Origin of the sequence: Rhizobium sp. H4 (assembly GCF_003013335.1) — a bacterium.
Taxonomy (GTDB): Bacteria; Pseudomonadota; Alphaproteobacteria; order Rhizobiales; family Rhizobiaceae; genus Rhizobium; species Rhizobium sophoriradicis.
In genome coordinates this window covers 1-42,895 of sequence record NZ_PSOW01000030.1, presented here as the reverse complement: position 1 = coordinate 42,895, position 42,895 = coordinate 1, and the positions used below count along the sequence as shown (strand labels likewise).

Annotated in this window: 39 protein-coding genes, 1 tRNA gene and 2 pseudogenes; 18 read left to right on the top strand and 24 right to left on the bottom strand. The window is 61.6% G+C overall.

The window, feature by feature from the left end; genetic code table 11:
• Window positions 1-479: 479 nt before the first annotated feature.
• A complete protein-coding gene (locus tag C4N04_RS30445) occupies window positions 480-2,420 on the top strand; it encodes a M23 family metallopeptidase (RefSeq protein WP_106797727.1) in 1,941 nt (646 codons plus the stop codon).
• Window positions 2,421-2,519: 99 nt separating this feature from the next.
• On the opposite strand, the gene clpB is transcribed toward C4N04_RS30445, so the two are convergent.
• From clpB to C4N04_RS30415, 6 genes are all read right to left on the bottom strand, one after another.
• The gene (gene clpB, locus C4N04_RS30440; protein WP_077991971.1) at window positions 2,520-5,120 is read right to left on the bottom strand and encodes an ATP-dependent chaperone ClpB; all 2,601 of its coding nucleotides are present in this window, start codon (window positions 5,118-5,120) and stop codon (window positions 2,520-2,522) included.
• Between the two features lie 252 nt (window positions 5,121-5,372).
• A complete protein-coding gene (locus tag C4N04_RS30435) occupies window positions 5,373-6,083 on the bottom strand; it encodes a DUF4167 domain-containing protein (protein WP_106797726.1) in 711 nt (236 codons plus the stop codon).
• 343 nt (window positions 6,084-6,426) lie between these two features.
• Window positions 6,427-7,287 carry a peptide chain release factor N(5)-glutamine methyltransferase gene (gene prmC / locus C4N04_RS30430; RefSeq protein WP_077991975.1) on the bottom strand — a complete coding sequence of 287 codons (861 nt, stop codon included), beginning with the start codon at window positions 7,285-7,287 and terminating at the stop codon, window positions 6,427-6,429.
• A complete protein-coding gene (prfA, locus tag C4N04_RS30425) occupies window positions 7,284-8,363 on the bottom strand; it encodes a peptide chain release factor 1 (protein ID WP_077991980.1) in 1,080 nt (359 codons plus the stop codon). Before prfA ends, prmC begins: the two co-directional genes overlap by 4 nt.
• 29 nt (window positions 8,364-8,392) lie before the next feature.
• Window positions 8,393-10,660, bottom strand: coding sequence for a phosphoenolpyruvate--protein phosphotransferase (ptsP, locus tag C4N04_RS30420; RefSeq protein ID WP_106797725.1), 2,268 nt, complete (start codon window positions 10,658-10,660; stop codon window positions 8,393-8,395).
• Between the two features lie 89 nt (window positions 10,661-10,749).
• Window positions 10,750-12,024, bottom strand: coding sequence for an aspartate kinase (locus C4N04_RS30415; protein ID WP_038691540.1), 1,275 nt, complete (start codon window positions 12,022-12,024; stop codon window positions 10,750-10,752).
• 298 nt (window positions 12,025-12,322) lie between these two features.
• Between C4N04_RS30415 and ubiG the strand changes: the two genes are divergently transcribed.
• Complete coding sequence (ubiG, locus tag C4N04_RS30410; protein WP_077991981.1) at window positions 12,323-13,069, top strand: bifunctional 2-polyprenyl-6-hydroxyphenol methylase/3-demethylubiquinol 3-O-methyltransferase UbiG; 747 nt, start codon at window positions 12,323-12,325, stop codon at window positions 13,067-13,069.
• Between the two features lie 51 nt (window positions 13,070-13,120).
• Here the strand turns inward: ubiG and C4N04_RS30405 are convergent, their stop codons facing one another.
• The 4 genes from C4N04_RS30405 to C4N04_RS30390 are packed head-to-tail and all read right to left on the bottom strand — an operon-like array spanning window position 13,121 to window position 15,480.
• A complete protein-coding gene (locus C4N04_RS30405; protein WP_077991982.1) occupies window positions 13,121-13,549 on the bottom strand; it encodes a DUF1178 family protein in 429 nt (142 codons plus the stop codon).
• Window positions 13,546-14,403 carry a carbon-nitrogen hydrolase family protein gene (locus C4N04_RS30400; protein ID WP_077991983.1) on the bottom strand — a complete coding sequence of 286 codons (858 nt, stop codon included), beginning with the start codon at window positions 14,401-14,403 and terminating at the stop codon, window positions 13,546-13,548. Before C4N04_RS30400 ends, C4N04_RS30405 begins: the two co-directional genes overlap by 4 nt.
• A gap of 10 nt (window positions 14,404-14,413) precedes the next feature.
• Window positions 14,414-14,671: a glutaredoxin 3 gene (grxC, locus tag C4N04_RS30395; RefSeq protein ID WP_010002303.1), complete on the bottom strand. Its 258-nt coding sequence runs from the start codon at window positions 14,669-14,671 to the stop codon at window positions 14,414-14,416.
• Between the two features lie 32 nt (window positions 14,672-14,703).
• Window positions 14,704-15,480, bottom strand: coding sequence for a ComF family protein (locus tag C4N04_RS30390; RefSeq protein ID WP_077991985.1), 777 nt, complete (start codon window positions 15,478-15,480; stop codon window positions 14,704-14,706).
• 77 nt (window positions 15,481-15,557) lie between these two features.
• Here C4N04_RS30390 and C4N04_RS30385 point away from each other — a divergent pair, with 77 nt between their 5' ends.
• Window positions 15,558-16,442 carry a methyltransferase domain-containing protein gene (locus tag C4N04_RS30385; protein ID WP_096764920.1) on the top strand — a complete coding sequence of 295 codons (885 nt, stop codon included), beginning with the start codon at window positions 15,558-15,560 and terminating at the stop codon, window positions 16,440-16,442.
• Window positions 16,443-16,577: 135 nt separating this feature from the next.
• On the opposite strand, the gene C4N04_RS30380 is transcribed toward C4N04_RS30385, so the two are convergent.
• The 6 genes from C4N04_RS30380 to C4N04_RS30355 all read right to left on the bottom strand — a co-directional run bounded on the left by C4N04_RS30380 (window position 16,578) and on the right by C4N04_RS30355 (window position 20,787).
• On the bottom strand, window positions 16,578-16,745 hold the full coding sequence (locus C4N04_RS30380) for a Flp family type IVb pilin (RefSeq protein ID WP_009995351.1): 168 nt from the start codon (window positions 16,743-16,745) through the stop codon (window positions 16,578-16,580).
• Between the two features lie 66 nt (window positions 16,746-16,811).
• Window positions 16,812-17,129, bottom strand: coding sequence for a hypothetical protein (locus tag C4N04_RS30375; RefSeq protein ID WP_009995353.1), 318 nt, complete (start codon window positions 17,127-17,129; stop codon window positions 16,812-16,814).
• A gap of 230 nt (window positions 17,130-17,359) precedes the next feature.
• On the bottom strand, window positions 17,360-17,773 hold the full coding sequence (gene mutT / locus C4N04_RS30370; RefSeq protein WP_009995355.1) for an 8-oxo-dGTP diphosphatase MutT: 414 nt from the start codon (window positions 17,771-17,773) through the stop codon (window positions 17,360-17,362).
• Entirely contained in the window at window positions 17,770-18,576 is an 807-nt protein-coding gene (locus C4N04_RS30365) for a GNAT family N-acetyltransferase (protein ID WP_077991988.1), read from the bottom strand. Before C4N04_RS30365 ends, mutT begins: the two co-directional genes overlap by 4 nt.
• Window positions 18,557-19,798, bottom strand: coding sequence for a bifunctional glutamate N-acetyltransferase/amino-acid acetyltransferase ArgJ (gene argJ / locus C4N04_RS30360; RefSeq protein WP_077992424.1), 1,242 nt, complete (start codon window positions 19,796-19,798; stop codon window positions 18,557-18,559). The genes C4N04_RS30365 and argJ overlap by 20 nt, the downstream gene beginning before the upstream one ends.
• Before the next feature lie 107 nt (window positions 19,799-19,905).
• Window positions 19,906-20,787 (bottom strand): peptidylprolyl isomerase, encoded by an 882-nt coding sequence (locus tag C4N04_RS30355; RefSeq protein WP_077991990.1) that lies wholly within the window; start codon window positions 20,785-20,787, stop codon window positions 19,906-19,908.
• Between the two features lie 246 nt (window positions 20,788-21,033).
• Between C4N04_RS30355 and secA the strand changes: the two genes are divergently transcribed.
• The 3 genes from secA (at window position 21,034) to C4N04_RS30340 (ending at window position 26,619) form a co-directional block, all read left to right on the top strand.
• The gene (gene secA, locus C4N04_RS30350; protein ID WP_038691552.1) at window positions 21,034-23,748 is read left to right on the top strand and encodes a preprotein translocase subunit SecA; all 2,715 of its coding nucleotides are present in this window, start codon (window positions 21,034-21,036) and stop codon (window positions 23,746-23,748) included.
• Window positions 23,749-23,925: 177 nt separating this feature from the next.
• Complete coding sequence (locus C4N04_RS30345) at window positions 23,926-25,341, top strand: lipopolysaccharide biosynthesis protein (protein WP_106797729.1); 1,416 nt, start codon at window positions 23,926-23,928, stop codon at window positions 25,339-25,341.
• The gene (locus C4N04_RS30340; protein WP_096764911.1) at window positions 25,342-26,619 is read left to right on the top strand and encodes a GNAT family N-acetyltransferase; all 1,278 of its coding nucleotides are present in this window, start codon (window positions 25,342-25,344) and stop codon (window positions 26,617-26,619) included.
• Here the strand turns inward: C4N04_RS30340 and C4N04_RS30335 are convergent.
• Window positions 26,616-28,244 carry an AMP-binding protein gene (locus C4N04_RS30335; RefSeq protein ID WP_106797724.1) on the bottom strand — a complete coding sequence of 543 codons (1,629 nt, stop codon included), beginning with the start codon at window positions 28,242-28,244 and terminating at the stop codon, window positions 26,616-26,618. The two genes, C4N04_RS30340 and C4N04_RS30335, sit on opposite strands and share 4 nt — an antisense overlap.
• Before the next feature lie 200 nt (window positions 28,245-28,444).
• Between C4N04_RS30335 and C4N04_RS30330 the strand changes: the two genes are divergently transcribed.
• Window positions 28,445-29,425, top strand: coding sequence for an aldo/keto reductase (locus C4N04_RS30330; RefSeq protein WP_106797723.1), 981 nt, complete (start codon window positions 28,445-28,447; stop codon window positions 29,423-29,425).
• Window positions 29,426-29,615: 190 nt separating this feature from the next.
• On the opposite strand, the gene C4N04_RS30325 is transcribed toward C4N04_RS30330, so the two are convergent.
• Window positions 29,616-30,194, bottom strand: a complete 579-nt coding sequence (locus tag C4N04_RS30325) for a TetR/AcrR family transcriptional regulator (protein WP_038691560.1) — start codon at window positions 30,192-30,194, stop codon at window positions 29,616-29,618.
• Window positions 30,195-30,327: 133 nt separating this feature from the next.
• On the opposite strand from C4N04_RS30325, the gene C4N04_RS30320 reads away from it, so the two are divergent.
• A complete protein-coding gene (locus C4N04_RS30320) occupies window positions 30,328-31,623 on the top strand; it encodes an MFS transporter (RefSeq protein ID WP_077991997.1) in 1,296 nt (431 codons plus the stop codon).
• Between the two features lie 124 nt (window positions 31,624-31,747).
• Window positions 31,748-31,832, top strand: a tRNA-Leu gene (locus C4N04_RS30315).
• A gap of 146 nt (window positions 31,833-31,978) precedes the next feature.
• Here the strand turns inward: C4N04_RS30315 and C4N04_RS30310 are convergent.
• Both C4N04_RS30310 and C4N04_RS30305 read right to left on the bottom strand, forming a co-directional pair.
• Entirely contained in the window at window positions 31,979-32,266 is a 288-nt protein-coding gene (locus C4N04_RS30310; RefSeq protein ID WP_003589997.1) for a hypothetical protein, read from the bottom strand.
• A gap of 167 nt (window positions 32,267-32,433) precedes the next feature.
• Window positions 32,434-32,718 carry a hypothetical protein gene (locus C4N04_RS30305; RefSeq protein ID WP_077991998.1) on the bottom strand — a complete coding sequence of 95 codons (285 nt, stop codon included), beginning with the start codon at window positions 32,716-32,718 and terminating at the stop codon, window positions 32,434-32,436.
• A 211-nt stretch (window positions 32,719-32,929) separates the two neighbouring features.
• On the opposite strand from C4N04_RS30305, the gene C4N04_RS30300 reads away from it, so the two are divergent.
• Window positions 32,930-34,678 carry a cation:proton antiporter gene (locus C4N04_RS30300; protein WP_039623541.1) on the top strand — a complete coding sequence of 583 codons (1,749 nt, stop codon included), beginning with the start codon at window positions 32,930-32,932 and terminating at the stop codon, window positions 34,676-34,678.
• 31 nt (window positions 34,679-34,709) lie between these two features.
• Here the strand turns inward: C4N04_RS30300 and C4N04_RS30295 are convergent, their stop codons facing one another.
• A complete protein-coding gene (locus C4N04_RS30295; RefSeq protein ID WP_106797722.1) occupies window positions 34,710-35,000 on the bottom strand; it encodes a hypothetical protein in 291 nt (96 codons plus the stop codon).
• 201 nt (window positions 35,001-35,201) lie between these two features.
• On the opposite strand from C4N04_RS30295, the gene C4N04_RS30290 reads away from it, so the two are divergent.
• Both C4N04_RS30290 and C4N04_RS30285 read left to right on the top strand, forming a co-directional pair.
• Window positions 35,202-35,798 carry a YqaA family protein gene (locus C4N04_RS30290; protein WP_077992000.1) on the top strand — a complete coding sequence of 199 codons (597 nt, stop codon included), beginning with the start codon at window positions 35,202-35,204 and terminating at the stop codon, window positions 35,796-35,798.
• 22 nt (window positions 35,799-35,820) lie between these two features.
• On the top strand, window positions 35,821-36,336 hold the full coding sequence (locus C4N04_RS30285) for a disulfide bond formation protein B (RefSeq protein ID WP_009991727.1): 516 nt from the start codon (window positions 35,821-35,823) through the stop codon (window positions 36,334-36,336).
• 10 nt (window positions 36,337-36,346) lie between these two features.
• Here C4N04_RS30285 and C4N04_RS30280 read toward each other — a convergent pair whose 3' ends face one another.
• Together C4N04_RS30280 and C4N04_RS30275 are read right to left on the bottom strand one after the other, a co-directional pair.
• A complete protein-coding gene (locus C4N04_RS30280; protein ID WP_077992002.1) occupies window positions 36,347-36,904 on the bottom strand; it encodes an HNH endonuclease in 558 nt (185 codons plus the stop codon).
• Between the two features lie 111 nt (window positions 36,905-37,015).
• On the bottom strand, window positions 37,016-37,660 hold the full coding sequence (locus C4N04_RS30275; protein WP_106797728.1) for a DNA-3-methyladenine glycosylase: 645 nt from the start codon (window positions 37,658-37,660) through the stop codon (window positions 37,016-37,018).
• Between the two features lie 47 nt (window positions 37,661-37,707).
• On the opposite strand from C4N04_RS30275, the gene gluQRS reads away from it, so the two are divergent.
• Window positions 37,708-38,589: a tRNA glutamyl-Q(34) synthetase GluQRS gene (gene gluQRS, locus C4N04_RS30270; protein ID WP_106797721.1), complete on the top strand. Its 882-nt coding sequence runs from the start codon at window positions 37,708-37,710 to the stop codon at window positions 38,587-38,589.
• Here gluQRS and C4N04_RS30265 read toward each other — a convergent pair.
• Entirely contained in the window at window positions 38,554-39,477 is a 924-nt protein-coding gene (locus tag C4N04_RS30265) for a YihY/virulence factor BrkB family protein (protein WP_106797720.1), read from the bottom strand. The genes gluQRS and C4N04_RS30265 overlap by 36 nt on opposite strands.
• Before the next feature lie 75 nt (window positions 39,478-39,552).
• Here C4N04_RS30265 and C4N04_RS30260 point away from each other — a divergent pair.
• The 5 genes and pseudogenes from C4N04_RS30260 to C4N04_RS30235 form a co-directional block, all read left to right on the top strand.
• Window positions 39,553-40,386: pseudogene (locus C4N04_RS30260) on the top strand (SDR family oxidoreductase).
• A gap of 17 nt (window positions 40,387-40,403) precedes the next feature.
• Window positions 40,404-40,607, top strand: a complete 204-nt coding sequence (locus C4N04_RS30255) for a twin transmembrane helix small protein (protein ID WP_038691576.1) — start codon at window positions 40,404-40,406, stop codon at window positions 40,605-40,607.
• 554 nt (window positions 40,608-41,161) lie between these two features.
• The gene (locus C4N04_RS30245; RefSeq protein WP_096771894.1) at window positions 41,162-41,740 is read left to right on the top strand and encodes a cob(I)yrinic acid a,c-diamide adenosyltransferase; all 579 of its coding nucleotides are present in this window, start codon (window positions 41,162-41,164) and stop codon (window positions 41,738-41,740) included.
• Between the two features lie 32 nt (window positions 41,741-41,772).
• Window positions 41,773-42,561 (top strand): rhomboid family intramembrane serine protease, encoded by a 789-nt coding sequence (locus C4N04_RS30240; RefSeq protein WP_106797719.1) that lies wholly within the window; start codon window positions 41,773-41,775, stop codon window positions 42,559-42,561.
• A gap of 186 nt (window positions 42,562-42,747) precedes the next feature.
• Window positions 42,748-42,895 (top strand): annotated as a pseudogene (locus C4N04_RS30235) (electron transfer flavoprotein subunit beta/FixA family protein); the annotation flags it as partial.

Below are 42,895 nucleotides of genomic sequence, written 5' to 3'. Positions count from 1 at the left end.
GAACACAAACCAGCATCAGCCAATCCGCTTGAGTTTCTTTAGAGCGAGAGACTTCGTCGCCAGCAGCGCCGCCGCCCTCGTTCAGTGAGTGGGCTTATAGAACCAACCCCTTTTCCAAGTCAACAGCGCTTTTCGAAAAAAATCATTTTTCTTGCATGGCATTGTTTTTGCAGACGAAATTTCGACCTACGCTCAGATGCGATCGTTCCCCGGATTCCGACCGGCCTCACGGCGCAGGAGAAGTGAACATTCTTCGACTTTTCCCGGGAAAGAACGCCTCTTTCGTCTCCCGCGCCCCGACATGATCACAATCTGCTGGTCTTAAGAGACACATGATTCACACAGGCAAATGCGCGCAGACTGCCTTTCCGTGGCTGATTTGACTTCCATGCCCAAAATATGCACATCTTTCGCCCCAGCCAGGATGGCCAGGAAATGCTCCCAGAGACGCCAAATGTAAGGATGCGGACCCGACTGCCATGATGACGGAGAAAATGATGATCCGCTCGTTGGGCAACGAGCCTCCGCTTCTGGCCGACGGCAGGCGCGCGCCTGACAAGCGCGAGGTTTCCTTGCGCTGGCTCTCGGGCACGTTCCTCACCGGCATTACATCTTCCGTTCTGATGGGAGTGGCCCTGTTTGCCGCGCTTGATGGCCGCCAGCAGCTGGCGATCCCTGCCGAAGCCTATGCGAGTGCTGCCGCTGCAGCGCATGAGGATACGACCGTCGTCCGCGGTGGCCGGCTGATCGCGCCCGCCATCGCCGCAAAACCGTCAGACCGGGCGATCATGGAAGTGTCGACCGTCGTCCACGACGGCGAAAAGGAGGTCGTGCGCCGCCAGCCCTTCGCGCATGTGAAGATGACGCTGGCCGCCAACCATGTCGCGACAGAGGACTATCCCGACTTCGATCCCCTGGCGATCTTCTCCGCCGACGAGCCGCAGCCTGCCCCGCAAAGCCGCACCGGCGCGATTTATGGCTCCGACGTTGAATCCGAAGTCAGCCTGAAAACCATTGCCTTCCCGACCGGCAAGACCGGAATGAAGATGGCCTCCGGCCTGTCACTGGAGGAGGTCGAAGAGAATGTCCGCTCCAACGGTTCCGTGCTGACCGACGGCAACACGCAGCTCGCGGCGCTCTATTACGTCGACCCGCGTCGTTTCTCCAACGAGGATGCCGATGTCGATCTGACCGCCGGTCTCTCCGCCCGCGTGCTCGAGCAGAACATGACGGTCTCGGCACCGGAATCGATCACGCCGCAGACCGAAGAATTCGCCGACGACATCCTGCCGGTGCGCGTCGACGCACCAATCGCCAAGGCGCTGACAGATTCCGGTTATCCGCAGCAATATGCCGATGGCATTGCCGGCATCATCGCCGAGCAGTTGGGAGCCAGTGACCTCGAAAAAGGCGACGTGCTGCGCATCGGCATCATCCAGAAAGGTGAACAGGCAAAGATCATCCGGGCGAGCGTCTATCGCGGCACCCGCCATCTCGTCACGGTGGCCGTCGACGACAAGGGCAAATATGTGCCCGGTAGCGAGCCGCCGATGCTGGATGCCATCGCCACAGCTTTTGATGACAATTCCTTCGCCCCGCCGCCCGGCCAGAACCTGCCGCGCGTTTATGACGGCATCTTTCGCGCTGCCCTTTCCTACGGCATGACCAAGGATATGACCGCGCTGATCATCAAGCTGCTCGCCAGCAATGTCGATTTCCAGGCGCAGCTGCGACCGACGGATACGCTCGAGTCCTTCTTCTCCGTCGCCGACAGTGCCGGCCAGGCGACTGCGGATTCCGAACTTCTCTACGTCAACGCCCGTTTCGGCGATACGCAGACGCGCTTCTATCGCTTCCAGGATCCTGAGGACGGCACGGTCGATTATTTCGACGAGAACGGCAAGAGCATCCGCCAGTTCCTGCTGCGCAACCCGGTCCCGAACGGCATCTTCAAATCCGGCTTCGGCATGCGCCGGCACCCGATCCTCGGTTTTGCCCGCATGCATACCGGCGTCGATTGGGCGGCACCCCGCGGCACAGCAATCATCGCTGCTGGTAACGGCACGGTCGAGAAGGCCGGGTGGGATTCCGGCGGCTATGGCAACCAGACGATCATTCGCCATGCGAACGGTTATGAATCCTCCTACAATCACCAAAGCGCCATCGCCAAAGGCGTCGTGCCCGGCGCCAAGATCCGCCAGGGCCAGGTGATCGGCTGGGTTGGCACGACGGGCGAATCCACCGGCCCGCATCTGCATTACGAGCTGATCGTCAACGGCACCAAGGTCGACCCCCTGCGCATTCGCCTGCCAGGCGGCAAATCCTTGCAGGGCGAGGCACTGGCAAAGTTCGAGGATGAGCGCAAGCGCATCGATACGCTGTTGAACAACCAGACACCGGATCAGGTGGCGAGCAAGTAATCGCCGCCGCAGCCGGCAGGCTGATGAACTGCCGGGGCGTCTCGACCCACAAAAAATGGCGGCCAAGGCCGCCATTTCTCATTCCTCTGACAGCTCAGGCTATGCCGCTTCGCTGACCGTCTGCCGTGACCGGAACTGCAGCCGGTCCGACCCGTTTGTCACCTTCACCGTCGATCCATCCGGCACCTGGCCGGACAGAATCTGCTCGGCCAGCGGATCCTGCACGAATTTCTGGATCACCCGCTTCAGCGGCCTTGCGCCGTAGACCGGATCATACCCCTTGTTCGCCAGCCAGTGGCGGGCGTCCTCATCGAGATCGATGACGATCTTGCGCTCCGACAACAGGGCCACCAGCCGCTTCAGCTGGATATCGACAATCGCGCCCATTTCCTCACGCTTCAGGCGATGGAAGAGGATGATCTCGTCGATACGGTTCAGAAATTCCGGCCGGAAATGCCCGCGCACGACCTCCATCACCTGTTCGCGAACCGTGTCGCTGTCGTCACCATCCTTGAGCTGCGTCAGATATTCGGCGCCGAGGTTCGAGGTCATGATGATCATCGTGTTGCGGAAATCGACCGTCCGCCCCTGGCCGTCGGTCAGACGTCCGTCGTCCAGCACCTGCAGCAGGATGTTGAAGACGTCGGGATGCGCCTTCTCGATTTCATCGAACAGCACGACCTGATAAGGCCTGCGGCGCACCGCTTCCGTCAGCGCTCCACCTTCGTCATAACCGACATAGCCGGGAGGGGCGCCGATCAGCCGGGCAACGGAGTGTTTCTCCATATATTCCGACATGTCCATGCGCACCATCGCCGTTTCGTCGTCGAACAGGAAGCGGGCGAGCGCCTTGGTGAGCTCCGTCTTGCCGACGCCGGTCGGGCCGAGGAAGATGAACGAGCCGATCGGCCGGTTCGGATCCTGCAGGCCGGCGCGGGCGCGGCGGACCGCGCGCGACACGGCCTGAACCGCATCACCCTGGCCGATCACCGATTTCCCCAGCTCGTCTTCCATCCGAAGCAGCTTGTCGCGTTCGCCCTCCAGCATCTTGTCGACGGGGATGCCGGTCCAGCGGGAAACGACATGAGCGATGTTGTCGGGGATCACCACCTCCTGAACCATCGCGCCGCGCTCACCATCCTGCTTCTCGGCTTCGACGAGCTGCTTTTCAAGGTCCGGAATGACGCCATAGGTCAGCTCGCCGGCGCGCTGAAACTCACCCTTGCGTTGGGCAATCGCGAGTTCGTTGCGGGCATCGTCGAGCTGCTTCTTGAGATCGGCGGCAAGGCCGAGCTTCTGCTTTTCCGCCTGCCAGCGGGCTGTCAGCGCATCGGCTTCCTCTTCAAGACTGGTAAGTTCGGTCTCCAGCCGCTTCAGCCGATCGGCGGAAGCGACGTCGGTTTCCTTCTTCAGCGCCTCGCGCTCGATCTTCAGCTGGATGATGCGGCGGTCGAGCTCGTCGAGCTCCTCCGGCTTGGAATCCACCTGCATGCGCAGCCGCGCCGCCGCCTCATCCATCAGATCGATCGCCTTGTCGGGCAGGAAGCGGTCGGTGATATAGCGGTTGGACAGCGTCGCGGCGGCGACAAGTGCTGCATCGGCGATGCGCACCTTGTGATGCTGCTCGTATTTTTCCTTCAGGCCGCGCAGGATCGAGATCGTGTCTTCGACCGTCGGCTCGTCGACGACGACGGGCTGGAAGCGGCGGGCAAGCGCTGGATCCTTCTCGACATGTTTGCGATATTCGTCGAGCGTGGTCGCGCCGACGCAGTGCAGCTCGCCGCGGGCTAGCGCAGGCTTCAGCAGGTTGGAGGCATCCATCGCCCCGTCCGCCTTGCCAGCGCCGACCAGCGTGTGCATCTCGTCGATGAACAGGATGATCTCACCGTTCTCCGCCTGCACTTCGTTGAGCACGGCCTTTAGCCGCTCTTCGAATTCGCCGCGATACTTCGCGCCGGCAATCAGGGCGCCCATGTCGAGCGCCATCAGCTTCTTGTCCTTCAGCGATTCCGGTACGTCGCCGTTGACGATCCGCAGCGCCAAGCCTTCGACGATCGCCGTCTTACCGACGCCGGGCTCGCCGATCAGCACCGGGTTGTTCTTGGTGCGGCGGGACAGGACCTGGATGGTGCGGCGGATCTCGTCGTCGCGGCCGATGACCGGATCGAGCTTGCCCTCGCGAGCTTCGCCGGTCAGATCACGCGCGAATTTCTTCAGAGAATCGAAACCCTGCTCGGCGTTGGAAGAATCGGCCGTCCGGCCCTTGCGGATATCGTTAATGACTTGGTTCAGGCCCTGAGCCGTGACGCCGGCATTCTTCAGCGTCGCAAAGGTCGACGCCGAGGATTCGATCGCCAGCGCCTGCAGAAGGCGTTCCACCGTCACGAAGCTGTCGCCGGCCTTCTTCGCCGCCTCTTCGGCGGTCGAAAGCACCTTGGCAAGCGGCTGCGCCAGATAGATGTTGCCGTTGCCGCCTGAGATCTTTGGCATTTTGGCAAGGGCGGCGTCATTGGCAAGGCGGGCAGCCTTGGGATCGCCGCCGGCGCGCTCGATCAGCGACGCCGCCATGCCCTGATCATCGTCAAGCAGGACTTTCAGCACGTGCTCGGGCGAAAATTGCTGATGACCCTGCGCCAGCGCATAGGTCTGCGCCGACTGGATGAAGCCGCGCACCCGCTCCGAATATTTCTCGATATTCATATTCCACCTCCATGGATCGCCCTGCCCTTACGAGGCGCAGACCGATGATTGAGATCGACCCCCTGAAAAGGCAGGCCGCGCTTGCCCGTCTCTCGATTTGGGCAAAGCAGTTCGAGGAGAATATGGTAGCCTGTTCCAGGAGTTTAAAGAGCCCGTAAAATGAAATCCCCGGCACAGGGCCGGGGATTTTCAAGCAAATCCGGGCAGATGGTATGAACGTCCCGCCACCTCCCGAAGGAGAGGCGAAATCCTTCACTCCGATGTGGCGTCCGCCAGAACAGGCGCCTCGGCGGAAGCGCCCTCGCCTTCCGAGGCTGCGTCGCCTTCTGCGCCACGACGCGGGCGACGGGGACGATTGCCGGCGCTGCGGCGGCGGGGCTGGCGTTCGCGCGGCTGGCCGGCGGGACCTTCCTCGTCCATGGCGACCTCGGCAGGAATGCCTTCGATCTCCGGCTGCGGGCCGGTTCCATCGATGACCTCGGGCTGAGGTGCCGGAGCGGGAGCCGGCTGCGGCTGTGCCTGCGGCTGGTGCTGCCTGCTCTGCGGCGGCTGGACGACAACGACATCATCGCCGTCATTGTCGTTGTTATCAATATCGTCGCTGTCGCGATCCGCCCCGTCGCGGTCATTGTAGTCGCCACGATCGTCGCGTTGGAAACGCTCCTGCATCTGCGCCTGGGCGCTGGCGATGATCCGATTGTAATGTTCGGCGTGCTGAAGATAGTTCTCGGCCATCACGCGGTCGCCGGAGCTCTGGGCGTCACGGGCAAGTTGCGCGTATTTCTCGGCTATATGCTGGGCAGTACCGCGAATTTTCACGTCGGGGCCGGAGCTGTCATAGGTCCGGGTCAGCGGATTGCCGCCCTTGCGGTTGAAATTGTTGTTATTGTTATTTCCACCGCCGCCATTGTTATTGTTGTTACCACGCCCTCGACCGCGCTTGTTTTGCTGTCCTGGCCTCATAGATCGTTCACCTGAATTCTCTGTTTGTGATGGATACATGGCACCAACCGCCATGACCGGAAAACCGGGTCAGGACCTTTGTGCCGCGAGCATACTGCGCCTCTGCGCCGACCTGCCGCTTGGTTCTCAAGTCAGTTTGACTGATTCACGCGTTGGGTCGTGTTCAACCGTTGAAACTCTCGTTTAAAAGAGCGGACCCCCGAGGCAAACCAAGTACCGAACGAATCTCGTTCATTCCTCTCTGCCCAACACGTGTCCGCAACCTATATTGCTTCCCTAGGAAATCCAAGCCTTTTCTTCGCAATAACAATAATGTCCCGTCCGATGCCGCTATTGTCGCCTTTTACGCGAGCGCGAAAATGAGCGCCCTGTCGTTCTGACCATAATCTTTCACGGATTTGAGGCAGCTGAAGCCTTTCGCTTCGAAGATCGCCGTCACATCGTTTCGCTGATCGTAGCCGATTTCCAGTCCGAGAACCCCATCGGGCCTCATGAACCTTGCCGCATCCTTGGCTATGGCATGGTAGGCGTCAAGCCCATCCGGGCCGCCATCCAGAGCCGCAACCGGATCAAATTTCGTCACTTCGGGAGCGAGATCGTGAATGACATTGGAGGCAATATAGGGCGGATTTGAGACAATCGCGTGAAAGGAGCCCTGGATGTCCTCGAACCATCTCGACTGTACGGCCTGAAAGCGATCCTGCAATCCGTTTCTTTCCGCGTTTGATCTTGCCGTTCCAAGGGCATCCGCCGATATGTCGCTACCGATACCTGACGCCTCAGGACACTCGCTCAAAAGCGCAAGGCATATCGCCCCGGTCCCGGTTCCGATATCAAGAATATGGAGATGGCCGTGCACCTTTGCAAGGTCCTTGAGATAGGCAAGCACCGTATCGACGAGGATTTCCGTATCCGGGCGCGGCTCCAGCGTTTCTGCCGATAGCTGAAGCGGCAGACCGTAAAATTCCCGCTCGCCAAGAATGCGGTGCACCGGCTCATGGTCGAGCCGCCGTTCCATCGCCTTGGAAATCATCACGAGCTGGTCAGGAGAAAGTTTCTCGGCCGATCGCGTCAACAGTTCGGTCGACGACTGTTTCAAAAGGCCCGCGACCAGCAGCCGCGCATCGGTTGCCGGATCGACGATGCCTGCCTCCGTGAAGCGGCGGCGCGCTTCGGCAAGCATATCGCCGACCGTCGCGCTCATAGCTGCTCGCCGAGCTGCGCCAGCTGGCTTGCCTGATAATCGGCCATCAGCGCATCGACGACCTCCTCGATCTCACCCTCCATCATCCGGTCGAGCTTATAGAGCGTCAGATTGATGCGATGGTCCGTCACCCGCCCCTGCGGGAAATTATAGGTACGGATACGTTCCGAGCGATCGCCCGAGCCGACCTGGCTCTTGCGATCGGCGGAGCGTTCGCTGTCGGCCCGTTGCCGCTCGGCATCGTAGAGCCTGGAACGCAGCACCTGCATCGCCTTGGCGCGGTTCTGATGCTGCGATTTTTCCGAGCTGGTGACGACGATGCCGCTCGGCAGATGGGTGATGCGCACTGCCGAGTCCGTCGTATTGACGTGCTGGCCGCCGGCGCCGGAGGAGCGCATTGTGTCGATGCGGATATCTTCCGGCCGGATTTCGATGTCGATCTCCTCTGCCTCCGGCAGCACCGCCACCGTCGCGGCCGAGGTATGGATGCGCCCGCCCGCCTCGGTTTCCGGCACACGCTGCACGCGGTGTACGCCGGATTCGAATTTCAGCTTGGCAAAGACGCCGCGCCCGGTGATCGTCGCGATGATTTCCTTGTAGCCGCCGGCTTCTCCCTCGCTTGCCGAGAGCACCTCCACCTTCCAGCCCTTTTCCGAAGCGAAACGCTCATACATGCGAAAGAGATCGCCGGCGAAAAGGGCTGCTTCAGAGCCGCCGGTACCGGCGCGGATTTCCAGGATCGCGCTTTTTTCGTCCGCCGCATCCTTCGGCAGAAGGAGGATCTGCATTTCCTGCTCCAGCGCCTCGATCCGCTCCTTCACCTCGGGCAGCTCGAGTTCGGCAAGATCGCGCATCTCGCGATCCACCGATTTGTCCTCGAGCAGCGTGTCGAGGTCGGCAAGCTCGGCGACCGCCTTCTCATAGGCGCGGATCTTCGTGACGACAGGCTGCAGCTCGGAATATTCGGATGCGAGCTTGACGTAGACGTCGGCGGCCGGGCCTGCCGACATACGCGCTTCGATCTCGTCGAAACGGCGTTCCAGCTCGCGCATCTTTTCCACGGGAAGCTTCGCCACCCTTCACTCCGATTCTTCTTCGTATATGCCTAAAGGGGAATATTGTGGCTCTCGGCGAAGCGGGCAAGCACCTCGCGCATCGGCACCATGGCGGTGTTGTCGTCCAGCACTTCATCCATCGCCTTCGATAGCGCGCCGACATCGAGCCCGAGCAGCATCGCTTTCACTGGCCCGATTGAGGCCGGCGACATCGAAATCGAGCGGAAGCCTATGCCGAGCAGCGCCATTGCCGAAAGCGGCTTGCCGGCAAGTTCCCCGCACAGCGTTACCGGCGTCTTGTTCCGGTCCGCCCCACGCACGATGTCGCGCAGGATGCGCAAGAACGGCTTGCCCAGCGGATCGAAGCGGTCCGACACACGCGCATTGCCGCGGTCGACGGCCATCGCGAACTGGAACAGGTCATTCGAACCGACCGAAACGAAATCGACCGCCTCCATCAGCTCGTCGAGCTGCCAGAGCAGCGCCGGCACCTCTAGCATCGCACCGAATTGCAGCTTGCGCGGCAGCCCGTGGCCGAAGCGCGAGAGATGCTGCACTTCCTTCTGCAGGAGCTCGCGCACCATCCTCAGCTCGGAAACCTCGGTTACCATCGGCACCATCAGCTTCAGCTCAGTGTCGGCCGACGCCTTCAACAGGGCACGCAGCTGTGTGCGCAGCAGTCCCGGCCGGTCGAGCGACAGCCGGATGGCGCGCCAGCCGAGGGCCGGGTTTTCCTCCTCGTGGCCGCGGAAATAGGGTACGACCTTGTCGCCTCCAATATCGAGCGTGCGGAAGGTGACGACGCGGCCGGCCGCCTGTTTGATCACATTGCGGTAGAACTGCTCCTGCTCGTCCGCCTTCGGCATGGTGGAGGCGATCATGAATTGCAGCTCGGTGCGGAAGAGACCGATGCCCTCTGCACCCGATTCCGACAGCTGCGGCAGATCGACCAGCAGGCCGGCATTCATCATCAGCGAGATCCGCTTGCCGTCTTTGGTGACCGGCTCGATGGCGCGCAGGGCCCGGAACTGCTCCTGCCGTCTGGCGCGGAAGCGGACCTTTTCCTCATAGGAACGGCGATGATCGGCCATCGGCCGCAGATGCACATGCCCCTCGTCGGCATCGATGATCACGGCATCGCCGTTCTCGGCGAGCGCCACGACGCCCGCCGCCTGACCGATAACAGGAATGCCCATGGCACGCGCGACGATCACCACATGGCTCGTCACCGCCCCTTCCTCCAGCACCAGCCCGCGCACATTGGCTCTGGGATAATCGAGCAGTTCCGCCGCCCCCATGGCACGCGCCAGGATGACCGCGTCGCTGGGGAAACCTTCGGCCGTCGTCCGGCCGGTATAACCGGTCAACTGTCTGAGCAGGCGATTTGCCAGATCCTCGAAATCATGCATGCGCTCGCGCAGATAGGGGTCGGTCAAGCGCATCATCCGCGCTTTGGTGTCGCTCTGCACCTTCTCGACCGCCGCTTCCGCCGTCAGGCCGTTGCGGATCGCCTCCTCGAGCTTGCGTACCCAGCCCTGGTCATGGGCGAACATGCGGTAGGTTTCGAGCACCTCGCGATGTTCGCCTTCCATCGAGACGTCGCGACGCGACAGCATGTCGTCGATCGAGATCCTGAGCGAGCCCATGGCTTCCGCCAGCCGCCGGATCTCTTTCTCCGCATCCTCGTTCAAAAGGTTGGTGACGACAATGCGCGGCTCGTGCAGCACGACGTAGCCGAGGCCGATACCGTCATTATAGGTGTCGCCGTCGACGGTCACCGAGCGCGTCAGGTCGAGTTCGAGGCCCGGCTTGGTGATCTTCTTGAGCTCGCCGGTGGCGATCATTTCGGCAAGCACCATTGCCGTCGTCTCGAGCGCTTCCACCTCTTCTTCGCGATAGTTGCGGCTCGCCTTATTCTGCACGACGAGAACGCCGAGCGACCGCCCGGTCCTCAAGATCGGCACGCCAAGGAAGGAATGGTAGATTTCTTCACCCGTCTCCGGCAGGTAGCGGAACGCCGGGTGCGACTGCGCGTCGGAAAGGTTCAGCGGCTGGGCTGAGGCGGCGATCGTGCCGACGAGGCCCTGGCCCATCTTCAGCTGCGCCAGGTGCACGGCTTCGCGGTTGAGGCCTTCGGTCGCATAGAGTTCGAGCACGCCGTCGGCGCGCAGCACATAGACGGAGCAGACTTCCGCCACCATGTTGCCGGCGATCTGGCGGACGATCCGGTCAAGACGATCCTGCGGCTCCAGCGGCTCTGCCATCAACTCGCGCAGCCGCCTGAGCAGCACGCGCGGACCGCCGGAAAGGTCTCTCATGACGTCTCAAGCTCCCGAAACAACGCACTCTGTCCCGGCCGGCCTGCCTTCGTCTCCTCAACCTGAAGGAGCAGGCCGCCCGCTGGGAATCAATTCTTATCCAGACCGTAGCAGGAATGCAAAGTCCTGACAGCGAGTTCTGCATAGGGACCGTCGATCAGGATGGAAATCTTGATCTCGGAGGTGGTGATCGCCTTGATGTTGATGCCTTTTTCGGCAAGTGCACGAAACGCGGTCGCTGCCACGCCGGCATGGCTGCGCATGCCGATACCGATCACCGAGACTTTCACCAGCCCCGATTCGTTCTGCACGACGTCGTAGCCGATCTTCTCCTTATGGTCGCCGAGCACCTTGATCGCCTTCTCGACGTCGCCCGACGGTACGGTGAAGGTCATATCGGTCTTCGATCCGTCCTCGGAAATATTCTGGACGATCATGTCGACATTGATATGGGATTCGGCAAGCGGCCCGAAGATCGCGGCGGAGACGCCCGGCCGGTCGGCAAGACGGCGAAGCGAGATCTGAGCCTCATCCTTGGCATAGGCGATGCCGGTGACTACTTCCTGTTCCACGATTTCATCCTCGTCACAAATCAGCGTTCCGGGCGGGTTCAACAGATCGCCCATGCCCGGAGCATCGGGATCTTCGAAAGACGAGCGCACGAAGGTACGCACCTTGTGCACCATGGCAAGCTCGACCGAGCGCACCTGCAGCACCTTGGCGCCGAGCGAGGCCATCTCGAGCATTTCTTCGAAAGCGATCTTCTTCAACCTGCGCGCCTGCGGCACGATGCGCGGATCGGTCGTGTAGACGCCGTCGACATCGGTATAGATATCGCAGCGATCCGCTTTGACAGCGGCCGCGATGGCGACGGCCGAAGTATCCGATCCGCCGCGCCCGAGCGTCGCGATGCGGTTGTCGGGTCCCAATCCCTGGAAACCGGCAATGACGGCAACCTGCCCCTCGCCCATGCGCTTGATGATGTCGGAACCGTCGATCTCCAGGATGCGCGCCGCACCATGGGCATTGTCGGTGCGGATCGGGATCTGCCAACCCTGCCAGGAGCGCGCGTTGATATCCATCGCCTGCAGCGCGATGGCCAGCAGCCCCGAGGTCACCTGCTCGCCGGAGGCAACGACCGCATCATATTCCCGCGCATCGTAAAACGGGGAGTTGGCGCCGATCACCTTCGGCGTGCCCTGCACCCAACCGACCAGCTCATTGGTCTTGCCGGACATGGCCGAAACGACCACCGCCACCTCGTGGCCAGCCTCGACTTCACGTTTCACATGGCGGGCAACGTTCTTGATGCGGTCCAGGTCAGCGACGGACGTGCCGCCGAATTTCATTACGATGCGTGCCATATGCCTCTACCACGACTGGCGCCGGGCGAGCGGAAAACCGGACCCGGCATCACGAAAGCCCAGGGGTGACCGGTTGGCGAGAGAGCCGGGACCACGAATTCTGGAACCGCTCTAAAGCCCAGGCCCCCAAAGGCCCCAAGTTGCGGCGTCTCTTAGCGAGTTTGGCCGGGGGAGGCAAGCGCGCGCGATAAAAGCAGTTGCCGGGCTGCTCCACGCCTGCCAGGTCGCCTGCTTCGCGCCCCTTGACTTATGCCCGTGATCATCCGACTTCACATCTGACGAACGCAAGGAGTGGACGATGACGGAAGGCGCCAGAAGCACGATCGACCAGGGCGAAGTGGACCGCTTCTCGGCGATGGCGGCGGAATGGTGGAGCCCGACCGGCAAGTTCAAACCGCTGCACAAATTCAATCCCGTTCGGCTTGCCTATATAAGAGACAAGGCCTGCGAGAATTTCGGCCGCGATCCGAAAAGCCCCCGGCCGCTCGGGGGTCTGCGCGTCCTCGATATCGGCTGCGGCGGCGGCCTGTTGTCCGAACCGGTCGCCCGCATGGGCGCCTCCGTCGTCGGCGCCGATCCGTCCGAAAAGAATATCGGCATCGCCTCGACCCATGCGAAGGCATCCGGCGTCTCGGTCGACTACCGCGCCGTCACCGCCGAGGAACTCGCCGGGGCCGGCGAAACCTTCGATATCGTCCTGAACATGGAAGTGGTGGAACACGTCGCCGACGTCGAGTTCTTCATGACGACCTGCGCGAAGATGGTCCGCCCCGGCGGCCTGATCTTCGTTGCCACCATCAACCGCACGATGAAGGCGGCAGCGCTTGCCATCTTCGCCGCCGAGAACATCCTGCGCTGGCTGCCGCGCGGCACCCATCAATATGAAAAGCTCGTGCGTCCGGAAGAGCTGGAAAGGCCGCTTGCCGCAAGCGGCCTCGAAATCACCGACCGCGCGGGCGTCTTCTTCAATCCGCTGTCGAACCAGTGGAACCTGTCGAGAGATATGGACGTGAACTATATGCTGCTGGCGAAACGGCCGGCATGATCCGGCATTCATAAGCCGGCTACATTTCGGGCCAGCCGCGCAGACTGACTATCAGTGCACATCCTCCGGCAGAACCGGAATAGCAGCGATCTCGATGCCTTCTTCGACGAGCGCTTGCGCCTCGTCGAGAGTCGCCTGGCCGATGATGCCACGGGCATCAGCCTCGCCGTAATGGATCTTGCGGGCCTCCTCGGGAAACTTCGTGCCGACATCCTCGGAGTTGGCTTTAACGGCGGCGACCGCCTCTTTCAGTTTCTGCAGGGCCTCCTGCCGCATCGCATCCATCGCCAGCGTCTGCCTCTCGTCCTTCTTGCGCGCGGTCGACACGGAAGGCGCCATCAGCAGCTTGGAGACGGCGGCGGAATGGCAGACCGGGCAGGTTAGGAAACCGGTCGCGACCTGACGGTCGAATTCGGCGCTTTCTGAAAACCAGCCTTCGAATTCATGGGCATTGTCGCAGGTGAGGGAATAGCGGATCAAGCGGCGACGCCTCCTGCGACTGCCCCCGCAATCCTTTCGACCGAGAATTCCCGGCCGTTCCTCAGGTTCGGGATCTTGTCATGTGCAGCCTTGACCGCGCCGGGATCGATCTCGGCCAGAATGACCGCCTCTCCAGTGGCGCCGGCCGAGGCCAGCACCGTGCCCCAGGGATCGATGATCATCGAATGACCAAAGGTCTCGCGCCCATCCTCGTGCCGGCCGGCCTGCGCCGCGGCGATCACGAAGACACCGTTCTCGATCGCGCGGGCGCGCAGCAGGATCTCCCAATGCGCTTCGCCCGTCTGCCGGGTAAAGGCGGCCGGAACCGTCATCACTTCGGCTCCGGCAATCGCCTGGGCGCGGAAGAGGGCGGGAAAGCGCACGTCGTAGCAGATGGCAAAACCCATTTCTGCAAAGGGCAGCGACAGGACGCGCGCCTCCGAGCCGGCCGTATAGGCCGCACTTTCACGCCAGCTCTCGCCATTGTCGAGGTCAACATCGAACATATGGATCTTGTCGTAGCGATTGAGGATCCTGCCGTCCGGATCAAACAGGAAACCGCGATTGGCGATCTTGCCGTCGGAAAGCGCGATCGCCGTCGAGCCGACATGCATGTGAATGCCGAACTCCCTGGCAAGCTCGGAGCCGGTCTTGACGATAATGTCATGCGCCTCGTCGGCAAGCACGGCGCGCGCCGCGGCGCGGTCGCGCTGCAGCATGCCGGTCATTTCGGGCGTCTGCACATAGGTCGCGCCCTGGGCGGCAGCCTCGCGCACCAGCCGCGCCATGGCGGCGGCATTCTTGACCGGATCGACCCCGGAGCACATCTGGATGGCGGCAGCCTTGAAACTCATCGGTTCGTCCTCAGGCCGCCAGCATCGGATCGAGCTTGCCGGCGCGGTCGAGCGCAAAGAGATCGTCGCAGCCGCCGACATGTTCGGCGCCGATGAATATCTGCGGGAAGGTGGTCCGCCCGTTCGACTTGCCGATCATCTCCTGGCGAAGGTCCGGGGAATAGGTTGCGTCGTGCTCGACGTAGTCGACGCCCTTTTCTTCAAGAAGGGACTTGGCGCGGCTGCAATAGCCGCAGAACTGCCGTGTATAGATCGTGACGGGTACCATGATATCTCCAGACGGAACGCCGGGTATTTCTGTCATATAGGCTCGGAGAGAGCCCTTGCAAAGGTCAAAACCGTGATCTCGGCCGCACCCGCCTTGCGCAGCGTCCGGCTTGCGGCGGCAACCGTCGCCCCTGTCGTATAAACGTCGTCGACAAGGACGACGCGTTTGCCGAAAATGTCGTTTTCGCGGCCCTTGGCAATCGCGAAAGCGCCCCTGACATTGTCCTCGCGCGCTTTGGCGCCGAGGCCAACCTGCTGGCTGGTGCGCTTGACGCGCACAAGCGTGGCGGCAAGCAGCGGCTTGCCGGAAAGCCTTGCCATATGGCGGGCAAGTTCGGCAGCCTGGTTGAACTTGCGGGTCAGCATGCGGGTGCGGTGCAGCGGAACGGGAATCAGCGCATCGCAGCTTTCGACCGTCCCATCGGAGGCGCGCAGCATCCAGCCGGCCATCATCGGCGCCAGATCGGTGCGATCGCGATATTTGAGCCCATGCACGAGGTCGCGGACCGCATGGTCGTGGGTCGCCGCGGACCGCAACCGGTCGAAAGGCGGCGGATTGGCGATTGCCTCAGCGCTGAGAATGCCGGCGCCGAGATCGTGCGAGAAGGGAATGCCGAGCACCTCGCAATAGGGCCGTTCGATGAAGCGGATGCCGGACCAGCATTTTGCGCACAAACCGCGATGGCCGCCGGCGGAAACACCGCAGACGGAACAAGTCGGCGGATAGAGAAAATCGACAAGTGCCGAAAACGGCCGCAAGAACTGCGTCCGCAGGAACTCCGCCGGTCTCTCGAAATCGATCGGTGCCATGCCGCCCAGAGTAGCCGGTTCTCATTCAAAGGAAAATCGCCTTGCTGCTTCAGCGAGGCGGGACTATGGACATCGCCATGGAAACGATCTTCGACAGAGACCTGATCGCCGCACATCGCCATCGCGCGCTTGTCAACAACGACCTGAAAGCCGCCTTCCTGCTGGACATCGCGGCAGAGGAAATGGCCGAGAGGCTGGCGGTCGTCGAGCGGCGTTTCGAAACCGCCGTCGAATTGCATGGTACGACCGGTGCAGCGGCCCGTGCGGCAATGGCGACGGGCAAGATCGGCACGATGATCCGCGTCGAGAGCGAAAAGGCCTATGCGGGCCGAGGCGAAACCCTGATCGAAGCGCCTTTCGAAGATGTGCCGCTCGAGCCGCAATCGACCAATCTCGTCCTTGCGCCGCTCAGCCTGCATCTGACCAACGACACGCCGGGCGTTTTCATCCAGATTCGCCGTGCCTTGAAACCGGACGGCCTGTTCCTGGCGGCTATTCCCGGCGCCGGCACGCTGCAGGAACTGCGCGACGCCCTCTTGACCGCCGAGGTTGAAATGACCGGCGGCGCCAGCCCGCGCGTCATCCCCTTCGCCGATGTGCGCGATGTCGGCAGTCTCATGCAGCGCGCCGGCTTCACCCTGCCGGTGATCGACGCTGAGACCTATACAGTACGATATGATTCTCTCTTTCCGCTGATGCGCGATCTCCGAGCCATGGGCATGAGCAATCCGCTCGCAGCCCGCGGCCGCATGCCGCTAACGCGCGCCTTCTTCCTGCGGGCGGCAGAGATCTATGCCGAGCGCTATTCCGACCCTGACGGACGGATTCGCGCGACCTTTTCGATCATCTATGTGTCCGGATGGGCGGCTCACGAGAGCCAGCAGAAGCCGCTCCGGCCGGGTTCGGCCAAGGCACGCCTTGCCGATGCGCTGAAAGTGGACGAGCACAAGCTCAGGCAATAAAGCCCTTTGTTTTTATGCATGTCGTTGTCCCGGAACCGCTGCACACTTCCGGGCGACATGGGCATAATATCGAAAAGTGTCAGCGGTTTTCGCAGCCCATCGTGCTGCAGTTCGTCAATCTAGACGGTCGCCTCTTCAATTGACGGTTATGTTGTTGCTGAGAAGGCTGAAGACATTCTGCAGGCTGCCGGTGAAAAAGCCGAGACCCGAGACGAGCGCTGTGCAGATGAGGGCGGCGATCAGGCCGTATTCGACCGCCGTTGCACCCGTGCCGTCCGCAAAAAATGCTTTCAAAAGACGCATTACCCAGCCCTCTGCGTGAATCGACTGCAATGATTAATACAGGCCATCGGGCGATGGCCGGCATTTTCAACAACCGGCGCCGACGCCATATCCCTGGACGACGCAGACCGACCCGGGCGTATCCTGAAGGACGCTTCGGCGAATCGTATAACGCTTGCCGCTTTCATTGTTCGGGATCGATCCGGTGGTTATCGTATCGAAATCCACCGGAGCGCTTGCAAAGACGCTTTTCTTCGAAGAATCCGCCAGCATTGGCGTCAGGATCAGCGTCAGCGCGACCACCGCCGTGCCAAAGAGAAGGGCGATATTGAGCGCACCCGTCCTGCGCGAGGCAGACGAAGCCCGTTCCTTTTCCCGGACAGCTTTCCAGAAATCATCGTCCATGAGGTCAAGCCTTTTAAATACGCACGCCAGATGCTTGATTGAGGCCGATCTTTGGCAGAAGGTGTTAAACGATCCATTAATATCCACAGCCGAAAACAGCACGGCGCAATAATAATCAGCAAACGCTAATGCATTGCGCCTGGAAAAGTCCGGCGACTGCAGAATAATGACACATCGACAAAACAAAAATCGCCGGCGGGTCGCACGGACCAAGCTCAACGAGAGGCGCTTTAAAGCAAATCCTGCAGCATCGGGATGAGCGGCTCGTCGGCCGGCGGCATCGGGTAATCCCGAAGAGCCCCCGCACGCACCCATTTCAGCGCCTGCCCCTCGCGGCCCTGTGCAATGCCTTCATAGCGCCGGCAGATATAGAGCGGCATCAGCAGATGGAACGTCTCGTAGGAATGGCTGGCAAAAGTCAGCGGCGCGAGGCAGGCGATCTTCGTCTTGATGCCGAGCTCTTCCTCGAGCTCGCGAACCAGCGTCTCCTCCGGCGTCTCGCCGGGCTCGACCTTGCCGCCGGGAAACTCCCAAAGCCCGGCCAGCGATTTTCCCTCGGGACGCTGTGCCAATAGAATACGCCCGTCGGCATCGATCAGCGCGCAGGCGGCGACCAGCAATATCTTCCGGCCTGCCTCGCTCATCGCGTCTCCCGCTGCCAATAACAATAATGATAGGCGTCGCGAAAACCGAGGCGCTCATAGAGTGCGATCGCCGGGCGATTGGAAAGCTTTACCTGCAGCCAAGCCGATCGGGCACTGCGCATGCGGGCCCAGCGCAGCGCCGAAGTCAGGATTTCGGTGCCTAGTCCTTCGCGCCGCCGCGTTTCGCAGACCGAAAGCGACATGATACCGGCAAGGTCGTTGTCCTGAACGCAGAGCACGGTCGCAAGAGGTCCCTCTACCGCATTTTCGATCATGAAAAGGCCCGACGGCGGCTTGATCGCGGAAATGATTTCGGCAAGCGCCGGCTTCAAGCTCAGCGGCGCCCTCTCGACCGTCAGATTGGCGTCGACGAAACGGCCGACGTCATGGGTCGGCAGATGATCGAGCGTATCCGGCAGCGCAGCCTCGATGAGATCGCAGGTCATCACCACCGTTTCGTCGAACCGCGTCCAGTTCTGCGCGCTGAGAAGCTCGATCAAGACAGGCGAAGCGAGCGGCGTCTGCCGGACGACGGCGGCGCGGCCATAGGCCTCGAACTTGCGGCTCGCCTTTTCCAGGCGGATCTCGACGTCGCGATGGTCCGAGGGATCGAGCGGCACGATGGAGTTCAGCCGATTGGACGGGTGGCCGGCCGTCAACCGGACCTGCCAACTGCCGTCATATTGCACGGATGCCGCCGGCCAGGCACGAAAACCGACAGCCTCCAGCCTGCGGACCAGCGGCAAATTCTGCGAGGAAATAGATGCCTGCTCCAACGAACGATCAGCTCCGATAGTCGCCATTGATCGCAACATATTCCTTGGTGAGGTCGCAGGTCCAGACGGTTGCCGAACCAGTGCCGAGGCCGATATCGACTTTAACGGGGATATCCTGCGCCTTCATCACATTCGAGGCGGCTTCCTCGGAATAATCGGGATCACGCTCGCCATTGACGGCGACCCTGACGTCACCGAACCAGATGGCGAGCCGGTCGCGGTCGGCCATCTCGCCGGACTTGCCGACGGCCATGACGATCCGGCCCCAATTGGCGTCTTCGCCGGCGGCCGCCGTCTTGACCAGCGGCGAATTGGCGATCGACAGGGCGATACGTTTGGCGGCGGCATCGCTCTCGGCACCCGACACGGTGATTTCGAGCATCTTGGTGGCGCCCTCGCCGTCACGCACCACCTGCAGCGACAGATCCTTCAGCACTTCGTTGAGAGCGGCGCGAAAGGCGGCAAGGCGGGGATCGTCGGCGCGTTCGATATGCGCTTGGCCGTCCTCGGCCGCCGCACCCGTCGCAAACAGCATCAGCGTGTCGGAGGTGGAGGTGTCGCTGTCGACGGTCATCGAATTGAAGGTCGGGCCGACGCCATCGGATAGCAGCGCCTGCAGCGCGGCCGGCGCGATGTCGGCATCGGTCACAACGAAGGAGAGCATCGTCGCCATGTCGGGGGCAATCATGCCTGCGCCCTTGGCGATGCCGTTGATCGTCACGGCAACGCCGCCGATCTCGGCGCTGCGGGTCGAAACCTTCGGATACGTATCCGTCGTCATGATCGCCTTGGCGGCTTCGAACCAGAAGTCGCCCGTGGCCTCGGCCTGCATCCGGTCCAGGACACCTGAGAATTTGCTGGCGTCGAGCGGTTCGCCGATGACGCCGGTAGAGGCCAGATAGACCTCGTTCTCACCGCAGCCGACGGCCGCCGCGGCCGATTTCGCCGTCAGCGCGGTCGCCTGGCGGCCCTTCATGCCGGTAAAGGCATTGGCATTGCCGGAATTGACGACGACGGCGCGGGCGCTGCCATGCGGCAAGTTGGCGCGGCAGAAATCGACCGGCGCCGACGGGCACTTGGAGCGGGTAAAGACCCCTGCGACGGCGGCCGGCTTGTCGAAGACCATCATCAGCACGTCGGTGCGGTTCTTGTACTTGATACCGGCGGAAGCCGTCGCCATGCGCACGCCGCGCAACGGCGGCATGGCGACAAAGGATTTCGGAGCAAGCGGAGAGACGGAACCGGACATGATGAAACCTGCCAATGAGCATTTCCAGGCGGCGTTAGAGCCGGATCGCTGTCTGGAAATGCGACAACATAGTGAAGGGCCCGGAAGAACCGGGCCCGATGCGAATATTACTGCTGCGGCGCCGGCTGGGCGGGCTCACTGCCCGGTTCCGGCTGCTTGTTGGCCTGATCATAACCCTTGCGCAGCGTCTCGTCCGATATCTCGATCTTGGCGGACGTCTTGGCCTGGTTGAGGAGCGCAAGATACTTGTCGCGCATGACGAGCTGACGAACCTGATCCTGCACCTGATCGAAAGGCGGCGGCGGAGCGTCGCGCTTGTCCTCGACCTTGATGACATGATAGCCGAAGTCGGTCTTCACAGGGGTCTTGGAATAGGTGCCCTTCTCGAGCGCGAAGGCTGCGTCCTCGAATTCCTTGACCATGCGGCCGCGCGAGAAATAGCCGAGATCGCCGCCTTCCGACTTGTTCGGATCGGTGGATTTTTCCTTGGCGAGTTCGGCGAAATCCTTGCCGGCGTCGAGCTGCTTGATGATCTCCTTGGCTTCGTCCTCGGTCTTGACGAGGATATGGCGGGCGTGGACTTCCTCCTGCTTCGGCAGGGCTGCGACTTCCTTGTCGTAGCGCGCCTTGATTTCGTCAGGGGTCACGGTGTCGACGACATGCTTCTTGAAATAGGCGTTGTGCAGCTCGCGATCGGAAAGATACTGCATGCGCTTCTTGAATTCATCGGTCTGGTCGAGCTTCTCGGTGATGGCGTCGGCGGCAAGGAGCTTCACGTCGATGGCGGCGGAAAGGGCTGCGACCTTCTTCTGGTCGTCGGGAAGCTGCGCCAGCTGCGGATCGAGATTGGCGACGGCAAGATCGAGTTCCGACTGGTGGATCTCCAGATTGCCGACCTTGGCGACGACGGCGTCCTCTGCATGGGCCGGAGCCTGGAATGCAACGAAAGTTGCAAACGCCAGCAGGGCGAATTTATTGGTGCTCAACATCAAATAACCCTTCACAGTTTCATCGCCGGCGTCAGCATCGCCTATTCCAGCTCAAAATAGCCATCAACACCGGATTGTGGCCTTTCTGTATCCGCCAAATCCGTTGACATCATTCGACCCCCCTCTTATCTGTCACGCAACCTCGCGTCCAGAACAGTTTCCGGGCGTTTCAAGGCGTGCGCCTGATTTTCGGCTGGGCCGCGGACAAGAAACGTCGCGGATGAATATTGAGAAAGGACCAGTCACATGGTCAGCTTTGGCGGTATTGCCCGCAAGTTATTTGGATCGTCCAATGATCGCCGCGTGCGGTCCTTCCAGCCGAACGTCACCGCGATCAACTCCATCGAAGAGAAGACGAAGGCTCTGACGGACGAGCAGCTCGCGGCAAAGACCGCGGAATTCCGCGCTCTTCTGGCCGAAGGCAAGACGCTCGACGACATCCTGATTCCCGCCTTTGCCGTCGTGCGCGAGGCTTCGCGCCGCGTTCTCGGCCTGCGACCTTTTGACGTACAGCTGATCGGCGGCATGATCCTGCACTCGAATGCGATCGCCGAAATGAAAACCGGTGAAGGCAAGACCCTCGTCGCCACCCTGCCGGTCTATCTGAACGCGCTTTCCGGCAAGGGCGTGCACGTCGTCACGGTCAACGACTATCTCGCCCAGCGCGACGCCGCGACCATGGGCCGGATCTATGGCTTCCTCGGCATGACCACCGGCGTCATCATCCACGGTCTCTCCGACGAGGAGCGCCGCGCAGCCTATGCCTGCGACATCACCTATGCCACCAACAACGAGCTCGGCTTCGATTATCTGCGCGATAATATGAAGTACGAAAAGAACCAGATGGTCCAGCGCGGCCACAACTTCGCGATCGTCGACGAAGTGGACTCGATCCTCGTCGACGAGGCGCGCACGCCGCTGATCATCTCCGGCCCACTCGACGACCGTTCAGAACTCTACAATACGATCGACGCCTTCATTCCGATGCTCGTCCCCAGCGATTACGAGATCGACGAGAAGCAGCGCTCGGCCAACTTCTCCGAAGAAGGCACCGAGAAGCTGGAGAACCTGCTCCGCCAGGCCGGCCTCCTGAAGGGCAACGCGCTCTACGACATCGAAAACGTTGCGATCGTCCACCACATCAACAATGCGCTGAAGGCCCATAAGCTCTTCCAGCGCGACAAGGACTATATCGTCCGCAACGACGAAGTCGTCATCATCGATGAGTTCACCGGCCGCATGATGCCGGGCCGGCGTTATTCGGAGGGCCAGCACCAGGCGCTCGAAGCCAAGGAAAAGGTGCAGATCCAGCCGGAAAACCAGACGCTGGCTTCCATCACCTTCCAGAATTATTTCCGCATGTACGACAAGCTCGCCGGCATGACCGGCACGGCGCAGACGGAAGCGGAAGAATTCGGCAATATCTATAATCTCGACGTCATCGAGGTTCCGACCAACCTGCCGATCAAGCGCATCGACGAGGACGACGAGGTCTACCGGACCTTCGATGAGAAGTTCAAGGCGATCATCGAAGAAATCCTCGACGCCCACAAGCGCGGCCAGCCGGTGCTCGTCGGTACGACCTCGATCGAGAAGTCGGAACTGCTTGCCGACCGTATGCGCAAGCAGGGCTTTGACGACTTCCAGGTGCTGAACGCCCGCTACCACGAGCAGGAGGCCTATATCGTCGCCCAGGCCGGCGTGCCGGGCGCCGTCACCATCGCCACCAACATGGCCGGCCGCGGTACCGACATTCAGCTCGGCGGCAACCTGGAAATGCGCATCGAGCGCGAACTCGGCGAGATGGAAGCCGGTCCGGAGCGTGATGCCCGGATCCAGGCGATCGTCGAAGAGATCAAGGAACTCAAGCAGAAGGCGCTGGCCGCCGGCGGCCTCTATGTCATCGCCACCGAACGCCATGAAAGCCGCCGCATCGACAACCAGCTGCGCGGCCGCTCGGGCCGTCAGGGCGACCCCGGCCGCTCGAAATTCTACCTTTCGCTTCAGGACGACCTGATGCGCATCTTCGGCTCCGACCGCATGGACAGCATGCTGACCAAGCTCGGCCTCAAGGAGGGCGAGGCGATCGTCCATCCCTGGATCAACAAGGCGCTGGAGCGCGCGCAGAAGAAGGTCGAAGCCCGCAACTTCGACATCCGCAAGAACCTCTTGAAGTATGACGACGTTCTCAACGATCAGCGCAAGGTGATCTTCGAGCAGCGTCTCGAACTGATGGAATCGACCAACATTTCGGAGACCGTCTCCGACATGCGCCGCGAGGTGATCGAGGATCTGGTCGCAAAGCATATCCCCGAACGCGCCTATGCCGAACAATGGGATGCCGTCGGTCTGAAGACGGGCGTCACCAATATCCTCAATCTCGATCTGCCGATCGACGATTGGGTCAAGGAGGAAGGCATTGGCGAGGACGATATTCGCGAGCGCCTGACGGAAGCCGCCAATGCCGCCTTTACGGAAAAGGCCGAGCGTTTCGGCGACGACATCATGCATTATGTCGAGCGCTCGATCGTCATGCAGACGCTCGATCATCTCTGGCGCGAGCACATCGTCAACCTCGATCACCTGCGCTCGGTCATCGGCTTCCGCGGTTACGCCCAGCGCGATCCGCTGCAGGAATACAAGTCTGAAGCCTTCGAACTCTTCACCGGGCTCCTCAACAATCTGCGTGAGGCCGTCACTGCCCAGCTGATGCGCGTCGAACTGGTGCAGCAGGCGCCGGCCGAACCCGAACCGCCGCTGATGCAGGCCCATCATCTCGATCCGATGACGGGCGAAGACGATTTCGCCCCGATCTACCAGGCCTCCGAAGTCATGGTCGCGCCCGAGAACCGCAATCCCGAGGACCCCGCCTCCTGGGGCAAGGTCGGCCGCAACGAGGCCTGCCCCTGCGGCTCCGGCAAGAAATACAAGCACTGCCACGGCGCCTTCGAACAGGTCTGAACCACATACGACAAATCTGAAAATGCCGCCCTCGGGCGGCATTTGCTTTTCTGCGGCAACGCCGGCCAGCTGGAGTTCCAGGTCCGCGGCCAGGGCCGTTCCGGAACCGTTTCTTAACCCTGCTCTGTCAAGACTTCGGGGACGATTTGCCTGACCTCAGAGTTTTGCGTGTTCATCATGGCGATCATAGAAACAGCGGAGAAGATGCTGCCGGCGGGCCTGCGCCCGATCGGCGGCCGAACGCTGCGCATGCTTGCGGCCGTGCTGACCGAAGGCGGCGAGAAGGCCGTCGCTCAGCGCATGGCGCTGACGGCCTTTTCTATCCGCATCCTCAGCGCCGCACTCGCCTTCGTCTCCCAGATCGTGCTCGCCCGGCTGATGGGCGAATATGAATACGGCATCTTCGTTTTCGTCTGGGTGCTGGTCGTCGTCTTCGGCGACCTCTCCTGCCTTGGCTTCCACACCGCGATCATCCGCTTTCTGCCGCAGTACAAGGCGGCGGGCGCCTTCGAGGAAATCCGTGGCCTGACCGGTGCGGCACGCATCTTCGCGCTGCTGTCCGGCACGGCAATGCTTGCCGCCGGCATGCTCGGGCTGCATCTCTTCGGTGATCTGATCGAGCCCTATTATCTCGTCCCGATCTTCCTCGGCCTGTTTGCCATGCCGATGATCGCGCTGGGCGATATTCTGGAAGGCACCTCGCGGGCGAACCACTGGCCGGTGATGGCGCTGGGCCCGGTCTATATTATCCGGCCGATCCTCATCATCGCCTGCATGCTGATTGCGATTGCGATAGGCGCGGAGCATACGGCCGTTACCGCCATGCAGGCGGCGCTCGTGGCCACCTTCGTCACCGCCCTCGGCCAATATGGCGCGACGCTTTACCGCCTTCGCCGGCATTATGACGACGGCCCGCGCAAGGTCGATTTCCTCGCCTGGCTCAGCGTCGCCTTCCCGATCTTCCTGATCGAGGGCGTCAGCTTCCTGCTGACCAATTCCGACGTCGTCGTTGTCGGCATCTTCCTCGAGCCGCATGACGTCGCCATCTATTTCGCCGCCGCCAAGACCATGGCGCTGGTGCATTTCATCAATTTTTCCGTCAAGGCCGCTTCCGGCCCGCGTTTTTCCTCGATCATCGCCGAGGGCGACCATGCCCAGTTGGCGATCGCCGCCACCGATGCCGCCCGTTGGACCTTCTGGCCGGCGCTCGGCGTCGGCCTCGCGGTGCTCGCGGCCGGCAACCTGCTGCTGTCGCTGTTCGGCGGGGCCTTCACCGCGGGTTATCTTGTCATGGCGATCCTGCTTGCCGGCATTCTCGCCAAATCGCTGGTCGGCCCGGCTGAAACGCTGCTGATGATGGCGGGTAAGCAGAATCTCTGCGTCGCCCTCTATGCCGGTGCATTGGCCGCCAATGTCGGTCTCAACCTCGCTTTGATCCCGCATTACGGCATCGAAGGCACCGCGATTGCCACCGCCTCGGCCATGGCGGTCGAGGCCGTTCTTCTGCATGTCGCCGTGCGCCGCACGCTCGGCATTGTCCTCTTCGCCTTCGCCAGCCCCTCCGCAGCAACGCCAGAAATGAGAGTTCGATAGATGGTGCGTCCGCCCCCCGTCACCGAAAGCACCGACCGCATCACCAACAGCATGATCCATGATCTCGCGTCGCTGCATTTCGAGGCACCGCAGGCCGAGGCCCGTGCCGAGATCGGCCGGCCCGGACGCGAACTTTGCCTCTATCCCGGCAAGCTCGGCTACGACCTTCAGGACGAGCTCGACTTCCTCTCCAACCGGGCGATGGAGCCGAACGTCTTTTTCTCCGGCCGCTTCCTTGCGCCCGCCATGCCGCGGCTCGAAGACAGGCAGGTGAATTTCGCCCTGATCCGCGACCACAATGCCGGCCGCAGCCGCATGCGTTTCCTGCTACCGTTTTCGGTCGACAAACCGGGCTTTGCCGTCGGTCCCTCGATCATCCGCGGCTGGTCGAACAGCTTCGGCCCGCTCGGCACGCCGCTCGTCGACAGCGAGGATGCGGCCGAAACCCTCGACAATTTCTTCGAGGGGCTGACCATTCCTGATCTCAACCTGCCGGGCACCCTGGTCCTGCCGGATCTGAGATTGAACGGAATTTTCGTGCGCATGCTCAAGGCCGTGGCGCTCGGCCGCAATCTGCCGCTCACCGTGACCAATCCCTATCTGCGCCCGATGCTGCAGAGCGAGGAAGAGGCGCCTGCCTATCTCAGCAAGACCATCTCCTCCTCGCATATGCGCGAGATGCGCCGCCAGTGGCGTCAGCTGGAAGAACTCGGGACGGCGGTCTATGCCGTCGCCCGCCAGCCGCGCGAAATCCACGTGCGTTTCGAGGAGTTCCTGGCGATGGAAGCCGGCGGCTGGAAGGGTAAACGGCGAAGCGCTCTCGTCACCGATCGCTATCATACCGCCTTCGCCCGTGAGGCGGTGTCGAACCTTGCCGCCGTCGACGCCGTGCGCATTCATACGATCGATCTCAACGGCAAGGCGATCGCCGCCATCGTCGTTTTGATGATGGGCGGCGAGGCCTATACCTGGAAGACGGCCTATAACGAAAACTATGCCCGCTATTCGCCGGGCAAGCTTTTGATGAGCGAACTCACCGAATGGCATCTCGACGACGCCAATATCGTCCGCTCCGATTCCTGCGCCGTCTCCGACCACCCGATCATGAGCCGCTTCTGGCAGGAGCGCGAGGAGATGGGAACGCTGGTGATCGGCCTGACGCAGAACGGCGACCGCGACATGCGCCAGGTCGCCGCCCAGCTCCACATGTACCGCAGCACCCGCAACATGGCGAAGATGCTGCGCGAGAAGATCATGTCGCTCGCCGGCCGGGGCTAACCTTCCGTCGCAGCTTTCTCTCGCAGCAGCCGGCGGATCACCTTGCCGGTCGTCGTCAGCGGCAGTGACTCGACGAATTCCACCTCGCGCGGATATTCGTGCATCGAAAGCCGCATCTTCACCCAGTCCCTGATATCGGCGGCCAGCGCCTCGCTCGGCGAGTGGCCCGGCGCCAGCACGATATAGGCTTTGACGATCTCTGTGCGCAGTGGATCGGGTTTGCCGACGGCGGCGGCAAGCTGCACGGCGGGATGACCGACCAGGCAATCCTCGATCTCGGCCGGGCCGATGCGATATCCCGACGAGGTGATGACATCGTCGTCGCGGCCTTCGAAGATGACGTAGCCGTCCGCGTCCTGCCGGCCGATATCACCGGTGAGCAGCCAGTCCTTGACGAATTTTCGCGTCGTCGCCGCCGCGTCATTCCAATAGCCGAGGAACATGACGGGATCGGGACTGGCGATGGCGATCTGGCCTGGCTCGCCCGCCGGCAATTCGTCGCCGGCCTCATTGACGATTGCGATGCGGTGTCCCGGCACCGCCCGTCCGATGGCGCCCGCTTTGGTGACGCCGTGGGCAGCGGCAGACGAAAGCACGAAATTGCATTCCGTCTGGCCGTAGAATTCGTTGACGGTGATGCCGAGCGTGCGCCGCGCCCATTCATAGGTTTCGCGGCCGAGCGCCTCCCCGGCAGAGCCGATCGTGCGCAGCACCAGATCATATTTCGAGCGGGGATCGGAAACCGAGCGCATCAGCCTCAGCGCCGTCGGCGGGATGAAGGCATTGCGCACATCCATCTCCGCCATGATCCGATAGGCCATGTCGGCATCGAACTTCTGCGCCGGCGACGAGACGACGGGAACGCCGAGCATAAGGCTCGGCAACAGCGCGTTAAGCAGACCGCCCGCCCAGGCCCAGTCGGACGGAGTCCAGACCTTGTCGCCCACCTTTGGAAAGCCCTCATGGGCGAACTGCATGCCGGGAATATGGCCGGGCAGGACGCGGTGGCCATGCAATGCCCCTTTCGGCGGCCCTGTTGTCCCGGAGGTGAAGATCATCAGCGCCGGATCGTCGGGCGTTGTCTTCTCGCCTTCGAAGACGGGCGCATAGGATACGATGAGATCGGCAAAGGAGAGGGCGTCCGGAGCGCCATCGACGCTGATCACATGCCGCAACTCCGGCAGACGATCGCGGATTTGCCGGATCCGATCGAGGCCGAAATCATTGGTGACGATTGCCGCCGCACCCGAGATCCTCAGCCGATATTCCAGCGCCTCGATGCCGAACAGCAACGCCAGCGGCAAGGCGATCGCGCCCATCTTATAGATTGCGACATGCGCAACCACGGTCTCGAAGGACTGGGGCATCAGCAGAGCGACCCGATCGCCGCGCTTGATGCCAAGCGATGCCAGCGCATTGGCGAACATCGAAGAGCTGCCGGAGAGTTCGCCATAGGTCAGCGAAAGATGATTGCCGTCCGGACCGAAATGCTCGAGACAGACACGCTCCGGATCTCGCGCCGCCCAATCGTCGCTGACGGCGCGGCCGATATTGAAGTCTTCCGGAATCCGCCAGGAGAAATCACGATAGAGATCGTCGTAACGATCATGGGAGGGCAGTCGCATAGTCTGGCTTCCGGTGAAATGCTGCAGCAGCTAACACCTTGCGGCGCGGATGTGCAAGCCGGCGACGGAAACGACGGCCCCATCACTTATCATTGTACGCATCGCCGCGCCGATTCCGCGTGCGCCTCCCTGCGACTTTGACGGTTTCGCACTAGATCATCAAACGCCGCACGGGGTGTCTCAATTCATGGAGTCGTTTCATGGAATACGTCAAATTCGGAAAGACCGGTCTCGAAGTGTCGAAAATCTGCCTGGGCTGCATGACCTTCGGCGATCCGGGCCGCGGCAATCATGCCTGGAGCCTGCGGGAAGAGGAAAGCCGGGCAATGATCAAGCAGGCGATCGACCTCGGCATCAATTTTCTCGATACGGCCAACACCTATTCCAACGGTTCCTCGGAAGAGATCGTCGGCCGCGCCATCAAAGACTTCGCCAAGCGCGAGGATATCGTTCTGGCGACCAAGGTGTTCAATCGCATGCGGCCGGGTCCAAACGGCGCCGGCCTGTCACGCAAGGCGATCTTCGACGAGATCGACAATAGTCTTCGCCGTCTCGGCACCGACTATGTCGACCTCTACCAGATCCACCGTTTCGACTACACGACGCCGATCGAGGAAACGCTGGAAGCGCTGCATGATGTCGTCAAAGCGGGCAAGGCGCGTTATATCGGCGCCTCCTCGATGTATGCCTGGCAATTCGCCAAGGCGCTCTACGTCTCCCGGCTGAACGGCTGGACGGAATTCGTCAGCATGCAGAACCATCTGAACCTGCTCTACCGCGAGGAGGAGCGCGAAATGCTGCCGCTCTGCGAAGACCAGAAGATCGCCGTCATTCCCTGGAGCCCTCTTGCCCGCGGCCGTCTGACCCGCGACTGGGACGAGATGACGGCGCGCAGCGAGACCGACGAATTCGGCAAGACGCTCTACACGCAATCGATCGATGCCGACCGCAGGATCGTCCAGGCCGTGGCCGACATCGCCAGCGCCCGCGGCATTTCCCGCGCCCAGGTCGCCACCGCCTGGATTCTGCAGAAGAGCGTGGTGACCGCGCCGATCATCGGCGCGTCCAAACCGAACCACCTGGCTGATGCCGTCGCTTCGCTCACGGTCAAGCTCACTGCCGAGGAAATCGCCGTGCTGGAATCACCCTACATCCCGCACGCCGTCGCCGGCTTCAAATAGCTGCATCCTCTTCGCGGCGCCCTCATAAAGGCAGATCCTCTCCCGGCCGCGGGAGAGGAGTGGGATACGGCACCCAGGGGTCACAGCTCCGTCCTAGCGGTTACCTGAATATCGAGTAATCGGCTGTCATGACCACCGTTCTTCACCGAGATCGTTGAGGCCAATGCGCTCATCGCCTTGCGCGACCAAATTATTTCCGCCTACCGGGATCGAGCTGCCGGCGCATCGTCACCAGAAACTGCTCGGCAAGCGCCCGGTCCTCGACCGCACGGGCCAGAATGACGGCGCCCATCATCGATGAGAGCGTGGTGGCGGCATTGGCGCGGCGCTCCTCGGCGGTGTCGCCGGGAACAATATCGGCAAGCGTTTCGACCAGCACCGACAGCCCGTCGCTGAAGACGGCGCGGACGGCGCCGCGGCTGCGGCTGACCTCCTGGATCAGCGTTGCGAAGACGCAGCTGCCGCCCGGATCGTCGACCGTACGCCAATGGATATAATGGTCGAGAAGCGTTTCGAGCGGCCGGTCCGGCGAACTGGCGATATGCTCCTTCCAGCGCGTTTCGACCTTGTCGATCAGCTTGCGGCTGACCTCCAGCGCCAGCTCGTCCTTCGAAGCGAAATGACCGTAGAAGCCGCCATGCGTCAGCCCCGCCGCCTTCATGATGTCGGCGACGCCAACCCCGTCGAAACCGTTCTCGCGGAAAAGCACGCCGGCAACGCTCAGGATCTTTTCGCGGTTTTCGGCAAATTTTTCGCGGCTGACCCGCATTGCTCATCTCCAGAAAATAGTCGCTTGACAAAATATATGACGCCCATCATGAATACGCAAGAAATATGATGACCATCATGTAAATCGGCAGTCCCTCAGCGCCCTCAAATTGAATTCGAACGGAATCTTGCCCATGGTTTCCACCGTCCTTGCCTCAACCCTTGCCCGGCGCAACATTCATTACGGCTGGGTCGTCGTTGCCGCCACCTTCCTCACCATGTTGGTGACAGCGGGCGCCATGGGCGCACCCGGCGTGCTGATTAAGCCGCTGCAGGACGAATTCGGTTGGGAAACCTCGCAGATTTCCTCCGCACTGGCGATCCGGCTGATCCTTTTCGGCTTCATGGGGCCGTTTGCCGCCGCCTTCATGAATTATTTCGGCGTGCGCAAGGTCATAGTCTTTGCATTGGCGCTGATCGGCATAGGCTTCGTCGGCTCGCTGTTCATGACGACGTTGTGGCAGCTCCTGCTGCTCTGGGGCATCGTCGTCGGCTTCGGCACCGGATTGACGGCCATGGTGCTCGCCGCGACGGTGTCGACGCGCTGGTTCACTAGGCATCGCGGCCTTGTCGTCGGCATGCTTTCGGCAAGCTCGGCCACCGGCCAGCTCGTCTTTCTGCCGCTGATGGCGGAACTGACCGAGCGTTACGGCTGGCGCTCGACGGTATTCTTCGTATGCGCCATGATCATGGTCGCCGCCCTTGCCGTTCTCGCCTTCATGCGCGACCGGCCAGCTGACGTCAATTTGCCCTCTTTGGGCGAGGAGCATGTGACGCCGGCACCGGCCAGGCCGACGCTCGGCGCTGCCCTGATGACGCCGATCACCACGCTTCGCGAGATTTCAACCACCTCGACCTTCTGGATCCTCTTTGCCACCTTCTTCATCTGCGGTCTCAGCACCAACGGCCTGATCCAGACCCATTTCGTCACCCTCTGCGGCGATTTCGGCATCGTGCCGGTGGCCGCCGCCAGCGTGCTGGCCGTCATGGGCATCTTCGATTTCTTCGGCACGATCGGCTCCGGCTGGCTGTCCGACCGGTTCGACAATCGCTGGCTGCTGTTCTGGTACTACGGCCTGCGCGGCCTGTCGCTGCTCTATCTGCCCTTCAGCGATTTCAGCTTCTACGGCCTTTCGATCTTCGCCATCTTCTATGGCCTCGACTGGATCGCCACCGTGCCGCCGACCGTCAAGATCGCCGCCGACCGCTTCGGCCGTGAAAAGGCCGGCCTCGTCTTCGGCTGGGTCTTTGCCGGCCATCAGTTGGGCGCCGCCACCGCCGCCTATGGCGCCGGCCTCTCGCGCACGGAACTGTCGAGCTATCTGCCCGCCTTCTTCGTCGCCGGCGCCTTCTGCCTGCTGGCCTCGATCCTGGCGCTCACGCTGAAGAAATCAGGCCTGCCGAGCGCGGCTCCTGCCGCCGCCCATTGATCAAGCAAGATCCGGCCTCGAAGCAAGACCGGATTTCTCCACTCGATCAGTCTGATAACTTGGCCAGACCGTCTTGCGCGCGCGGGCGCTCACATGTTAGACAGCCGCCCGGTCTGTATCCGTTGCCCCATTGGCGGAATTGGTAGACGCGCTCGACTCAAAATCGAGTTTCGAAAGAAGTGCTGGTTCGACTCCGGCATGGGGCACCAGCCTACGCTCTGTGAGCTTCGGCTCGGCGAGCCGAAGCTTACAGAGCGTAGGCTGTCGCGCCGTAGTTCCGTCAGGAACGAAGGCGGACTGGTTTCGACCAGCAGCGCCTCGATCCCGATACGGGACAATCCGCATCCAGCTGAAACTATTTATTCTTCAGCAGCCACATCTTGCCGGCCATGGTGATGCCGTAGACGTCTTTCGAGACATCGTCATCGAGGTGCCGCCGCTCAAGGAAACCCGGCTCCTTCAGCTCGCCCAGCGTCTTAGCGGTGACCGATTTGATTTTCTGAGGCCGCTCTTTCCAGCGGTCGTTCTTCGCGTAGGTCACCGTTGCGTTCTGATGCGTCCATTTATTGGCCGGCTGAGGGTAAAGGTCTCCATCCCTGGCGAGTTTCAGCGCGGCGATCTGGGACGGCGTAAGTTCAATCATACTCGAAAATCCTGTGCAGGCGGTGTTTGCGCTGCAAATGCGCTAATACCAAAGGCGTGCTCATAACACCGATGGGCGCGTTTCACCACTGCATTGAGAGTATGCCCGGCATGAAAGGCGAAAACCCGGCTCTTTGAACCGGGCCCCGCCCTTCTGTGATAGTTTCATCAGTTACAGCGCCGCACAGTCCTGGTAACCTCGCCGTCCTCGGTCTGGCGGGTGACGCTCCTGGTTTCGCATCCATTGTCGCGATAGCGACGGCGTTCGCGTTCGCGGACACCGAAGGTCACGCCGCGCTCGCTGATGGTAATCCCGGGCCGGACCCGCTCCTGGCGATAGCCGTCGTCATCATAGGTGCGCTCTCGGACATAGATGCTGTCGGCGAGGACAGGTGTTGCAAACGAACAGGCGGCAAGCGCCGCCACAGTACAGTTCAGGATGAACTTCCGCATGTCGTTTCTCCTTCTCGTGATGAGGGGGCAACGACCTAAGCTAAAACTGGTTCCACATCGCTGGCGCGCCGGCCATGGCGATCCTTTGCCGAGAATATCTGTTCCCGACTGGCCAAGAGCGCCGACCAGGCCCTCAAAATGCAAATCAACTGTTTAATTTTGCTTAGGCTTCGTCCAAGGTGGCGACCGTTACCATCAGATGAGGGCGGACGTGCATCAGGAAGTAGGACTTATCGCGACGGTCGCCGTCAGTTTCGTTTTCGCGGCGGTCCTCGGCTATGGCGCGGACCGGCTCCGGCTGCCGCCGCTCGTCGGCTATCTGATGGCAGGTATCCTGATTGGGCCCCTGACGCCCGGCTTCGTCGCCGACACGGCCCTTGCCGGCCAGCTCGCCGAAATGGGCGTCATTCTGCTGATGTTCGGCGTCGGCTTGCATTTTTCCGCCTCCGATCTGCTCGCCGTGCGCGGCATCGCCGTGCCCGGCGCGATCGGACGGATTTGCCTCGCCACGCTGCTGGGCATCGGCCTTTGCAAGCTCTGGGGCTGGAGCCTCGGCGCCGGGATTGTCTTCGGCCTCAGCCTGTCGGTTGCGAGCACCGTCGTGCTCCTGAAGGCGCTGGAGGAGCGCAATCTTGTCAATGCGGCAAGCGGACGCGTCGCTGTCGGTTGGCTGATCGTCGAAGATCTGGCGATGGTTCTGGCCTTGGTGCTGCTGCCGGCGCTGGCAGAACTTCTCGGTGGCCATGCCGTCGATGCGACCAATCACGGTCTCGGCGAACTGCCGCTGACGCTGACGATCGGGCTGACCTTGTTGAAGGTGGCGGCTTTCGCCGCCATGGCGATCTTCCTCGGCCCTCGGATCGTGCCCTGGCTGCTGACGATGATCGCCCGCACCGGCTCGCGCGAACTCTTCACGCTGACGGTGCTGGCGATCGCGCTCGGCATCGCCTTCGGCTCGGCCGCGATCTTCGGCGTCTCCTTTGCGCTCGGCGCCTTCTTCGCCGGCGTCATCATGAGCGAATCCCAGCTCAGCCACCGAGCCGCGGCCGATTCGCTGCCGTTGCAGAACGCCTTCTCCGTGCTGTTCTTCGTCTCCGTCGGCATGCTCTTCGACCCCTCGATCCTGGTGCGCGAGCCGCTGGCCGTAATCGGCGCGCTGGCGCTCGTCATTGTCGGCAAGGCCATCATCACCTTCGCGATCGTCATGCTGCTGCGCTATCCGATCAGCATGGGCCTGACCTTGGCCGGCGGACTTGCTCAGATTGGCGAATTTTCATTCATCCTCGCCGGCCTCGGCGTCTCGCTCGGGCTTCTGCCGCATGAGGGCCAGGATCTGATCCTTGCCGCCGCGATCCTGTCGATTACTCTCAACCCCGTCGTGATCTTCGCGAGCGACGGCCTTAAGAAATATATGCATTCGACATGGCCTCTCCTTTTCGAAAGCTACGGCAGAAAGAAGCAGAAGACGCTCAGCAAGGAACTGGAAAAGATCAGGGCGCTCGGCGAGGAGCGCGAACGCCAGTACCAGCTGAAGATGCAGCAGCTGATCGAAACTTTCCCTCTATTCTCCCAGGTCGGCGAGGACGCACAGGAGGAGCTTCTACTGCTCTTCAAGGCAAAGGCCGCCCCGCCTGGAGAACGCGTCATCCGCCGCGGCGATCGCGGCGATAGCATGTATTTCATCTCCTCGGGCGCCGTCGAAGTGCGGCTCGCCAGCGGCGCGATCCGCCTCGAACCGGGCGCCTTCTTCGGCGAGATGGCGCTGCTGAGCGGCGGACGGCGCACGGCCGACGTCATCGCCGTCGACTTCTGCCAGTTCGAGGTGCTCGAGCGGCGCGACTTCAACATGTTCATGTCGCACCATCCCAATCTGCGGGCGATCGTCAGCGAAATGGCCCAGAAGCGCACGGAGATGAACGTGCTGCGTCAGCAATGGGAAAAATCGATGGATCTGTCCTGAAACCGCAGTCCGCCATCGTGCCGCGATCCGTTCAGGAATATGCCGGCCAGTAACCGTCGGAACGGAAATCCGCGGGGATGGGATCGAGCCGCGACAGCGCTTCGGCGGCGAAATCGATCTGCATCGACAGATATTGCAGCGCCGCCGGCATCGGGGCGCCGGTCACAAATTCCCGGATGCGGGAGGGATGATAACCGCTGTCGTTGAGCCGCCGGACGGCTTCCCGGCGGACGTCGTCGCGGTTCGGCCTGCCGTCCTGCTCGATACGCCAGTCCGTCAACGCGGCCTGCCCAAGGCCGCCTTCGATCACCTTGAATTTCATGTCTCGCCACCCTGCATTCCGACGCGAAAAAGCTTGCCGCAGAATGGCTGATTCGCAATCTTGCGAAATCTTGGAAGACGCGCACACACTCCGGCGTCACAAAATTTTTAGACCGAGGTGGCACGAAGGACACGGACGAGCATTTACAGCGCTGCCTGCGGCCCCTAAAGCTCTTTTGCATCGCAACAGGAAAGGAACGGAATGCTCCGCAGACTTTACGATTGGACCATGTCTCTGGCCGCGCGCAAATCGGCCGAAGTCTGGCTCGCCGTCATCGCCTTCGTCGAAAGCTCCGTCTTTCTCGTCCCTGCCGATGTGCTTTTCCTGCCGATGGCGCTCGCCAAACCGGAACGCTCCTATCGCTACGCGTTGGTTGCGACCATCGCCTCCGTGCTCGGCGGCATCGCCGGCTGGGCGCTCGGCTATTACGCCTATGATGCAATCGCCAGACCAGTTCTTGAGTTCTACAGCAAATTCGATGAATTCGAGCAATGGCGAAGCGCAATTCACGGCGAATGGGAAATCCTGTTACTATTGCTGGTGACTTCCGGCTTAGCACACCTTCCGCCGATTAAGGTCGTGACCATTCTGGCTGGCGTCATTGGCATGAATCTAGGCTTCTTTGTTATTTCCGCGATCATAGCTCGCGGTGCTCGGTTCCTGCTTTTGGCGTGGCTGCTTCGTCGATATGGCGAGCCAATCCGCCATTTCGTCGAGAAACGCCTTGGTCAGATCGTCGGCATCGGTGCAGGCGTCCTCATCACACTCGGAATCGCGTATAAACTGCTTGCCCACTGAGCCAATTTCGCGGAGTTCCGCCATGACTGCCACTTCTTCGCCGCTCGCCCGCCCCGGCTTTATCTATTCTATATTGCTCGCTATCGGCATGGCTGCGGTGGTCGGCGCCGCGATCGGTTTCCAGTATATCGGCGGCTATATTCCCTGCGCCCTCTGCCTGCTGCAGCGGCAACCTTATTATTATGCCATTCCGATCGCCATTCTCGCTGCGATCTGCGAGCTCGCCGGTCTGCCGAACTGGATTTCCCGCGCAATGATTCTCGCGGCCGGCATCCTGATGCTCGTTACAGCCGGCATGGGCGTCTATCACGCCGGCGTGGAATGGCACTTCTGGCCGGGCCCGGCCACGTGCTCGACGACGGCAAACGGGCTGACGAGCAATGCCGGCGATCTGCTCACCGAGCTCAATACGATCAAAGGCCCCTCCTGCACCGATGCGGCGCTGAGAGTGCTCGGCCTGTCTTTTGCAGGCTGGAATGTAATCGCAGGAGTTCTACTCGCGGCCTTCGCCTTTGTCGGCGTCCGCAAGGCCGCGTGATCAGGATCGATCAGGGCTGCAGCTCAGTATCCCAGTAGAGATAATCGAGCCAGCTGTCATGCAGATAGTTCGGCGGAAACAGCCGGCCGTTATTGTGCAGATCCTGCACGGTCGGCTGATAGGGCTTCTGCGACGGGAACATGCCCGCCTGCTTCGGAAGCTTGCTGCCCTTGCGCAGATTGCAGGGCGAGCAGGCCGCCACGACATTCTCCCAGGTCGTCTCGCCGCCATGGGCGCGCGGGATGACGTGATCGAAGGTCAGATCGTCATGGGCGCCGCAATACTGGCATTCGAACCGGTCGCGCAGGAAGACGTTGAACCGGGTGAATGCGGGATTACGGGACGGCTGAACGTAGGTCTTCAGGCATACGACACTCGGAAGCCGCATCGAAAAGCTCGGCGAGGAAACTGAATGTTCATATTCTGCAATGATATTCACACGGTCGAGAAATACCGCCTTGATCGCGTCCTGCCAGGACCAAAGCGACAAGGGGTAATAACTCAGCGGCCGATAGTCAGCGTTCAGGACGAGCGCCGGCAGGGCCTGTGGGGAGACTGCAATCGTCAAGGGACTCTCCTGATCGATTCGGCATCTGCACCTGTATATTAGGCCGGTTGTTACAGGATTGTGAAGTCCAATAAATTCAGAGGATAAAGGCAATTTAAAGAGTGTGACCGATCAGCCGACTGGCACCATGTCACGACGCATTTTCGTGGCGTAATAGGCCCAGAAAAGCCGGGCTGCCACCGAGCGCCACGGCGACCAGACTTCCGAAAGCTTGGCAAGCGCCTTCGCTTGCGGCCGCGCCGCAAGTCCGAGCGCCGCGCCGACGGCGTTCTGCAGCGCGACATCGCCGGCCGGAAAGACATCGGCATGGCCGCCGCAGAACATCAGATAGACCTCCGCCGTCCACGGGCCTACGCCCTTCAGCCCCGTCAGTTCGCCAAGCGCTTCGCCCGGCGGCTTCAGGCAGAGCCCGGAAAGATCGAGGCTGCCGGAGGCAACCGCTTCAGCGATCCGCGTCAGCGTATCGGCCTTGGCGCGCGACAGGCCGAATTCCCGCCATGCCTCGGGGTGAAACAGCAGGTAAGCTTCCGCCGTGAGCGGACCGTCCGCCGGCAGCATGCGCCGCCAGATCGCCTCGGCGCTGGCACGCGAGACCATTTGCGACACGATGATATGGGCAAGGCCGGCAAATCCGGGCTCGCGCAGTCGCAGCGGAAGCGGGCCAACATCCGCTGCGATCGGTGCGAGGCGCGGATCGAGGCGAAGCAGCACTTCGAGCCCCAGCCTGACGTCATCGTCGTTGCGAATGATCTGCACCTCGCGCCCCCAGTGGTTCAAAACCAAAATCCGTGGCAGAAGAAAGCATGACCACGAGCGAGCGTCAAAAACCTGTCTTTCGTTTTGCGCCGAGTCCCAACGGATCGCTGCATCTCGGCCATGCCCTGTCGGCCTTTTTGAACCGCGACATGGCCGAAGCCTCTCATGGCCGCCTGCTGCTGCGCATCGAGGATATCGACCAGGCTCGCTGCACCCCCGAATTCGAAGCCGGCATCCTGCGGGACATCGACTGGCTTGGCATCGACTGGGAAAGTCCGGTGCGGCGCCAGTCGGAGCATTTTCCGGAGTACCAGGCGGCGCTGCATGCGCTGATCGAACGTGGCCTGGTCTATCCGGCTTTCCTGACGCGCGGCGAAGTGAAGGCGCGTGTCGCCGCTTACGAGGCAACGGGCCAATCCTGGCCGCGCGATCCCGACGGCACGCCGCATTATCCGCCGATTGATCGCGAGCGGCCGGAAACCGAATGGCGGGAGATCCTTTCCTCCGGGAAAAAACATGCCTGGCGGCTCGACATGCGCAAGGCGCTCGACCTGATCGGCGAACTGCTGTTCTGGACGGAAACCGGTGACGGCAGGACAGGCGAGATCGCCGCCGAACCTGGCGTCTGGGGAGATGTCATCCTGTCGCGCTCGGATGCTCCTTCGAGCTACCATCTTTCGGTGGTCGTCGATGATGCCCTGCAGGGCGTCACCCATGTCGTGCGCGGGCTCGACCTTTTCCACGCCACATCGGTGCACCGGCTGCTGCAGGTTCTGCTCGGCCTGCCGCAGCCCCTCTACCACCATCATCGTCTCATTCTCGACGCCGATGGCCGCAAGCTTTCAAAAAGCGAAGGTGACAGCGGGCTCGCCGAATTGCGTGCCCGGGGCATGTCAGGGGCCGACATTCGCCGTCTTGTCGGGCTCTGAGCGCCGTTCGACACGCTCCCTGCCGACGATCGAAAGCGTATGCGAGAACATCCGGAAGACGCGGAACTTGATCAGCGCCGCATTGATCTCCGCGCCGATAATGAAGATGGCGCCGACCATGTAGAGAAAGATCAGCACGATCATCACCGAGGCGAGACCGGCATAGGTTGCCGTATAATTGGCGAAGGTGGCCAGATAATAGGCAAAGATCAGCGCGCCGGCGAGCCAGAGAAGCAGCGTCAGCAAGACCCCGGGAATTACGTCGAAAACCCGCCGCTTGCCGGCCGGCAGCCAGAGATGCATGACCAACAGGCCGACGGTCAGCACGACAAGTGTGCCGTAAATGCGCCAGCTGAAGACGATGCCGAGCGTATCGGCAAACAGCGGAAACCAATTCCTGGCATAATCGAGCGCCAACGGCACCGCCACCAGCAGGATGCTGATCGCCGCGAAGATGATGACCGCGATCAGCACGTAGCCGAGGCTGGCCAGGCGGGTGAAATACCACGCCCGGGTTTCCTGCACCCGGTAGGCACGATTGAGCGAGATGCGCAGCGCTTCGACGCCGTTTGAGGCGAAATAGGCGGCCGCCAGCACCGAGATCGTCAGCAGCCCGCCGCGTTGAATGGTCAGGACCTGCAGCACCTGGTCGGCCAGCGGCTTGGCGATCGCTTCTGGCCAGGTGTCGAAGATCAGATGGATGGCGGTGGAGGAAAACTGATCGGCGCCGAGGAAGCTTGCAAGCGCGGTACCGAAGATCAGGAAAGGGAAAACCGCAAGCAGGCTCGACAGCGCCACGTGGCTTGCCATCGCAAATCCGTCGTCCTCGACCATGTGACAGATCGCGTCATAGACCACGTCGTAGATCGTGCGCAGCACCTTCCGCATTCCGTCTCCGGCTTCGAGATTGTATCCTCTGGCCGAATATGGGAAACGAGTCCCATTTTGTACAGGAATCATTCCATGGTGGAGCATCGAACAATCGTCGTCACCGGCTGTTCCTCCGGCATCGGCGCTCATTGCGCCCGGGCGCTGAAAGCCGATGGCTAGCGCGTCTTTGCGACGGTACGCAAAACCGATGATCTGGCGGCCCTTCAAGCCGACGGCATTGAAGCCTTCCTGATGGATTATGCCCGAACCGAGACGATCACCGAGCTGGTCGGCACGGCTCTCGAACGCAGCGGCGGTCGCGTCGACGCGCTCTTCAACAACGGCGCCTATGGCCAGCCGGGCGCCGTCGAGGATCTTTCGACGGCAGCGCTGCGCGCCCAGTTCGAAGCGAATTTCTTCGGCTGGCACGAATTGACGCGGCAGGTCATTCCGTCAATGCGCAAACATGGCCAGGGCCGGATCGTGCAATGCTCGTCCATTCTCGGGGTGGTCCCCTATCGCTATCGCGGCGCCTATACCGCCTCCAAATTCGCGCTCGAGGGCCTCAGCATCACCCTGCGCATGGAGCTCCACGGCAGCGGCATCCATGTGAGCCTGATCGAGCCGGGACCGATCGCCACACGTTTCACCGCCAATGCGCTCGCAAAGTTCAATGAGAATATCGACGTCGAGAACTCGCCGCACGCAGCCGATTATATCAGACAGTTGGCGAGGCTCGAGGGTACGGGGCCGGTCAACCGCCATAAACTTGGCCCGGAGGCGGTCTATTCGGTATTGAAACACGCATTGAAGGCGAAAAACCCAAGGCCACATTATCCTGTAACGACTCCGGCTAAACAGGGCATGTTCCTGAAGCGGCTGCTCCCGGCGGGCCTCTTCTACAACCTGATGCGCTGGACGGACTGATTAGAAAGCTGAGCGGCATGTCCACGGTCACCTATATCCTTGCGATCATCGTCATGGGCATCGTCGCCCTGGTGCTGATCCGCGGCCTCTTCAACATGATGAAGGGCGGCGACGCCAACCTTTCCAACAAGCTGATGCAGCTTCGCGTCCTGCTGCAGGCAGTCGCTGTCATCCTGATCATGGTGACGCTCTGGCTGACCGGCGGCGGCCGCCCGACCTGAGGAAACCCTGGAGCGGGGATTTTAATGATGCACGCAAACATATCCTCCCTCATTCTTGTGCTCGTCACAGCAATCCAGCCACGGCGCGTCCGCCCCGTGAATGACCACTGCCTGCCATTGAAAAAGTCTTCCGCGCCCAAGGACTTGGGCGCACTGGATTCCTGTGACGAGCACAGCAATGAGGGAGGGGCGAGCGCCGGCTTGAGGACGCACCCGCCCGGGCCATTATGGCGAGAAGCCCAACCCCACCCTCCGTCATCCCAGGGCTTGACCCGAGGATCCATCCCCCTAACCGCTGATGGATGTGGTGTGGATGCTCGGGTCGAGCCCACGGCTGTCCGGTTGGTACCGATGGCTGCCCCTCACCCTAACCCTCTCCCCATTCTGACGGGGAGAGGGGACGTGCCCCGCAAGACGTCGGTGAGGGACGGAAAGGGTGCGGCATATTGCCTTCTCCCCGTAAAAACGGGGAGAAGGTGGCGGCAGCCGGATGAGGGGCCGGCCTCCCCGATCTCCTGCCTTGCGGCAGCCCTCCCCCCAACAGGCGGTGCGGCATGGTGAAGCTCAACAAGATTTACACGAAGACCGGCGACGACGGCACGACAGGGCTGGCTTCCGGCCCGCGCCGCTGGAAGGACGATCTGCGTGTCGAGGCCTATGGCACGATCGACGAGGCCAACTCCGCGATCGGCCTGGCGCGGCTTTACACGACCGACATGGCCGAGCTCGACACCATGCTGATGTCGATCCAGAACGATCTCTTCGACCTCGGCGCCGATCTCGCGACACCCGATACCGGCGAGCCGCCGGCCTATGAGCCGCTGCGGATCGTCGAGACGCAGGTCGAGCGCATCGAGCGCGATATCGATCGGCTGAACGCCCGGCTCGGTCCGCTGACATCCTTCATTCTACCGGGCGGCAGCCCGGCCGCCGCGCATCTGCATCTCGCCCGCACGATCGCCCGCCGGGCCGAACGGCTGATGGTGACGCTGGCGCGCATGGAGGGCGAAATCGTCGGCGGGACCGCGATGAAATATATCAACCGGCTTTCGGATTTCCTCTTCGTCGCTGCCCGCCATGCAAATGACCAGGGTCGTGCGGATGTGCTTTGGGTTCCGGGAAAAAACAGATAGGTTTGCCGCGATCACGATTGCCGGGGGGCCTTATGTTCATACCATTTCACGACGCCAATACGCTGAAACATATCAAGGTCCAGTGGGTGACGCTGGCTTTGATCGCGCTGAATGTCGCAGTCTTGCTCTTTATCAACCTGGAGAGCGAACAGGCTGCCCAGGCAACGACCGTTGGCCTCGGCTACATCCCGGCGATCGCCTTCGGGCAGGCACAGTTGGCTGAGGGATTGGAGATCGTGCCGGAGCCGCTGACCTATCTCACCTATGCCTTCGTCCATTCGGGCTTCTGGCATCTGGCTTCCAATATGGTCTTCCTGTGGGTCTTCGGCGACAATGTCGAGGATGCGATGGGGCATATGCGCTTCCTGCTTTTCTATCTCCTCTGCGCGGCCGTCGGCGCGCTTTGCCACGGCTTGCTGACGACGACACCGGAAGCGCCGCTGGTCGGCGCCTCGGGGGCGATCTCCGGGGTCGTTGCCGCTTATGTCATACTGCATCCGCGCGTCAGGGTCTGGGTGCTGGTGTTCTTCCGTGTGCCCTTGCCCCTGCCGGCCTTCGTGCCGCTACTTTTGTGGATCGGCCAGCAGTTCTTCATGCTGGCGATTGCACCCGATGGAGACGTCTCCTGGGGCGCCCATGTCGGCGGCATTCTTGCCGGTGCTGTGTTAATCCTGGTGCTGCGTCGTCGCGGCGTACCGCTCTTCGATCGGGAAATCGTGACGCCGCGCGCCGTGAGGAACGAAGCCGGCGCGGGTACGGCCATTGCGGCCGGCGCGAACGGACGGATCGAGCGTCTTCCCTGGGACCGTGGCCGAGGTTAACAGATGGATTGACGTGCACGTAAACGTCAATATATTGCGAAAGCAATGCCCGGCCTGCGTCATTGCAAGCGTTGTATTTGGAGGAAAAACGCGTATCCATGTCGCCATTCGACAATCGAAGCGACGCTCGAGCGCGCATTTTCCTTAAAGCCTCGCTGAGCCAGTTTTCTTGAAGGAAGGACCCCCATGAAGATTCTCGTGCCCGTTAAACGGGTTGTCGACTACAACGTGAAGATCCGTGTGAAGCCGGATGGTTCGGGTGTCGAGCTTGCCAATGTGAAGATGTCGATGAACCCGTTCGACGAGATCTCGGTGGAAGAGGCGCTGCGGCTGA

Excerpts from the sequence above, each read along its gene's own strand:
- C4N04_RS30380 (WP_009995351.1), bottom strand. The coding sequence starts at position 16,745 with ATGCGTCTTTTGAAAGCATTTTTTGCGGACGGCACGGGTGCAACGGCG.
- C4N04_RS30345 (WP_106797729.1), top strand. The coding sequence starts at position 23,926 with ATGGCGATCATAGAAACAGCGGAGAAGATGCTGCCGGCGGGCCTGCGC.
- C4N04_RS30335 (WP_106797724.1), bottom strand. The coding sequence starts at position 28,244 with ATGCGACTGCCCTCCCATGATCGTTACGACGATCTCTATCGTGATTTC.
- C4N04_RS30435 (WP_106797726.1), bottom strand. The coding sequence starts at position 6,083 with ATGAGGCCAGGACAGCAAAACAAGCGCGGTCGAGGGCGTGGTAACAAC.
- C4N04_RS30240 (WP_106797719.1), top strand. The coding sequence starts at position 41,773 with ATGTTCATACCATTTCACGACGCCAATACGCTGAAACATATCAAGGTC.
- C4N04_RS30390 (WP_077991985.1), bottom strand. The coding sequence starts at position 15,480 with ATGGCACCGATCGATTTCGAGAGACCGGCGGAGTTCCTGCGGACGCAG.
- argJ (WP_077992424.1), bottom strand. The coding sequence starts at position 19,798 with ATGTCCGGTTCCGTCTCTCCGCTTGCTCCGAAATCCTTTGTCGCCATG.
- C4N04_RS30325 (WP_038691560.1), bottom strand. The coding sequence starts at position 30,194 with ATGCGGGTCAGCCGCGAAAAATTTGCCGAAAACCGCGAAAAGATCCTG.
- C4N04_RS30385 (WP_096764920.1), top strand. The coding sequence starts at position 15,558 with ATGGAAACGATCTTCGACAGAGACCTGATCGCCGCACATCGCCATCGC.
- prmC (WP_077991975.1), bottom strand. The coding sequence starts at position 7,287 with ATGAGCGCGACGGTCGGCGATATGCTTGCCGAAGCGCGCCGCCGCTTC.
- C4N04_RS30285 (WP_009991727.1), top strand. The coding sequence starts at position 35,821 with ATGACTGCCACTTCTTCGCCGCTCGCCCGCCCCGGCTTTATCTATTCT.
- C4N04_RS30305 (WP_077991998.1), bottom strand. The coding sequence starts at position 32,718 with ATGCGGAAGTTCATCCTGAACTGTACTGTGGCGGCGCTTGCCGCCTGT.
- C4N04_RS30310 (WP_003589997.1), bottom strand. The coding sequence starts at position 32,266 with ATGATTGAACTTACGCCGTCCCAGATCGCCGCGCTGAAACTCGCCAGG.
- C4N04_RS30355 (WP_077991990.1), bottom strand. The coding sequence starts at position 20,787 with ATGTTGAGCACCAATAAATTCGCCCTGCTGGCGTTTGCAACTTTCGTT.
- C4N04_RS30415 (WP_038691540.1), bottom strand. The coding sequence starts at position 12,024 with ATGGCACGCATCGTAATGAAATTCGGCGGCACGTCCGTCGCTGACCTG.
- C4N04_RS30375 (WP_009995353.1), bottom strand. The coding sequence starts at position 17,129 with ATGGACGATGATTTCTGGAAAGCTGTCCGGGAAAAGGAACGGGCTTCG.
- C4N04_RS30290 (WP_077992000.1), top strand. The coding sequence starts at position 35,202 with ATGCTCCGCAGACTTTACGATTGGACCATGTCTCTGGCCGCGCGCAAA.
- C4N04_RS30445 (WP_106797727.1), top strand. The coding sequence starts at position 480 with ATGATGACGGAGAAAATGATGATCCGCTCGTTGGGCAACGAGCCTCCG.
- C4N04_RS30330 (WP_106797723.1), top strand. The coding sequence starts at position 28,445 with ATGGAATACGTCAAATTCGGAAAGACCGGTCTCGAAGTGTCGAAAATC.
- C4N04_RS30265 (WP_106797720.1), bottom strand. The coding sequence starts at position 39,477 with ATGCGGAAGGTGCTGCGCACGATCTACGACGTGGTCTATGACGCGATC.
- ubiG (WP_077991981.1), top strand. The coding sequence starts at position 12,323 with ATGACGGAAGGCGCCAGAAGCACGATCGACCAGGGCGAAGTGGACCGC.
- ptsP (WP_106797725.1), bottom strand. The coding sequence starts at position 10,660 with ATGAGAGACCTTTCCGGCGGTCCGCGCGTGCTGCTCAGGCGGCTGCGC.
- C4N04_RS30365 (WP_077991988.1), bottom strand. The coding sequence starts at position 18,576 with ATGGCGACTATCGGAGCTGATCGTTCGTTGGAGCAGGCATCTATTTCC.
- C4N04_RS30245 (WP_096771894.1), top strand. The coding sequence starts at position 41,162 with ATGGTGAAGCTCAACAAGATTTACACGAAGACCGGCGACGACGGCACG.
- C4N04_RS30320 (WP_077991997.1), top strand. The coding sequence starts at position 30,328 with ATGGTTTCCACCGTCCTTGCCTCAACCCTTGCCCGGCGCAACATTCAT.
- clpB (WP_077991971.1), bottom strand. The coding sequence starts at position 5,120 with ATGAATATCGAGAAATATTCGGAGCGGGTGCGCGGCTTCATCCAGTCG.
- grxC (WP_010002303.1), bottom strand. The coding sequence starts at position 14,671 with ATGGTACCCGTCACGATCTATACACGGCAGTTCTGCGGCTATTGCAGC.
- C4N04_RS30295 (WP_106797722.1), bottom strand. The coding sequence starts at position 35,000 with ATGAAATTCAAGGTGATCGAAGGCGGCCTTGGGCAGGCCGCGTTGACG.
- C4N04_RS30400 (WP_077991983.1), bottom strand. The coding sequence starts at position 14,403 with ATGAGTTTCAAGGCTGCCGCCATCCAGATGTGCTCCGGGGTCGATCCG.
- C4N04_RS30255 (WP_038691576.1), top strand. The coding sequence starts at position 40,404 with ATGTCCACGGTCACCTATATCCTTGCGATCATCGTCATGGGCATCGTC.
- C4N04_RS30340 (WP_096764911.1), top strand. The coding sequence starts at position 25,342 with ATGGTGCGTCCGCCCCCCGTCACCGAAAGCACCGACCGCATCACCAAC.
- mutT (WP_009995355.1), bottom strand. The coding sequence starts at position 17,773 with ATGAGCGAGGCAGGCCGGAAGATATTGCTGGTCGCCGCCTGCGCGCTG.
- gluQRS (WP_106797721.1), top strand. The coding sequence starts at position 37,708 with ATGACCACGAGCGAGCGTCAAAAACCTGTCTTTCGTTTTGCGCCGAGT.
- secA (WP_038691552.1), top strand. The coding sequence starts at position 21,034 with ATGGTCAGCTTTGGCGGTATTGCCCGCAAGTTATTTGGATCGTCCAAT.